Annotated in this window: 48 protein-coding genes and 1 other RNA gene (1 of these 49 running past the window's edge); 8 read left to right on the top strand and 41 right to left on the bottom strand. The window is 26.4% G+C overall.

Annotated elements, in window-relative coordinates:
- The 16 genes from Q1J78_RS03200 to Q1J78_RS03125 all read right to left on the bottom strand — a co-directional run.
- Positions 1-179 carry the start of a 4Fe-4S binding protein gene (locus Q1J78_RS03200; RefSeq protein ID WP_300278215.1) on the bottom strand. It extends 640 nt beyond the left edge of the window, so 179 of the gene's 819 nt are visible here — the first part of the coding sequence; it begins with the start codon at positions 177-179; its stop codon lies beyond the left edge, outside the window.
- Positions 179-319, bottom strand: a complete 141-nt coding sequence (locus Q1J78_RS03195; protein ID WP_300278212.1) for a CD1871A family CXXC motif-containing protein — start codon at positions 317-319, stop codon at positions 179-181. Before Q1J78_RS03195 ends, Q1J78_RS03200 begins: the two co-directional genes overlap by 1 nt.
- On the bottom strand, positions 320-850 hold the full coding sequence (locus tag Q1J78_RS03190) for a TlpA family protein disulfide reductase (protein ID WP_300278208.1): 531 nt from the start codon (positions 848-850) through the stop codon (positions 320-322). It abuts the gene before it with no gap.
- A gap of 92 nt (positions 851-942) precedes the next feature.
- A complete protein-coding gene (locus Q1J78_RS03185; RefSeq protein WP_300278205.1) occupies positions 943-2,145 on the bottom strand; it encodes a dicarboxylate/amino acid:cation symporter in 1,203 nt (400 codons plus the stop codon).
- A gap of 153 nt (positions 2,146-2,298) precedes the next feature.
- Positions 2,299-3,303, bottom strand: coding sequence for an aspartate--ammonia ligase (gene asnA / locus Q1J78_RS03180; RefSeq protein WP_300278202.1), 1,005 nt, complete (start codon positions 3,301-3,303; stop codon positions 2,299-2,301).
- 287 nt (positions 3,304-3,590) lie between these two features.
- Positions 3,591-4,739 (bottom strand): DUF3798 domain-containing protein, encoded by a 1,149-nt coding sequence (locus Q1J78_RS03175; protein ID WP_300278199.1) that lies wholly within the window; start codon positions 4,737-4,739, stop codon positions 3,591-3,593.
- 10 nt (positions 4,740-4,749) lie between these two features.
- Positions 4,750-5,883 carry a DUF3798 domain-containing protein gene (locus Q1J78_RS03170; protein ID WP_300278196.1) on the bottom strand — a complete coding sequence of 378 codons (1,134 nt, stop codon included), beginning with the start codon at positions 5,881-5,883 and terminating at the stop codon, positions 4,750-4,752.
- Between the two features lie 195 nt (positions 5,884-6,078).
- Positions 6,079-7,362: a branched-chain amino acid transport system II carrier protein gene (gene brnQ, locus Q1J78_RS03165; protein WP_300278193.1), complete on the bottom strand. Its 1,284-nt coding sequence runs from the start codon at positions 7,360-7,362 to the stop codon at positions 6,079-6,081.
- A 261-nt stretch (positions 7,363-7,623) separates the two neighbouring features.
- On the bottom strand, positions 7,624-9,429 hold the full coding sequence (locus Q1J78_RS03160; RefSeq protein WP_300278190.1) for a cell wall-binding repeat-containing protein: 1,806 nt from the start codon (positions 9,427-9,429) through the stop codon (positions 7,624-7,626).
- A 57-nt stretch (positions 9,430-9,486) separates the two neighbouring features.
- Positions 9,487-10,497: a UDP-glucose 4-epimerase GalE gene (gene galE, locus Q1J78_RS03155; RefSeq protein WP_300278187.1), complete on the bottom strand. Its 1,011-nt coding sequence runs from the start codon at positions 10,495-10,497 to the stop codon at positions 9,487-9,489.
- Positions 10,498-10,625: 128 nt separating this feature from the next.
- Positions 10,626-12,083: a UDP-N-acetylmuramoyl-L-alanyl-D-glutamate--2,6-diaminopimelate ligase gene (locus Q1J78_RS03150; RefSeq protein ID WP_300278184.1), complete on the bottom strand. Its 1,458-nt coding sequence runs from the start codon at positions 12,081-12,083 to the stop codon at positions 10,626-10,628.
- A gap of 205 nt (positions 12,084-12,288) precedes the next feature.
- Positions 12,289-15,828: a pyruvate:ferredoxin (flavodoxin) oxidoreductase gene (gene nifJ, locus Q1J78_RS03145; RefSeq protein ID WP_300278181.1), complete on the bottom strand. Its 3,540-nt coding sequence runs from the start codon at positions 15,826-15,828 to the stop codon at positions 12,289-12,291.
- A gap of 294 nt (positions 15,829-16,122) precedes the next feature.
- On the bottom strand, positions 16,123-16,689 hold the full coding sequence (gene pduL, locus Q1J78_RS03140; protein WP_300278178.1) for a phosphate propanoyltransferase: 567 nt from the start codon (positions 16,687-16,689) through the stop codon (positions 16,123-16,125).
- Positions 16,690-16,897: 208 nt separating this feature from the next.
- Positions 16,898-17,995 (bottom strand): 3-dehydroquinate synthase, encoded by a 1,098-nt coding sequence (aroB, locus tag Q1J78_RS03135; RefSeq protein ID WP_300278175.1) that lies wholly within the window; start codon positions 17,993-17,995, stop codon positions 16,898-16,900.
- Between the two features lie 44 nt (positions 17,996-18,039).
- Positions 18,040-18,630 carry a flavodoxin family protein gene (locus Q1J78_RS03130; RefSeq protein WP_300278171.1) on the bottom strand — a complete coding sequence of 197 codons (591 nt, stop codon included), beginning with the start codon at positions 18,628-18,630 and terminating at the stop codon, positions 18,040-18,042.
- Between the two features lie 16 nt (positions 18,631-18,646).
- A complete protein-coding gene (locus tag Q1J78_RS03125; RefSeq protein WP_300278168.1) occupies positions 18,647-20,410 on the bottom strand; it encodes a SpoIIE family protein phosphatase in 1,764 nt (587 codons plus the stop codon).
- A 305-nt stretch (positions 20,411-20,715) separates the two neighbouring features.
- Between Q1J78_RS03125 and Q1J78_RS03120 the strand changes: the two genes are divergently transcribed.
- Entirely contained in the window at positions 20,716-21,183 is a 468-nt protein-coding gene (locus Q1J78_RS03120; protein ID WP_300278165.1) for a hypothetical protein, read from the top strand.
- 58 nt (positions 21,184-21,241) lie between these two features.
- On the opposite strand, the gene Q1J78_RS03115 is transcribed toward Q1J78_RS03120, so the two are convergent.
- The 3 genes from Q1J78_RS03115 to hpt all read right to left on the bottom strand — a co-directional run bounded on the left by Q1J78_RS03115 (position 21,242) and on the right by hpt (position 24,010).
- Positions 21,242-22,468, bottom strand: a complete 1,227-nt coding sequence (locus Q1J78_RS03115) for a BaiN/RdsA family NAD(P)/FAD-dependent oxidoreductase (protein ID WP_300278162.1) — start codon at positions 22,466-22,468, stop codon at positions 21,242-21,244.
- Between the two features lie 19 nt (positions 22,469-22,487).
- Positions 22,488-23,270, bottom strand: a complete 783-nt coding sequence (locus Q1J78_RS03110) for a phosphatase PAP2 family protein (protein WP_300278159.1) — start codon at positions 23,268-23,270, stop codon at positions 22,488-22,490.
- Between the two features lie 209 nt (positions 23,271-23,479).
- Positions 23,480-24,010: a hypoxanthine phosphoribosyltransferase gene (gene hpt / locus Q1J78_RS03105; RefSeq protein WP_300278156.1), complete on the bottom strand. Its 531-nt coding sequence runs from the start codon at positions 24,008-24,010 to the stop codon at positions 23,480-23,482.
- Between the two features lie 230 nt (positions 24,011-24,240).
- On the opposite strand from hpt, the gene Q1J78_RS03100 reads away from it, so the two are divergent.
- Together Q1J78_RS03100 and Q1J78_RS03095 are read left to right on the top strand one after the other, a co-directional pair.
- Positions 24,241-24,498, top strand: a complete 258-nt coding sequence (locus Q1J78_RS03100) for a hypothetical protein (protein ID WP_300278153.1) — start codon at positions 24,241-24,243, stop codon at positions 24,496-24,498.
- Positions 24,499-24,521: 23 nt separating this feature from the next.
- The gene (locus Q1J78_RS03095) at positions 24,522-25,601 is read left to right on the top strand and encodes a pyridoxal phosphate-dependent aminotransferase (protein ID WP_300278150.1); all 1,080 of its coding nucleotides are present in this window, start codon (positions 24,522-24,524) and stop codon (positions 25,599-25,601) included.
- A gap of 87 nt (positions 25,602-25,688) precedes the next feature.
- Here the strand turns inward: Q1J78_RS03095 and Q1J78_RS03090 are convergent, their stop codons facing one another.
- The 4 genes from Q1J78_RS03090 to rnpB all read right to left on the bottom strand — a co-directional run bounded on the left by Q1J78_RS03090 (position 25,689) and on the right by rnpB (position 31,209).
- Complete coding sequence (locus Q1J78_RS03090) at positions 25,689-26,012, bottom strand: hypothetical protein (protein ID WP_300278147.1); 324 nt, start codon at positions 26,010-26,012, stop codon at positions 25,689-25,691.
- A complete protein-coding gene (locus tag Q1J78_RS03085; protein WP_300278144.1) occupies positions 26,005-28,002 on the bottom strand; it encodes a hypothetical protein in 1,998 nt (665 codons plus the stop codon). Before Q1J78_RS03085 ends, Q1J78_RS03090 begins: the two co-directional genes overlap by 8 nt.
- A gap of 85 nt (positions 28,003-28,087) precedes the next feature.
- The gene (locus Q1J78_RS03080; RefSeq protein ID WP_300278141.1) at positions 28,088-30,637 is read right to left on the bottom strand and encodes an SPOR domain-containing protein; all 2,550 of its coding nucleotides are present in this window, start codon (positions 30,635-30,637) and stop codon (positions 28,088-28,090) included.
- A 232-nt stretch (positions 30,638-30,869) separates the two neighbouring features.
- Positions 30,870-31,209: RNase P RNA component class A (gene rnpB / locus Q1J78_RS03075), an RNA gene on the bottom strand.
- Between the two features lie 220 nt (positions 31,210-31,429).
- Between rnpB and srtB the strand changes: the two genes are divergently transcribed.
- Genes srtB through Q1J78_RS03060 form a run of 3 tightly spaced genes read left to right on the top strand, consistent with a single transcriptional unit; the run spans position 31,430 to position 33,638 of the window.
- Positions 31,430-32,149, top strand: coding sequence for a class B sortase (gene srtB, locus Q1J78_RS03070; protein WP_300278139.1), 720 nt, complete (start codon positions 31,430-31,432; stop codon positions 32,147-32,149).
- 11 nt (positions 32,150-32,160) lie between these two features.
- The gene (locus Q1J78_RS03065) at positions 32,161-32,979 is read left to right on the top strand and encodes a threonine/serine exporter family protein (protein WP_300278136.1); all 819 of its coding nucleotides are present in this window, start codon (positions 32,161-32,163) and stop codon (positions 32,977-32,979) included.
- Positions 32,979-33,638, top strand: coding sequence for a threonine/serine exporter family protein (locus tag Q1J78_RS03060; protein WP_300278133.1), 660 nt, complete (start codon positions 32,979-32,981; stop codon positions 33,636-33,638). The genes Q1J78_RS03065 and Q1J78_RS03060 overlap by 1 nt, the downstream gene beginning before the upstream one ends.
- 75 nt (positions 33,639-33,713) lie before the next feature.
- On the opposite strand, the gene Q1J78_RS03055 is transcribed toward Q1J78_RS03060, so the two are convergent.
- The 13 genes from Q1J78_RS03055 to Q1J78_RS02995 form a co-directional block, all read right to left on the bottom strand.
- Entirely contained in the window at positions 33,714-34,055 is a 342-nt protein-coding gene (locus Q1J78_RS03055) for a SoxR reducing system RseC family protein (RefSeq protein ID WP_498043805.1), read from the bottom strand.
- A 104-nt stretch (positions 34,056-34,159) separates the two neighbouring features.
- The gene (locus tag Q1J78_RS03050) at positions 34,160-34,492 is read right to left on the bottom strand and encodes a metal-sensitive transcriptional regulator (protein ID WP_300278130.1); all 333 of its coding nucleotides are present in this window, start codon (positions 34,490-34,492) and stop codon (positions 34,160-34,162) included.
- A 62-nt stretch (positions 34,493-34,554) separates the two neighbouring features.
- Complete coding sequence (locus tag Q1J78_RS03045) at positions 34,555-34,977, bottom strand: hypothetical protein (protein WP_300278127.1); 423 nt, start codon at positions 34,975-34,977, stop codon at positions 34,555-34,557.
- A gap of 49 nt (positions 34,978-35,026) precedes the next feature.
- Positions 35,027-35,236 (bottom strand): hypothetical protein, encoded by a 210-nt coding sequence (locus Q1J78_RS03040; protein ID WP_300278124.1) that lies wholly within the window; start codon positions 35,234-35,236, stop codon positions 35,027-35,029.
- A 178-nt stretch (positions 35,237-35,414) separates the two neighbouring features.
- Positions 35,415-36,161, bottom strand: coding sequence for a zinc ribbon domain-containing protein (locus Q1J78_RS03035; protein WP_300278121.1), 747 nt, complete (start codon positions 36,159-36,161; stop codon positions 35,415-35,417).
- Positions 36,162-36,526: 365 nt separating this feature from the next.
- A complete protein-coding gene (locus Q1J78_RS03030) occupies positions 36,527-37,354 on the bottom strand; it encodes a hypothetical protein (RefSeq protein WP_300278118.1) in 828 nt (275 codons plus the stop codon).
- A 180-nt stretch (positions 37,355-37,534) separates the two neighbouring features.
- The gene (gene ptsP, locus Q1J78_RS03025; RefSeq protein WP_300278115.1) at positions 37,535-39,247 is read right to left on the bottom strand and encodes a phosphoenolpyruvate--protein phosphotransferase; all 1,713 of its coding nucleotides are present in this window, start codon (positions 39,245-39,247) and stop codon (positions 37,535-37,537) included.
- 38 nt (positions 39,248-39,285) lie between these two features.
- Positions 39,286-39,546 (bottom strand): HPr family phosphocarrier protein, encoded by a 261-nt coding sequence (locus Q1J78_RS03020; RefSeq protein ID WP_300278112.1) that lies wholly within the window; start codon positions 39,544-39,546, stop codon positions 39,286-39,288.
- A 291-nt stretch (positions 39,547-39,837) separates the two neighbouring features.
- On the bottom strand, positions 39,838-41,043 hold the full coding sequence (locus Q1J78_RS03015) for a patatin-like phospholipase family protein (RefSeq protein ID WP_300278110.1): 1,206 nt from the start codon (positions 41,041-41,043) through the stop codon (positions 39,838-39,840).
- Between the two features lie 24 nt (positions 41,044-41,067).
- The gene (locus tag Q1J78_RS03010; protein ID WP_300278107.1) at positions 41,068-42,861 is read right to left on the bottom strand and encodes an N-6 DNA methylase family protein; all 1,794 of its coding nucleotides are present in this window, start codon (positions 42,859-42,861) and stop codon (positions 41,068-41,070) included.
- Positions 42,862-42,905: 44 nt separating this feature from the next.
- Entirely contained in the window at positions 42,906-43,985 is a 1,080-nt protein-coding gene (locus Q1J78_RS03005; RefSeq protein ID WP_300278104.1) for an N-acetylmuramoyl-L-alanine amidase family protein, read from the bottom strand.
- Positions 43,986-44,148: 163 nt separating this feature from the next.
- The gene (locus Q1J78_RS03000; RefSeq protein WP_300278101.1) at positions 44,149-44,571 is read right to left on the bottom strand and encodes a hypothetical protein; all 423 of its coding nucleotides are present in this window, start codon (positions 44,569-44,571) and stop codon (positions 44,149-44,151) included.
- A gap of 566 nt (positions 44,572-45,137) precedes the next feature.
- A complete protein-coding gene (locus tag Q1J78_RS02995) occupies positions 45,138-45,929 on the bottom strand; it encodes an HAD family hydrolase (RefSeq protein WP_300278098.1) in 792 nt (263 codons plus the stop codon).
- A 254-nt stretch (positions 45,930-46,183) separates the two neighbouring features.
- Between Q1J78_RS02995 and Q1J78_RS02990 the strand changes: the two genes are divergently transcribed.
- Both Q1J78_RS02990 and Q1J78_RS02985 read left to right on the top strand, forming a co-directional pair.
- Complete coding sequence (locus tag Q1J78_RS02990; protein WP_300278095.1) at positions 46,184-47,422, top strand: LCP family protein; 1,239 nt, start codon at positions 46,184-46,186, stop codon at positions 47,420-47,422.
- Positions 47,423-47,598: 176 nt separating this feature from the next.
- The gene (locus Q1J78_RS02985; protein ID WP_300278092.1) at positions 47,599-48,921 is read left to right on the top strand and encodes an LCP family protein; all 1,323 of its coding nucleotides are present in this window, start codon (positions 47,599-47,601) and stop codon (positions 48,919-48,921) included.
- Positions 48,922-49,019: 98 nt separating this feature from the next.
- Here Q1J78_RS02985 and Q1J78_RS02980 read toward each other — a convergent pair whose 3' ends face one another.
- From Q1J78_RS02980 to Q1J78_RS02960, 5 genes are all read right to left on the bottom strand, one after another.
- The gene (locus Q1J78_RS02980) at positions 49,020-51,143 is read right to left on the bottom strand and encodes a family 10 glycosylhydrolase (RefSeq protein ID WP_300278089.1); all 2,124 of its coding nucleotides are present in this window, start codon (positions 51,141-51,143) and stop codon (positions 49,020-49,022) included.
- 195 nt (positions 51,144-51,338) lie between these two features.
- Positions 51,339-52,304, bottom strand: a complete 966-nt coding sequence (locus tag Q1J78_RS02975) for a C40 family peptidase (protein ID WP_300278086.1) — start codon at positions 52,302-52,304, stop codon at positions 51,339-51,341.
- Between the two features lie 324 nt (positions 52,305-52,628).
- Complete coding sequence (locus tag Q1J78_RS02970; protein ID WP_300278083.1) at positions 52,629-54,416, bottom strand: aminopeptidase P family N-terminal domain-containing protein; 1,788 nt, start codon at positions 54,414-54,416, stop codon at positions 52,629-52,631.
- 82 nt (positions 54,417-54,498) lie between these two features.
- A complete protein-coding gene (locus Q1J78_RS02965; protein WP_300278080.1) occupies positions 54,499-55,869 on the bottom strand; it encodes a peptide MFS transporter in 1,371 nt (456 codons plus the stop codon).
- Between the two features lie 574 nt (positions 55,870-56,443).
- Positions 56,444-57,430 carry a C40 family peptidase gene (locus Q1J78_RS02960; RefSeq protein ID WP_300278077.1) on the bottom strand — a complete coding sequence of 329 codons (987 nt, stop codon included), beginning with the start codon at positions 57,428-57,430 and terminating at the stop codon, positions 56,444-56,446.
- Positions 57,431-57,671 lie beyond the last annotated feature (241 nt).

Below are 57,671 nucleotides of genomic sequence, written 5' to 3'. Positions count from 1 at the left end.
ATTGGACAGGAAGCTATTGCTCCAGGACAAGAGTAGCAATTAAGCCCAGGTACACACACACTTTTTATTTCTCCTTTATATATATTGCCTTTTGCAAATCCTGATATATTACAATTATACAAAATAGCACACAAAAGCTGTATCAATTTTCTTTTTTTATCTTTTATCCAATTTTTCATTATCCTATACCTATACATTCATAACAAATTCTTGTGGCTTTATTAACTATATCTCTAATATCTCCATTATGTATTCCAATAATTATAAATAAAATTGCCACTAAAATTATTGTCTTTCTTAAAATTATTTTTAATTTCATCTATTTATTTAAAATCTCCTCTATCTTCTCAGAAATCAACATATATTGAGCTTCTGCTCCACTAGATCCAGTATATACTTCATATACTTTTCCATCTTTATCAATTATTAATGTATATGGAATACCGTCAGTTGGATATTTTCTAGATATATCTAAGTTTTCATCATATGCTATAGGTAATGTATATTTATTTGCTTTTAGAAATTTTCCTATTAAATCTTTGCTATCACCACTATTTATAGCCATAACTTCTATTTTATCACCATAATCTTTTTGTAATTTCTCCATAGCTGGCAATTCTTCTACGCAAGGTCCACACCAAGTTGCCCAAAAATTTAAAATTGTTATTTTCTTACCTTTATTGTTTGCTAATTCAAATGTTTTTCCATTATTTAATTCTGCTGTAAAATTAGGTGCTTCATCACCTTTTTGTAAAATTTTCACTTCAGAAGTGTTTTGTCCACATCCTACAAGCAAAATACTGCTAATAATTGTTACTACAAATACAATAAATAAATTTTTCTTTTTCATACACACCATCCTTTCAAAATAAAAAAGTACCTTTTATGATATATTACCATAAAAGATACTTTTTATAAATAAATCAATTCTCTATTTCATAATTATTTCTCTTTGAACATTATACTATTTATTCTATCAACTATAACTGCTATTGCATTATCACCTGATACATTACAAGCAGTTCCAAAACTATCTTGAGTTAAATAAAGTGCTATCATTAGTGATGCAAGCCCTCCTTCAGAAGGTATTCCTACCATAGGAAGAAATGGTAAAGCTGACATTATAGCTCCTCCAGGTGCTCCTGGTGCAGCTACCATAGCAACTCCTAACATTGCTATGTAAGGGAATAATACATTTATCCCGTGTGGCATATTATTCATCATTAATACTGCTGTTGTAAAGCAAGTTATAGAAATCATAGAGCCTGATAAATGTATTGTTGCACATAATGGAACTACAAATTCTCTTATTTGTTTTGAAACTCCATTTTTTTCAGCACATTCTACATTTACTGGTATAGTTGCTGCTGAAGATTGTGTTCCTATTGCTGTTAGATATCCTGGTATTTGATTTTTTAACATTGTAAATGGATTTTTCTTTCCTATACTACCTGCAACTCCAAATTGTACTAGTAAGTATATTAAATGTAATGGAATTACTGTTACAAATACTTTCCAGAAAACACTCAATATATTCCAAACTTGTCCAGCATAAGCTATATTAGAAAATGTTCCTGCTATGTATATTGGTAATAATGGAATTATTATTGTTGAAAGAGTTGCCTTTACTATCTCTTGAAATTCATTAAAGAATTTATAAAGTACCTCTCCCTTTCCTTTATTTCTTAATGCTGATATTCCAAGTCCCATCATAAATGCAAATACGATTGCTGCTGTCACATCTACCATAGGCTCTAAAGGTATTGAAAATATTGGAGATAATTGTCCTGCACTTGGATCTCCTATTTTATCTATTACTGAAGATGTTATAAATCTTGGAAATAATGTTGATGCTATTATAAATGCTATTGAACCTGCTACTAAAGTTGAACCATATGCTATTGCTGTTGTTATTCCAAGTAATTTCCCAGCTCCAGTTGCTAAATCAGCTATTCCTGCTGTTACAAATCCTATAATTATAAAAGGTATCACAAATGATAAAAATGCAGAAAATACATTGCTAATTGTTACTAAAATTTCAACAAATTTTGATGGGAAATATGTTCCTATTATAATACCTACTACAATCCCTATAATTAATTTCGGGACTAAACCAATTTTTTTGACTTTCTTTTCTTTTTTCATATCTCTTCCTCCTTTTAAATTACTTAATTTTAAATATTTTCTATAATAAAAAAGAGCTTATTTTGTTTTATTTTAAAAACAAAGTAGCTCTTTTATATTTCTATAAAGATTTATTTATAATCTATTTACTATAAATTTTCTAGTATTTTGCATTTATAATAATTTTATACCAACTTTTTCACATTCTTTAATCATATCTTCAGGCCAAATTCCAACTTGTACCTCTCCAATATGTGCTTTTTCTAAGTAGTACATACATATTCTAGATTGTCCGATACCTCCACCTATAGTATAAGGCAATTCACCATTTAAAAGCATTCTATGATAGTCTAATTCTCTTCTATCATCACATCCAGCTAAAGTTAACTGTCTATCTAAACTTTCTTCATCAACTCTTATTCCCATAGATGATAATTCTATAGCTTCATCTAAAATAGGATTATAGAAAAGTATATCTCCATTTAAATCCCAATCGTCATAATCAGGACTTCTACCATCATGCTTTTCTCCATTTGAAAGTATCTTTCCAATCTGCATTATAAATACAGCACCATATTCCTTTACCGCTTTATTTTCTCTTTCTTTAGCCGAAAATTCAGGATATTTATCCAATAATTCCTGAGATGTAAAAAATGTTATTTTTTCGGGAAGAATTTCTGAAATATGTGGATAAAGAGAACATACAAATACCTCTGTATCTTTAAATACTCTATAAAGTTTTTCTACTATATCTTTAAGTGTTTCTATATTTCTTTCTTCTTTATTTATAACTAATTCCCAGTCCCACTGGTCTACATATAAGGAGTGTAAATTATCTAATTCTTCATCTTTTCTTATTGCATTCATATCAGTATATAATCCAGAACCTGACGTGAAGCCATATCTTTTTAATGCCATTCTTTTCCATTTTGCAAGAGATTGTACTATCTCTGCATTTTTATCTAAAAATGGCACATTAAAATTAACAGCTTTTTCTACACCATTTAGGTTATCATTCATACCGGTTTCTGGTAAAACAAAAAGTGGTGAGGAAACTCTGCTTAAATTAAGTTCTCTACTAAGTCTTAATTCAAAGTAATCTTTTAATTTTTTTATTGCTATTTGGGTTTCCATTATATCTAATTTATCTTTATAATCTTTTGGTAATTTTAATGCCATAACTTATACTCCTCTAAACTTTCTTTTTGAATTTTTCGATTTTTAATATAATAAACTTTAATTTTTCATTTGTCAAGAAATCATTTAATTTTCTGATTTTTTAATCATTCTTTTGTTATATCTTTTTGTTATTAATTAAAGTAAAACTGCTTTTTCTCATTTATTTTGATATATATATTTGAAAATCATTTTTCATTTTTCATTTTTTATTTCTTTATTTTTTTTGATAAAAAAAAGGACTTTTACATTAATATAAAAGTCCTTTTTATTACAATATTTATTCTATTTTAATATATAAGTTGATCTATTGTTACAACCTTTACAGATGGATATTTTTTATTTATACTTTCAAAAGAAGCTGTAATTCCTTCTTTTTCATCTATATTTTTTTCTAAAAATACCGGTTTGTATGCTTTTTTTATATCCATATCATTTTCAACTATAGCTATAGCTGTATCAACAGCTGCATATACAGTAAATCTTTTATTTGGCATTGTAATTCCGCCTAATCTACCTCTCATTTCATACTTTGAACTTCTATCACTTATACTTCTAGAATAACTTTTATAATCTCCTAAATATACTGTATTTCTTATTACTCTAAATAAATCTTTTAAATCTTCAGTCATACAGATATCACTAGATTCAGCTACTATAAGTTTACTTTTTATTGCTCTTTTTAAAATAACATCATCTATAATATTATTTGTTCCAAATAAATTTATTTCTTTTCCATATTTATATATTTGATTATTTATATTTTCACTTATAAATTTTTTAACTTCATATTCATCTTTTTTAGTATTAATATCTTTAACTTTAATTTTTTCTAATTTAATATCTTGAACCTTACATTCACTCTCTATCTCAGATATTTTTTTTCTAAAATTAGGTTTATCTTTTAAATCTTTTTCTGAATAGTATATTATAAATGATTCTGCACCCATTTCTTTTGCAAGTTCTACAGTATTTTTCCCATTTAAATTTGTATTAGAAATATAACTAAGATCTAGATTTTTTGCTAATTCTTTTTCTGTAGCATTTAAATCTGCTCCTATAACAACCATATCTTTTCTAGATTTTTTAATTTTTTTTGTATAATCAACTATTCCTTTTTTATCCGATGCAAATACAACTCCATTTAAATCTTTATTGTTTATTATTTTTTTGATAAATTTTTCTGACTCTTTTGTATTATTTACAAATTCATTAGGCATTATCATGTGTATAATTTCATCATTCACTATATTGCTTTTATTATTTTGTTTGTATATATTCTTAATATAATTTGCAGACATATAATTATTATAATCTTCATTTTTATTTTCAGTTACAATAGCTATTTTTGTACTTTTATCTTCTTTTGTTTCACATCCAACCAAAGATAACGATACTATTGATAACAATAAAATAAGCGAAACTACTTTCTTCACCATTCTACACCCCCTAATATAGTATAGGATACATTTCAACTACTTTAAAGAAATTCTTATCATATCTTACCTTTTTATATTCAGCTAATATTCCTGTTTTTTCTTTTATATTTTTTTGCATTTCTCCAAAAACAATAGCTTCATCTGTTTTTTCACTAAATAGTCTTGTCATAGTATCTACTGCTACTTCAACACAAAAAGTTTTTTCAGGAATCTCTGTTCCTGCCAATCTAGCTTCCATATTTAATGATTTTAACTTTTTAGAAATTTCATCATTTATTTTTTTGTAATCATCACTTTCACTTGATTTTATATTTATATCCAATATATCACTATAAAGTTTTGTGCTATCTATAGAATGTATGTTAGGTACCATTAATCTATTTTCTAAAGCCGCCTCAATACACCCTCTATCCATAATATCTCTACTTCCATATAAACTTACATCTTCGCCATAAGTTTTTTTCTTTTCAATTGCATCTTTTTTTATAAATTCTAAAGCAGTTTTATAATCATCTTCATTCTTCATATTAGGTATTTTTACTTCTATATATTTTAAATTATTTCTATTACATTCACTTTGCATATCTTTATTTTTATTCTGTAATTCTATATCATTTTCAGAAAAACTATCTAAATAATTTACAAAAACTTTAGAGCCCATAATTTTTGCCATTCTTATAGCATTAATATTATTATCTGTGTCTGTTGGATTAAAACCCATTGTTACAAATTCATCTGTTTCTACTTCATTTCTCTTTTCTTTATTCTGCATTTCCTCTATTCCAGCTGCAACAGTCATAATAGAATCATTCTTTTTATTTATTTTTGAAAAAACTGGTAATAAACCATCTTTATCAGAACATATAATTATACTTTTAACTTTATCATTATCAGCAAATGATGCTATTTCTTCAATAGTTTTCTCTATATTTTTATCATAATTTTTAGGTAAAATAACTTCTTTTACTTTAGAGTTTCCTTCCAAGAAGTTTTTTTCAAGTTTTACAGATTCAGGTCTAACTAACATTATTTGAGCATAACTATCTGTAAGATTAGCAGTATTTTTTTTATCATTTTTTGAACAACCCGCCATTCCAACTATCATACAAAAAGAAATTATCCGCACTATAGTCTTTTTTAACATCTATATTTCCCCTCTCTATCTAATAATAAAATAGATTATATTTTAAATTTTTTATACATAAATAATATACCTATTTAGTTTATCATATTTCAAGAAAAAAAACATTAAAACTTAATTTAAAACAATATTAAATGTTTAGTATAAAAAAAATAAAAGTATATCTAGATAATCTAAAACATACTTTTATTTTATACTTTATATTTTTCTAGTTTTTATAAAACTTCCCAATATAGCTCCTACTATTCCTGGTATAATCCATCCAAATCCTAATGAAGCTAATGGTACTAAAGTCACAAATTTAAATACTCCTGTTAAAGAATTTAATACTGATAATATACTAAATACAAATACAAAATAAGCTGCACCTTTAAAAGTGTTATCATTTTTTATTTTTTTAGTAAATATAGTTAAAACTACAAGTATTATCATAACAGGATAAATTGTTTGAAGTACTGGTATCGAAAATTTTATTATTGTACTTACTCCAAAATTAGATACAATTGCACTAAATATACATATAGCTGTAACTATTTTTTCATAAGATAATCTACCATTTGATATATCTGAAAAATACTTAGCTGCTGACGATGTAAGTCCTATAGATGTTGTCAAGCATGCAAATAATACCATTATAGCTAGTAGAATTTTTCCTGGAGCTCCAAATATTCCTTCTGTAGCAGCTACTACTAAAAGTGCCTGTGATGTATTTAAATCGTGCATAGTAGATAATGTAGCTCCTAAATACGTTAAACCTCCGTATACTACAGCTAAAGCAAGTCCTGACACTAATCCAGCTTTTATTGTCATAGATATTTGTTCTTTAGGATCATTATATCCTTTTGATACTATTGTACTTATCATTATACTTGCCATTGCAGCAGAACCCAAAGCATCCATAGTTAAATATCCTTGAGATATACCTTCACTAAACAAACTTCTATCTATCATACTAGTTGAACTTATTGGCCCTATTGGAGTTATTATTCCTTTTACTATAAGTGCTAATAAAGATATTATTAGTATTGGTGTTAAAATTTTTCCTATAATATCTATTACTTTTGTTGCCCTTATTGTAAGAGCATATGTTATTCCAAAGAATATAATTGAAAAAATAACAGAAACTAAAGTATTAGAATTAGGTGCAAAAGGTAAAACACTCATCTCAAATGTTGTTGCTGCTGTTCTTGGTATAGCTAAAAATGGGCCTATACACAGTATAGAGGCACAACCTATAAATCTAGCTAATTTTTTACCACCTCTTATTAAAATTTCATCTAATATTCCTTTATTTTTTGCTGCTACTACTATAACTAAAAGTGATAATCCTGCATCGGCTATTATAAATCCTAAAAATGATATGAACCAATTTTTCCCAGATACCATTCCTAAATACGGTGGGAAAAGTAAATTTCCTGCACCAAAGAACATTGAAAACAAAGCAAATCCTACAATAAGTATATCATTTGTTTTTTTCTTCATATAAACCCTCCTTTTTTGATTTTTCTGACTATTCTGTTTTATTATATTGTTATTTTATCAGATTTAAATGAATTTTTCAAAGGGTATATTTAAAAAATAAACAATTAGGCTGAGAAATATTTTTTTATACTATTTTTATTTATAAATAATAAGAATATATTAAAATAAAGAAAGCAGTTTCCTATATAGTCAATTGATAACTATAAATAGAAAACTGCTTTTTAAATACTCTATTTAAAATATTATTCTATATTTTTATAACTATTTTATCATAGAATTTATTTGGCTCATTCCTTTAAATGAAACGCCTCCACCAATTTGATATAAACTATCTGCATAAGATCCACTTAAAACTCTTTTTTGAGATTCTACAAGCCCTCTTGAATTAACTAAAACTACAGGACAATTTCTCTGTGCTGCAATAGGACCTGCTGAAAGTGCATCTATTAAAACATTAGATTTAGCCGCAAATATTGTATCATATCCTTCTTTATATAATACTTCTATAACTTTTGCATTTGTTTCTTCTCTATTACTTCCAGATATTCTATTTTTTGATACATCATTTACTGTTATATCATTTACAGAATTTATAACATTATTTGATATTACTCTATCTCCTCCTATAAAATATGCATCTTGAAGATTTTGTTCTTTTAACCAGTTGAACATATCCATATTTATAGAATCTTTATCTGTAAGTATAATTGGTTGTTTTTCTTCACCTGCTTTTGATGCTACAGAAAGTGCATCTGCTTCACCTTTACCAGATACTACATATACTTTTTCTATTGCCACTCCATTTTCAGCTAATTTTTTTGCTATTTCAAATGAAGTATCATATCTATCTTTTCCTGATATTCTTTCCACTTTTACTGCATAGTCTTTAGATATTTTATTTTCTAATGCTGTACTAACTGCATTTGTTCCACCAACAATAATTATTTTTTGTGGTGCTATTTCTCTTATTCTTTTATCTGTTTCTGAAGGTAATCTATCTTTATCAGCTAATAGTATTGAAGCATTTTCTGATGATGCAAGTGGTGTAGCTGCTATTCCATCTACTATTGCATTTCCATTTACTAAAACAACTGTTCCTCCATTTGAATAGTTCATTTTACTTATTTCGGCAGCAGTAGAATATCTGTTATTTCCTTTTACTGTTTCCCAATTTGAAACAGCTTCTCCATTTTCATTAAATGAATATTCTGTTCCATCTATTGTCTGATTTCCTTTTACCATTGCTCCTGTTTGGTCAAAATAGTATGTTTTTCCATTTAATTCTAACCATCCTACATGAGCTGATCCATTTGAATCAAAGTAGTATTTAAATCCACTATCTGTTATCCAACCAGTTTTCATTACACATTCTTTATCAAAGTAATATTTTTTACCTGATATTGTCTGCATTCCTCTATCTGCAAAACTATTAGAATTGAAATGATATTTTTTACCTGATATTGTTAACCATTCATTAGTAGCATATTTACCATTTTCTTTTAGATATTTTTTCTGTCCATTAACTACTTTCCAGCCAGCTTTTATTGGTGTCTTAAATGAAACTCCATATTTTTTAGCTATCTGTTCATCAGTTTTTGAACTATAATCTATTAGTACAGTACATCCTATTCTAACTTTAGGGAATAACCATCTTATTTCTGCATTATGCATTCTTATACATCCACCAGAAACGTGTTTTCCTATAGAGCTTTCTTTGTTATTTCCATGCATAGCATAAGTGCTTCCACCAAAAATTCCAATCCATCTATTTCCTAGAGGATTATTTGGATGTCCTCCTGGGATTCCACCTGAATAATATGGTCTATTAACTATTTTATTGGCCACACTTGTTTTTCCTGTTGGAGTAGGTGTACTCGGTTTCCCTGATGCTACATCAAATCTTCTTACTAACTTGTCATTTTCATAAAATGATAACTTATTATATTTTGTATTAACTATTATTAACTGTTTTGAAGCTGCTTCAACTGTATTGTCTTGGAAGCCAACCGAAAAAATCATAAAAACAGACATAATTATAGCAAAATACTTTTTAATTAGCTTTTTCATTACCAATTTCCTCCTACTAATTTCATTAATTTATCTTATAATTTCATTTATAAGCTTTTAATTATATCCATTCGGATTATTTTCTTGCCATCTCCAAGAGTCTTCACACATCTCTTTTAAGCCATATTCTGCTTTCCATCCTAATTCTTTTTCTGCTTTTGTAGGATCAGCATAACATTCTGCTATATCTCCTGCTCTTCTTCCAACTATTTTATAAGGAATTTCTCTTCCACTTATTTCTGAGAACATTTTTATCATTTCTAAAACACTGTATCCAACACCAGTTCCTAAGTTATATACAACTAAACCTGGTTTTTCATTTAATTTATCTATTGCTTTTACATGTCCTTTTGCTAAATCTACAACATGTATATAATCTCTAACTCCCGTACCATCTACAGTTGGATAATCATCACCAAACACACTAACCTCTTTTAATTGCCCTATTGCAACTTTAGTTATATATGGTACTAAGTTATTAGGAATTCCATTTGGTTCTTCTCCTATTTTACCACTTTTGTGTGCCCCAACTGGATTAAAATATCTAAGTATAGCTATATTCATAGTATCATCTACTTTTGCTATATCTTTTAACATTTCTTCTATCATTAGTTTTGTTCTACCATATGGATTTGTTACTGATAATGGAAAATCTTCTAATATAGGACATTTATGAGGATCTCCATATACAGTAGCTGATGAACTAAATACAAAGTTTTTAACATCATATTTTTTCATTAAATCAAATATTGTAAGTGTAGATATTAAATTATTATTATAATATTCTATTGGTTTTTCAACAGATTCTCCAACAGCTTTAAGACCTGCAAAATGTATTATAGAATCTATTTTATTATTTTTAAATATTTCTTCCATTTTTTCAAAGTCTCTAACATCTACTTCATAGCAAATCACATCTTTTCCTGATAATTCTTTTATTCTATCTATAACTATAGGGTTACTATTACAAAAATTATCAGCTATTATAACATCATATCCTTCTGCTAGTAATTCTATTGATGTGTGACTACCAATATAACCAGCACCACCTGTTACTAATACCGCCATTTTATTTACCTCTTTCTTATTTTTATTTATAAAAAATATTTAAAATTCAAACATTACAAAATAATGATAACATAATTAATTAATTTCATCAAATTTACATTAATAAAATTTTATAATGTTAATATATATTATATTAATGCTAAAACTTCTCTTGCTATCTCTTTATCATCAAAATGGTGTTTTGTTTTACCTATAATTTGATAATTTTCATGTCCTTTTCCTGCTATTAATACGACATCACCTTTTTTAGAAGATTTAATAGCTTTTTTTATCGCTTCTTTTCTATCTTCTATTACTTCATAATTTTTATTATTTTTATCAAGACCATCTAAAATATCTTCTATTATTAATGTAGGATTTTCTGTTCTAGGATTATCACTAGTTATTATACATCTATCTGAAAGATTTTGACCTATTTTACCCATAAGAGGTCTTTTTTCTGAATCTCTATCTCCTCCACATCCAAAAACAGATATCAATTCTCCTTCAACAAATTCTCTAGCTGTTTTAAGAACATTTTCAAGTGCATCAGGAGTATGTGCATAATCTACTATTACACTTATTCCTTTATTATTTGGTACTGTTTCAAATCTACCTGAAACACCTCCTGTATTTCTAAGAGATTTTAAATAATCATTTTTATCTATTCCTAGCATTTCGCAGGCAGCTATTACTGCTAACGTATTGTATACTGTAAATTTTCCTGGAACTGGTATAAATATTTCTTCTTCATACATCGGTGTTATAAGTGTATATGCTACACCAGATGCATCTGATTTTATATTTTTAGCCATAAAATCAGCTTTATTTTCTATTCCATATGTAAGACATTTAGTATCTAAATTTTTTATACTATCGTATATTTTTTTACCACCTTCATCATCTATATTTATAATATTTGCTTCTGTCGTTTTATAGAATAATTTTTCTTTTGCTTTTCTATAGTTTTCTAGAGTTTTATGAAAATCTAGATGATCTGGAGTTAAATTTGTAAATATACCTATTTTAAAATTAGTATCATCAACTCTATTAAGTTCTAATGAGTGAGATGAAACTTCCATAGCACAACAATCACATCCATTATTCAACATTTTTTTAAATATTTTCTGTAAATCTACACTTTCTGGTGTTGTTGAATTTGATGGTACTTCATTATCACCATCAAAAATTTTTATAGTCCCTATAAGACCAACTTTTTTATCACAATTTCTAAGTATTTCATTTATAAATGTAGTAATACTAGTTTTCCCATTCGTTCCAGTTACTCCAATAACATTAAACTTATCTGATGGATGTTCGCATAAATTTGCAGCAACTTTAGCCATAGTTTTTCTACTATCTTCAACCTTTATATAAGTACAATCTTTTTTAAATTCTACATCATCTTGTATTAAAAATACTCTTGCTCCTTTTTCATATGCAGAATCTATAAATTTATGACCATCTGATACAAATCCTTTTATACATATAAACATAGTTCCTTCTTCAACTTTTCTTGAATCATATTGAATATCGTTTATATCTATATTTTTATTTCCAACTATTGATAGAAATTCTATTCCTTCTAGTATATTATCAAGTTTCATTAAAACACCTTCTCTTTCTTTATATCTATAAATAATACTTAATATATTATACCATATAACAATAAAATAAGTTCTATCTAGACTTATAATTTGTAGTAAATACTTAATTTTAATTAATAAATATATTTATAATTTATAATTTATTCATAAAAAAAGATGCTACAAGAATTTTCTTGTAGCATCTTACTTATATATTTAATAATAATTATACTAATCTTTTGTATGATTCGTATCTTTCTTTTGCATTTTCTTCAGCCATATTGAATAGTTCTTCTGCTTCATTTGGGAACTGTTTTGCTATAGCTGCATATCTAGTCTGTTTCATTAAGAAATCTCTAAAGCTTTCTGTTGGTTCTTTAGAATCTAATGAGAATGGATTTTTACCTGCATCTTTTAATTCTGGGTTGAATCTGTATAAATGCCAGTATCCACAATCAACAGCCTGTTTTTCATTAGCTATACTTCTTCCCATACCTTCTCTTAAACCATGGTTTATACATGGAGCATAGCATATTATTAGAGATGGACCATGATGAGCTTCTGCTTCTGTTATAGCTTTCATGAACTGATTTTTATCAGCACCTATAGCAACTTGAGCTACATAAACATTTCCATAAGACATAGCCATCATACCAAGGTCTTTTTTCTTAGATCTCTTACCTGAAGCTGCGAATTTAGCCATTGCTGCTACTGGAGTTGCTTTAGAAGCCTGTCCACCTGTATTAGAGTAAACTTCTGTATCGAATACTAATACATTAACATCTTCACCTTGAGCTAGAACATGGTCTAATCCACCATATCCGATATCATATGCCCAACCATCTCCACCAAGTATCCACTGAGATCTCTTAGCTAAGTAATCTTCTCTATCTTTTATATTTTTAACAGCTGAAGCTACTTCTGAATCATTCATACAAGATTCTGGTAATGCATTTATTAATTCAGCTACTTTTGCAGAAGCTTCTTTATTTGCAACACCATCTTCTTTAGTTTCTAACCAATTATTAAGAACTGATTTAGAATTTTCATCATGAGCTTTTTCAGCTAATAATTTTATATCTTCAGTTAATTTTTCTCTCATCTGTTTTACAGCTACGAACATACCAAATCCATATTCAGCATTATCTTCGAATAAAGAGTTTGCCCAAGATGGACCTTTACCTTCATGGTTGCAAGTATATGGAGTTGAAGGAGCTGAACCTCCCCATATAGAAGAACATCCTGTAGCATTTGCTATCTGCATTCTATCTCCAAATAACTGAGTTATAATTTTTATGTATGGAGTTTCTCCACATCCAGCACAAGCACCAGAGAATTCTATTAATGGCTGTCTGAACTGAGATCCTTTTACTGTATTTACATTCATTATGTCGCCTTTTGGAGCAACTTTTTTAGTATCTACTGCAAATTCCCAGTTTTCTTTCTGTAAATCTTTCTGAGTATCTAAAGGCATCATTTCTAATGCTTTATTAGGTGCTGGACAAACATCAGCACAGTTTCCACAACCTGTACAGTCAAGTGGAGATACCTGCATTCTGTATTGTAATCCATCGAATCCTTTACCTATAGCTTTTTTAGCTTTGAATCCTTCTGGAGCATTCTGTAATTCTTCTTCAGTAACTAAAACTGGTCTTATACAAGCGTGTGGACATACAAATGAACACTGGTTACACTGTATACAGTTTTCTAATTTCCATTCTGGAACATCTATTGCTATACCACGTTTTTCATAAGCTGCAGTACCACAAGGGAATGTACCATCTGGTATTTCTGTAAATGCACTTACTGGTAAATCATTACCTTTCTGTGCAGTCATAGGTCTTAATATATCTTTTATAAATGCTGGTTCACAAACTTCTTCTTTTGGAGCATCTTCAGCTGTTTTCCAAGATTCTGGAACTTCAACTTTAACTAAAGCATTTATACCTGCTTCAACAGCTTTAAAGTTCATGTCTAGTATTTTCTGACCTTTTTTACCATAAGATTTAACTATTGATTCTTTTAAGTATTCAACAGCTTCATCTAGAGGTATTATTTCTGCTAGTTTAAAGAAAGCAGACTGCATTATCATGTTTATTCTACTTCCTAAACCTATTTCTTTACCTAATTTAACAGCATTAACTGTATAGAACTGTATATCATTTTTAGCTATATACTGTTTCATTTCTGCTGGTAAGTTTTCTTCTATACCTTCTTGATCCCATATAGTATTTAGTACAAATGTACCACCTTTTTTAAGACCTTTTAGTAAATCATACTGATATACATAAGACTGGTTATGACATGCTATATAGTCAGCTTCATCTATTAAATAAGTTGATCTTATTGGAGTATCACCAAATCTTAAGTGAGACATAGTTATACCACCAGATTTTTTAGAATCATAATCAAAGTAAGCCTGAGCATATTTATTAGTATGGTCACCTATTATTTTTATAGCCTGTTTATTTGCACCAACAGTACCATCTGATCCAAGTCCCCAGAATTTACATCTTACAGTTCCTTTTGATGCTATTTTAAATTCTTCAGCTTCTGGTAATGAAGTATTAGTAACATCATCTACTATACCTATTGTGAACTGATTTTTTGGACATTCAGAAGTTAAGTTGTCATAAACTGCTTTTAACTGAGCTGGAGTAGTATCTTTAGATCCTAATCCGTATCTTCCACCTACTATTAGAGGAGCATTTTCTTTTCCATAGTATATATCTCTTATATCTAAGTATAGAGGATCTCCATTAGCACCTGGTTCTTTAGTTCTATCTAATACACATATTCTTTCTACTGTAGAAGGCATTGCTTTTAAGAAATGTTCCTGAGAGAAAGGTCTATATAAGTGTACTTTAACACATCCGTATTTTCCACCTTCAGCGTTTAATCTATCTATAGTTTCTTCTAATGCTTCTGTAACAGAACCCATAGCAACTACTACATATTTAGCATCTTCTGCTCCATAGTAATCAAATAGGTCATGTTTTCTTCCTGTTAATTCACTTACTTTATGCATGTATTTTTCAACTATACCTACCATATCATTGTAGTAAGTGTTTGATACTTCTCTTGTCTGGAAGTATATATCAGGGTTCTGAGCTGTACCTCTTGTAACTGGGTGGTTAGGAGATAAAGCTTTTTCTCTGAATTTCTGAACTGCATCGAAGTTTAATAATGATGCATATTCTTCATTATCCATTAATTCAACTTTCTGTATTTCGTGAGATGTTCTGAATCCATCGAAGAAGTGAATAAATGGTAAGCTTCCTTCTATTGCAGCTAAATGTGCTACTGAAGCTATATCAGCTACTTCCTGAACTGAACCTGATGCTAATAAGCAACATCCAGTCTGTCTAGCAGCCATAACGTCCTGATGATCACCGAATATTGATAAAGCCTGAGATGCTATAGCTCTTGCAGAAACGTGGAATACACCTGGAAGTAATTCCCCTGCTACTTTATACATATTAGGTATCATTAGTAATAATCCCTGAGATGCTGTGAATGTAGATGTTAATGCACCAGCCTGTAAAGAACCGTGGAATGCACCAGCTGCACCAGCTTCTGACTGCATTTCTACTACATTAACTTTCTGTCCGAATATATTTTTTCTTCCTTGAGAAGCCCATTCATCAACTAATTCAGCCATTGTTGATGATGGTGTTATTGGGTATATAGCAGCTACATCTGTAAATGCATAAGCAACATGTGCAGCAGCTGTATTACCATCAACAGTTTTCATAAATTTTGCCATGGTTAAAATATCCTCCTTGATAGTTTAATTAGCTTGTCTATCTAAAGGCAAGTTCATTTTTATTTATACTTATAAATCTCTATGTTATTTAGAGTATAAAAAACTTATAATTTTTCTTCCGTTATATATCATACTACATTTTTTTTGAAAATCCAACTTTTTTTCAGAATATTTCATATCATATACAATGTTCATCATATTTCAAAATTTTTTACCTATTTAGTATGCTATATAACTCTATTTTTGTTTTATTTTTTATATTTGTTATTTATTTAGTATGTTATATAAATAATATTATTCTGCTATTAATTCTACTAAATCTCCATTTTTAACACCAGCTGCATTTCCTTCTTCCATATCAACATGCATTTCTAGTTTAAAACTGTCTTTAGCTCTAACTAATACATTCTCAAATACTAAACCTCTTGGTCCTTCTGTTCTAACTTTTACTATATCTTTATCTTTTACACCAAATGCTTTTGCATCTTCATTGCTCATGTGTATATGTCTAGATGCTACTATAACACCTTTTTCTAATTCAACTTCACCTGCTGGTCCAACAAGTTTTACACCTGGAGTACCTTCTATATCTCCTGATTCTCTTATTGGAGCTTTAACACCTAAAGGGAAACAGTCTGCTAAAGAAACTTCTACCTGTGTTTCTGGTCTAGCTGGACCTAAAACTCTAACAGTTAATTTTCCTTTTGCTCCAACTAAATCTACTTTTTCTTCACAAGCATACTGTCCTGGTTGAGAAAGATCTTTTAGTTTTACTAATTCATGTCCTTTCCCAAATAGAACATCTATATGTTCCTGTGATAAGTGTATGTGTTTGTTTGATAATGCTATTGGTAATTTCATATTCTCACTCCTAACAATTTTCTATGTTAAATTTATTTAACTATAATTACTTCACATACATTATACAAAATATTATTATCAAAATCAAATAATTACTATTTAAATAATAATAAGATAACGTATTTTTCTAATTTATTTTTTTATACTTATATAAAATATTATTTTTATACTATCCTAAAGATGTATATTAAGATATATATTTTTTACATTATATTTTAGTAAAATCACATGATTTCATCGCTTTTTCCAGCATTTCTGCTTTCATTTTAAATATTCCTACACATGAATCTGCATCAGGTAAAATAATAGAAATTTCATTAAAACTATTCTTTTTATCTTTTTTCATAACTTCAATAACTCTTTCTATATTTATTTTTTTCAACTCAAAATGAAAATCATATACCTCAAGTAATTTTAAAAATTTATTATAATAATTTTTATTAATATAATTTTTACTAAGTGCTATATCAAAAGATATTTTCATACCATATGCTACTGATTCACCATGTTTTAGACCGTATTCTCTTTCTATAGCATGACCAAAAGTATGACCAAAATTTAAGATTTTCCTCAATCCCAAATCTTTTTCATCAGCTTTTACAATTCCAGACTTAAATTTAGCACATTTTAGTATAGTTTCAATAATTTTTTTATTTTCTATTTTTTTTATATCTTCAGCATTTTTATATAAAAAGTCTGCAAACAATCCATCATCGTCCATAATCGCTGAATACTTTATAACTTCTCCAAAACCACTATTTATTTCTTCTTTTGGTAAAGTTTTTAAAGTATTTATGTTTATATATGTAAATAATGGTTGTTTTATTGTACCTATCATATTTTTATATATACCCACATCTAACCCATTTTTACCACCAATTGATGAATCTACTTGTGATAATATTGTTGTTGGAACTTGTATATAATCTAAGCCTCTCATATATGTTGATGCTACAAATCCAGCTATATCACCTATTACACCTCCTCCAAAGGCTATAATAAGTGAATTTCTACTTACTTCATAATTAATAAGTTTTTCTATAATTTCATTATATGTATCTATATTTTTAAAATTTTCTCCACTTTTAATACATATTTTTATAAATTTATCTTTATCTACTTTATCAAATATATTATTTGACAAGTCTTTATAAAGATTTTTATCTACTACTTCATCAGTTATAATAACTGCTTTATCATATTTTTTATCTCTATCTATTATTTCATATAAAATATTAGATAGCTCTTCATATTCATCTGAAATTAATATTTTACACAAATCATTTCCAGTTGTAATTATATTCATGAATTCAACCTCCTAGTATTTAGATAAATTCAATTTTATAATCATTATAAATTTTTTATATTATTTATATAGTCAATTGTATTTTCTTTTATATTATTTTGATATTCTTTACTCTGTAAGTAAGATTTTTCATCTGTATTTGATATTCTTATATTCTTTATACTCCTAGCATTGATACTTTTAAAGAAAAAGTCCATTACTATATCTCCACCTGCAAACTGATCTTCATATTCATCTGATCCTCCAACAGCTATATACATACTAGCTCTCTTTTTATTTCTATCTATTATAGAATCTTTTAATATGAACTTACTAGAATAAATTGCTTGTGTCCTATCTATTAATGTTTTCATTTTTGCCGGAATAGAATTAAAATAAATTGGACTGACTACAATACTTCCTTTTGATTTATCAAAAGCATCATATAATTCTGACATATCATCCTTTATTCTACACCCTTTTTTTCTTTGACAAAAACCACAATCATCACAATAGTTTATATCCATTTCATATATATTTAAAACCCTATATTTTATTTTTTCTATATTAAATATATTAATAATATCTTTAACTATATTAAAACAATTTTTATTTTTTCTAGGGCTTGCATTTATTATTAGTATTTCTTCTTCCATTTTATTCCCCACTATTTTATTCTGAAATATTATCTTTTAACATAACCATCATTATATCATCTGCATAATCTTTTTTTCCTGAAAAAATATAAAATTCTTCTTTCATTCTTTGTACTATAGATTTCCGACTATACTTATAAGTATTACAAAGTATTTTTTCAAATCTTTCTTGACCAAATTCTTCTTTGTTTTTGTTTTTAATTTCTAAAATACCATCTGTAAACATACATATCATAGGGTAATTTTCAGTGTAAATAACATTATCTTTGTAATTCCGATCTTCTATAACTCCTATTGGTATTCCTTTCATACATTTTTTTTCTCTTTCGACACTTCCATCTTTTTTTATTATTATCGGACTATAATGTCCTGCATTAGAAATTGTAAGTGTATTATGTACTGTATTTAAACTTCCAACAATACAAGTTGCAAAAACTTCCATTTTATCAAATTCTTCAAATAGCATACTATTTAAATTATTCATTATATCTGACGGTTTTGTAAATTGTCTACAAAGCACTTTAAATGCTCCTTTTATTAAAGCAACCATATAATTTGAAACTATACCATGCCCCATTACATCAGCTACTATGTATACAACTCTTTCATCATCTACTCTCAACGCATCATAGAAATCTCCACCTACAACTTTTGCTGATTTATGATAACAATAAAGTTGACTTTTCCTATTGCATATAATATTAGCATCATTCATCATAAGTTTTTGCTGTTTATTTAGGACCGCTAACTCATTTTGTAAAACTCTATGCTTTACTTCATTTTGATTGTATTCATAAATCTGTGTTCCAACAGTTATTTGATTCGACATTATTGATAATATGCTAAAATCATCTTTCGTATATTTTTTTGCATTTGCACATATTATATACCCTAAAGTACTGTCTTCATTCATCAATCTATGATATATATAACTATTTATTTGTGATCCATTTTCAAGAACTTCATTTACATTATTAGCAAAATCACCATTTTTTGGTGTCCCTGATATTTTATCTAACATCAAAAATAAATTACTTCTTCTACTTTCATTTTTATTGTAACAATTTACTATTCTTTCATGTTTTTTGTTTTTATTTAATATAATTATAGCTTCTTCACTATCTGTTATTTCGGCTGCTTGTTTTGTTAGATCCTTCAAATAAGTATCTATATCTTTATCAGCGTATAATTTTCTAGTTGCATCATTTATAGATGCCATTCCTTGTCTTAATTTGCTCACTAATTTATTTACAGATTCATTTTTTCTTGTTATTTCTATTGAAAGTGCCATTAATGAGGCTACTGATGCGATAAAATTCATATCTTCATCACTTATAAATTCACCTTTTTCTATAAATGTAGTCATAAATCCAACAACTTTTTCCTCTATAACAAATGGAAATACCGCTCTACCTGAATATCCTTCATTTTTTGCAACTTCTCTTTCTTTTTCTGCAGATTCATCAAAGAAAACATCTTTTACATATACAACCTTTTTCTCTTGTATAGCTTCTCTAATATAATCTGGATATAAATTAAAATCTATTTTAGCTCCTTCTGGTCTGTCAGTTCCTTCAAAAACTTTTGGAATATAATCTAAAGTGTTTGAACATACCAGATATGCATAATTAAAATCTTCATTATAAAATATATTTACACAAGCTTTAGCGGGATGGACAACTTCCAACATTTTACTTATTATTATATCTTTGATACTAAAAAAATCTTGTGATTGTGTCACTAATTTAGAAATCTCTACTAAATTTTTCATTCTTTTCATATATTTATAAGTCATATCTTATTACTATAATTTTGATAATTATAGCAATATACACCCCCTTTTCAATATATATTATATATTTTTGAACTTCTAAGTTAATATCTATTTTAGCATATTCTCTTATCCATCTCTAATAAAAAATATCATTACTAAAATTTTTTAAACTATAAATAATATTTATCTTTATTTTACATGATTAAATTTTATATTTCTTAAATCCTTTTTTGTTTATTCTTTTTGTTTTAGTAAATGCTTGATTTTTCTGAAAATTTAACTTAGAATTATTATGAAAGGATGTGATTGCAATGCTAGTAGAGGAACTTAATTTAGAAACTAGGTGCAAAATCTATACTATTACAAAAAAGGTTTTAAGAAAGTATCAAAAGGGAATCATTTCTGGTAAGCTTACATCTGACAAGTTTGTTCATAATATTTTGTGTGATAATTCTATTCATCAAATTTTACCAGATGAAATATTAGAAGAACGTGATTTTATCAATTCTTACCATAGATATGTAGACAAGCTAATCTGTATTCAGAATGATAACCTTATTAAAAGTAAAAATAAATACCATAAAAAAATAAGTGAAAAACCTGATATGTCTAAAGTATTAAAATTAAAACATTTACTTAGCGATACTGGATATGTTCTATCTATACCTTCTCAGTATCTTACTATTAATGATATCGATAATATATCAAAATATATTACTACTGGAAATATAGATTTAGGTAATGAAAATATTTACAACTATGTTTATAAAGAACATTAATAAAAAATGGAGTAAACAAATTCTTTTTAGGATTGTATACTCCATTTTTGTATTAACTTTATATTGACATTCCTGCTAAATATCCTGTAGAAAATGCTATTTGCAAATTAAATCCTCCTGTATATGCATCTACATCTATAACTTCGCCTGCAAAATAAAGGCCCTCTACTAGTTTAGATTCCATTGTACTGGAATTTATTTCTGATGTTTTCACACCTCCAGATGTAACTATAGCTTCTTCTATAGGTCTATATCTTTTAACATTCATCTCTATATTTTTAATTGTGTGAACTAAATTTTTTCTTTCTTCTTTTGTTATAGAATTTACTGGAGTTTTTCTATCTATCCCAGATTTTTCTATCACTACTGGTATCATCTTACTAGGAAGTAATTCTGATAAAGAATTTTCAAATTTATTATTTATGAACTTTTTAAAATCTCTTTGTATTCTTTTATCTAATTTTTCATAATCTAAAGCTGGTTTTAAATCTAAGATTATTTTATAATTTTCTTTTGATAAATCTTTCATAATACAACTTGCTGATTTTATAATCGGGCCATCGATTCCATAGTCTGTAAATTCCATTTCACCAAAATCATCATATATTTTTTTATTTTTATTCCCATATACAACTATAGAAACATTTCTTAAACTAAGTCCTTTTAATTTATATACAAATTCCTCATTTATTTCTAATCCTATAAGAGATGGTTTAATTGGAGTTATTTTATGTCCAAGTTTTTCAGAAAGCTTATATCCATCGCCTGTAGATCCTGTTCTTTTATAACTCGCTCCTCCAGTTGCAATTATAACAGCATCTGTTTTTATCTCTTTGCCATTATCTAAAATTACCGATTCTATTTTTTTATTTTTTTCTTTTATATCTTTAACACTTTTTCCTGTAATCAATTTTATGTTTTTTCTCTTTATTAACTTAGCCATTGCATCTACTACATCTATAGCTCTATCACTTTCAGGAAATACTCTATTTCCCCTTTCTGTTTTTAGTTTAACTCCTAAACTCTCAAACATATCCATAACTGCATCATTTGTAAATGTATAAAATGCACTATACAAAAATTTAGAATTTGTATTTACATTGGCTATTAATTCTTCAATTTCACAATTGTTTGTTATATTACATCTTCCTTTTCCCGTTATTAAAAGTTTTCTACCAACTCTTTCATTTTTTTCAATTAAAATCACATCTAAACCTTTTTGTGATGCTGAATAAGCCGCTGTCATACCTGCTGGACCAGCACCTATTATTACAACTTTTTTCATAAATTAAGCTACCCTTTCTTTATATATTTAATTTTTTAAAAACATATGGTGCTCCTGCAACTCCCCATATAACTACAAATGAATATCTACAAAAATCAATAATCATACTTATATTGTTTTTTAGATAAATATTATATAGTATAAATTTAGGTACTATATAAACTAATGCTAAACTTAATATTCCAACAATAAATCTAATACTACTTTTTATAATAATCTCTTTTTTATTCAAATTTTTTATATTTATTGTATCAAATGAAATATATTCTTTTTCTAAAAAATATCCAACTGTAAATCCAAAAATGAGAGCAAAAAATTTTACATATTCATTACTTTTCAAAATAATAGCCATTATTGCAAATGGTATTAATAACAAAAACATTTCTGTATACTTTCCACTTATTTCAGCTCTATCTAAAATTTTTATTAAAAATATAGTAAATAATATCCCCAATATAAATCCTAATATAACATCAAGTGGCCAATGAACTGCTAGATATAGTCTTGATAATCCTGCACCTGTCACCATTAGAACTGCTAATATTTTTAGCCATTTTTTCTTAAATAAAATAACTATTGACGTCCAAAATGTTGTTGCTGTTTGTGTGTGTCCACTTGGAAAAGAATATCCAGTTGCAGTTTCCACTCTCATAGATTTAAGTCCATATTTTCCTATTGGTCTTTCAATCTTAAAATAATCTTTAATAGCTCCATTTAATGCAATATTTCCTGTAAGAGAATATAACATTCTTTGTCCTGCTCTTTTGTCTATACACCAGTAGATTATTGAAGTAATAATCACTACAATGGGTGCTTCTGTACTTATCGTGAAAAATAAAAAAATAAAATTTAAGATTGGATTTCTTATACTCTGAAAAAATAAAAGAATTGGAAGCTGAATATTTTCAAAATATTTTATATTATTCATACATATTACCTTTCTTTTGTATATTATAAAGGCATACTTAAAAAGCATGCCTTTACTCTTAAAAAATTTTAATATTTTAGTATTTATTCTTCTACATCTTCAACTATACCAATATATGGAAGATTTCTATATTTTTCTGCATAGTCTATACCATAACCAACTATAAATTTATCTTCTATTTCAAAACCAACATATTCTACATCTACATCTACAACTCTTCTACTAGGTTTATCTAAAAGTGTACATAATTTTAAACTTTTTGGTTCTCTTATTTTTAACTCTTTCACTAAGTTACTAAGAGTTCTTCCTGAATCTATTATATCTTCAACTATTAAAACATTTCTATTTCTTATATCAGTATCTAAATCTTTTAAAATTCTAACAGTTCCAGATGACTCTGTTCCTTCTCCATAACTTGAAACATTCATAAAGTCTATTTTTACATCTAGGTCTATCTGTCTTATAAGGTCACAAGTAAATACATTTGCCCCTTTTAATATTCCAACTACTAGGAGTTCTTCTCCTTTATAATCATTTTCAATTTTTTTACCCATTTCTTTTACTTTTTCTCTAATCTGTTCTTCTGTGAACATTTTTCCAGTTATCTTATACATAAATTCCTCCTAACCAGTTATTTGGTTTTATAAAATTAATAAATCTTTACAACATTTACAATTATTATATTTTTTAGATACTATTATTATACTCTAAATCAGTATTTTTTTAAACATTATTTAATTTTTGTAATATTTTACACTTGATTTTTGATTTTTATTATATTTTTTGTTATATTAATTATAATAAATTTTATATGTCTATTAAAATATATAGGAGGAAATATAATATGGAAGAATTATATAAAGCTATAGAAGAAAAAATCCTGTCGTCTGGTTACAAAGGTACTTTTTCTGGAGAAGAAGTTTACAATGATATTTGTGATGAGATTGAAGATAAAGAAAATGGAACATATCTTTTAATTTCTAAAAAAGATAGTGGTGATGTTTTTACTTATAATGTTTCTATTTTTGATGATAATTTTAATCTTTCTGTTTTGAAAATAAATAGTGAAAATGAAGAATTTATAATAAATTTCGATGAATAAATTTAAATTTTGGAGGTATGAAAATGAGTGTAAATCATGGTGCAAATTTATACGAACTTTCTGCTAAATATGGTTTTTCTAAAGAAGATTTTATGGATTTTAGCTCTAATATAAATCCATTTGGTTCTTCTAAAAAAGCAAAAGAATATGTTATTAACAATATAGATATGGTATCTATGTATCCTGATCCAGAATATATAGACTTAAAAAATTCTATATCAAAATATTGTAATTGTAAAAATGATAATATAATTTTAGGAAGTGGGGCTACTGAATTAATATCTTCTTTCATAGATACTGTGAATCCTAAAAAAGCAATTTTAGTTTCTCCAGCTTATTCTGAATATGAAAAAGAGTTAAATAAAATAGGATGTCAAATAAAAAAATATTATTCAAAAAAAGAAAATGATTTTAAAATAGATCCTATTGATTTAGCAAATACAGCTAGAGATGGCGGCTATGAGTTAGTTATCATTTGTAATCCTTGTAATCCTACTGGATTTTCTTTTTCAAAAGATCAAATAAGAGAAATTTTATCTATCTGCGATTCCTATGTAATGATAGATGAAACTTATGTTGAATTTACTGATACAAATAAATATTCATCTACTCCTCTTGTTGATGAATTTGATAATTTATTTGTTATAAGAGGTACATCTAAATTCTTCTCTACACCTGGAATAAGACTAGGATATGGACTTATTTCTAATGAAATGATTAAAGAAAATATATCTAAAAAATTAGATTTATGGAATATAAATATATTTGCATCTAGAATGGGTGAAATTATGTTTATTGATGATGAATTTATAAAAAATACATCTTCTCATATGTCAAAAGAAAGAGATTTTTTAGAAAATGAATTAAACACTTTATCTCGTTTAAAAGTTTACAGAACTTCTAGTAATTTTATACTTTGTGAAATAGTCGATAAAAGTATGACTGCAAAAGAACTTCGAGATAAATTAATTCCTAAAAAAATAATAATTAGAGATTGTAAATCTTTTGATGGACTTGATGAATTTTTCTTTAGAGTATGCATTTTGAAACCAGAAGAAAATTTACTTTTAATTAATGAACTAAAAAATATATTTGAAAAATAAAAAATATATTTCATTTTACAATTTATAAAATCATACAAAAAAGCAGAAGAAATCTCTTCTGCTTTTTTATTTGATATTTTTAAATTATTATATATCTTTTAATAAACTTTCTATATCTTCATCTATATTTAAATCAAAGTCTTCATCAAAATCTTCTAAATCTGTACTAAATTCAAGATATTGATTATCTATACTAGCTTCATCATCTATATCATTTATCTCTATTCCTGAAGCAAAATCATTTAATATACTAGATTCATTTTCATCTATAACATCAGATAAACTACCTTCTTCATATATTGGATTTTCCATCATTTTATCATCTAAAGATATTTCATGATAATAAGATATATCCTCATCACTTCCTAATTCTAAAAATCTATATTTACCTTCCCAAACATTTTTACTCAAATCGTCCACCTCCAGTAAAGAATTTATTAGAATTAATTCCTCTTATATCATTTTCAGAAGTCTTATAAAGATTATCAATAACATCTTTTCTTCTTATATCGTCTTCTTCTGAATACATAAGTTGCCCAAAAGCATACATCTCTGTTATCTCTTCAAATAAACTTTCTTTTAAATTTTCTGATTTAATCTTATTATATTCTAATCCTAATTTATAAAATACAATATATAATCGCTCATTCATTTCTCTTATGTAGTAAGGATACATATTATCTATTATATGATTTAATTTTTTTAATATTTTATCCATAAATAGATTTAATTTATCACTTTCATTCTCTTTTAACATTCTATAAACATGTCTTCTTCTATCTGAAGGTGATAATACAAAGTCTAAATTACTTAAAATAATTTCAATATCATTTAACCCATCTTTTAGCATATATGCAGTATCTGCAAATATTTCTCCAAAATCTCTATATATACTTCTATCTACTTTTATATTTTCTTTATCAAAGAATTTTTCTCCACTTTTTTCTATAACAGAAGGCATATATACACTTAGCGTATCTATCTCTTCTTTTTTATTTTGAACTTCTTCATATAACATATTTACTAAATTTATTCTTACTTCATCAGTTGTATTTTCTTTTTCTAGAGATTCTCTAACAAACTTCCTTGTATTATATAAATCAGCAAAGAAATTATATAATATCATATCATTCATAGATTTAGACCAATTTTTATAAAGTTCTTTATTATCAGCTTCTGATAGTTTTTCTTTTTTTGAATCTAAAAATACATCTCTTAATAATTTTTCAATTGTTTTTGTTTTTAAATAAATTCTTACATACTCATTTTTAAATCTTATATCTGTTGCAAAATAATCTTTATTTATTTTTTCTTCATTATTTTCTTTTATTGTAATTATATCTACTATATCTTTATCATCAATAGACATTATTTCTTTTTCTTCTGACTTCATAAGTTTTAAAATTCCATTTTTATTTCTTATAAATAATGGATTACCTTTTTTCGTAAAGCCAATGTCATTTTTTTGAACTTTAGGAATAGAATCTATATCTACAATTTTTTTATTTTTTTCACTTAGATACAGTTTGAATATGTTTTTTCCATCGAAAATTATATTTTCATTTCCAACATTTATTCTGCTACAATTCTCAAACTTTGTTGATATTATTTTTTTCTTAGTTTTTTTGTTTATTATTATTAAATTTTCATCGTATCTAACTAATAACATATTTGAATTGTTATAATCGAAGCCATCTATATTTCCAGAAATTCTACTAAATACTATATCACTATCATTCGGTAAATTACCTATTTTTTTATTTGAAGATATCATTTCTTCAAAATCAGCTGGCAACATTCTTTTTATGTTATTTGAAAATATTTGAACACTTCTTGCTATTATAGATTCTCTTTCTATATGAAAATATCCTTTAAACGAAATCTGATTTCCTTCTATTAAAAATCTTTCTATATCATCATAATATATTTCAAATCTATTTTTACCACTTATGAATACAAATTTTTCATGGTCTTTATTTATTCCCCCCATAAAAACTCTATCTTCATCTAATACAAAGAAACTTTTACTATCATTTATTTCAAAAATAAAATCTCTTTGATTTTTACATATTAGTGAATAATCTTTTATATTCATTTTTATTTTTAAATTTCCAACAGACTCTCTAGAGTTTTTACCAGTTATAACATCAAAAGGAACATTTTCATCATATATAACTATCTCTTCATTTTCTAATGATGCTGATAACTTTATCTTATAATCTGAATAACTATAAACATATCTTGTTCCAGTATCTGATAAAACATCTTCTTCATTACCTATAATTACATTTCCTAAATTAGTTATAAATAACTTTTTTTTAGCTGGTGAATATTTATTTATTCCTTCTAAACTAAATCCATCAGATAATTCATATATTATTTTTTCTCCAAGTTTTAACACTAGAAACACTCCAATCTTAAAATTTTAAGTTGTTTTTAAAATTATTGCTGCCTAATCTTTTAGACAGCAATAATAAACAATAAACTTATTCTGTTTTACTAGACATTATTTCTTCATAAGTTTTATCCATTATTTTTGAATAATCATTGAAATTCTTTCTAGATTGTAATTCTTCTTTCAAAGTATTGTATGCTTGTTCTGTTTCTTCTTTATTCATAGATTTTGCTTTTAATCTAAAATCTTCTATTTTTAAATCACAATATCTATCATATTTTTCTATATAACCACTAAATCCTTTTGATTTAAGTGTTGATAATTCTTTTTTAGCTTCTGAATAAACTCCTGTATCTCCACCTACAAATACTTTGTAATAACTTCCTATAGTTATAATCTCACCTTTTAATCCTTTTTTATCAAGCTTTTCAATTAGATTTTCAGCATTTTCTTTATCTTTTAATGATCCAGCATAAACTCTATAGTATTCTCCACCTGTTTTAGCTTTTTCAATTTCTTCTGCTCTTTTAGCTTCTTCTGCTGCTATTTTTTCAGCTTCTTCTTTTTTTCTTTGTTCTTCTTTTTGTTTTTGCTCTTCTATCTGCTGTTCTGCTTTTATTTGTTCTTGTTTAGCTTCTTCCTGCTGTTTTTTCCTATTTATTGTTAAGAAATAACCTGTAGCTACTACCGCTATTATAAGTATAGCAATTATAAAATCTAATTTTTTTCTAGATTTTTTATCATCTTTATTTGGTACAATTACTACTTCTTCTTCTATTTCTACATCATCACCCTCATAATCGTCATCTACATATTCAATTATTTCTTCTTCTGTTTCTACAATATTACTATTTTCTACAGCTTCTTCATCTGTATAATATTCATCTTCTTCGTAATCACTTTTTTCGTCTATATCTTCATCTGCATTTTCATCATATTTATTTTTTCTTTTAAATATTGAGAAAATACCACCTTTTTTAGATTCTTCCTCTTCATCTTCTTCTATTTCTTCATCATTAATTTTTTCAATACCTGCAATTTTTGATATTTCATTTAAATCATTTTCTTCTTCATTGACCTCTTTATCATTTTCTTCTTCGTCTTCTTTTGCAGATATAATTTCTTCATTGTATTTTTTGTTATCACTATCTAATTTATCTTCTTCTGTAGTTTCTTCCTCAATTTCTATTTCTCTTTTTATCTCATTTACTGCTTTTTTTGCTCTTTCTACAGGATCATTTTCTTTATTAATCTCTTCTTGTTTTATTCTTTCTTGTCTTTCTTCTTCTAATTCTTTTCTTTCAATATTCTCAATTGCTTTTCTTCTTTTTTCTAAATCTTTGTGAATTTCGTAGTTTTCTTCAACATTTTCATCAGTATTAATATCATTTGATTCATTAATTTCTACATTATCAGAATTATTTGTTTCTATATTATTATCTAAATTATCTAAGTTTTCTTCTGTTGATATATTTTCTTCTACTTTTTCTACTTCTTTTATTTTAACTGCTGGTATTATTATAGATGGCTCTATTTTTCTAGTCATTCTATTTCTAAATGGCTCTGTTTTATCAGCATTTTCAAGCATATAAATATATTCTTCTATATCTATATCAACAGGTAATGTCCTTCTTGAAGTTGCTGGTGTAGTCGCTTCTAAACAATCTTTATTTTTTCTAAAATATTTACAAGCTTCTTTCCAAGTTTCTATTTCTATAAATTTCTTTTCTTTTATAACTTTTGCTATAAATTCACTGAAATTTTCTTCTCCAAATTCACCAGATACAGTAAGTCTCATCGCTCCTTCTATTAAAGATCTACTTTTTAAGAATTCAATTAAAACTGTTGCTGCTGCAAATTCATATATTACTCTTCCACCAAAACCAAAAGCATCTTCTTTTTCTAAGTTTTCTAATTTTAAAATTCTTTTATATTCTTGCTCTACATTATCATTTATTTCTGCATTTGAAATGAATTTTATTCTTTTTGCAAATTCAACGTCTATTATATTGTTTTCATTAACTTCTTCTGTATTTTCTAATTCATCTTCTTCTAGTTCTTCTTTTTTATTATTTCCACCAGATAATATTCTGTTTACAATTAATATTATCTCTCTTTTTAATTCCATTCTAGCGTCTGATGGATTCATTAAAAATATTTCTACACTATCTTCTTTTCTAAGACTAAGTTCTCTTAAAGTCATTGTTAAGACTTCCATATATATATTTAAAACTTTATAATCTTTTTGAAGTCTTTTTATTTTTTCAGAGTTATCCATTTTATCGTAATAATTAAAACTCTGTACATCTGCATCTTTTAGTTTATCTATTCCATCTCTTTTTGCTATGTTTATATACTTTCTACATTTTGCGTTTATAAGTTCTAAATCACTTTCTAATTCATCTATGTCTGGAATATATTTTTCTAAAATCCATTTTGATACTATAGGTTCTGTATTTCTAGATAATGTTTTATAAAATAAAACATTATATTTTAATAAATCTATATATTTATTTTCATTAAGTTCTACTTTTTCAAATTTTTTATTAAGTATATTATCTAGTTTTTTATTCGTTTTACTTTCCTGTTTTAAAAATCTTTGGGTAACATTCAAAACAGTTCCTTTTATAATACTATTCAATCTATTCACTCCCTACAAAACAATTTTATATACTAATACTTACTTTATATAATTGTACTCTTTAATATACTTCTATATTATATCATTTATAAGCTATTATTCCACTTATAATAATATCATTTTTTTAATTTATTTTCATTATTCTTTATTTTTTTATAAAATTTTAATTCTTATAAAAATATATAAAATAAAAAACGCTAGCATTAATGCTAACGTCCTTAAAATCAAAACGATAATGAGCAAGTCTATAAGCGGAGTTCTGTATTAGATAATCATCTTTCTAGGCTTATTGTCACCAATAAGCTCAAGCGACCTACCAACCGGAGAGTACGAGCAATACTCTTTTAGCCCTATTTTGGTCTTGCTCCAGGTGGGGTTTACATAGCCGACTAGTCACCTAGCCGCTGGTGAGCTCTTACCTCGCCGTTCCATCCTTACCATTTCTGGCGGTTTATTTCTGTTGCACTATCCTTAAGATCACTCTCACTAGGCGTTACCTAGCACCCTGCTCTGTGGAGCTCCGACTTTCCTCACGCAACTTCTCAGTTGCCCGCGATTATCTGGCTTACTCAATATTAAATTGACTAAACTATTTTAACATATAGAATTATCTATGTCAAAAAAAATTATAAAAATATCAATTCTATTTTTATATAATTTTCAGTTGAATTAATTCTATTTTTATATAGTTAATATTTCAAATAGCCGTTATAATTATATGTATATAATATTTTAGAAAGGGTTATATTTGTTAGTTAAAAATACATATTTTATCTATCAAATTTTTAAATTATGAAAAATTTTTTAAAAAATCTTATATCACTAATATTACTTGTTGTTATGTTCGTAAGTGCTTATAAAATAATATCCACTTTATTAGACTATAAAAAAGCGAGTGATACATATACAGAGATACGGGAAAATTATAGTCCTGAAGCAGAAGATGGGTTTATAGAATCAGATTTAAAAAATATAAATCCTGATTATAGATTATGGCTTTTTGTAGAAAATACAAATATAAATTATCCAGTTGTATCTTATGGTAATAATGACTATTATCTATTTAGAGACTTTTTAGGAGAAGATTCAAAATCCGGTACTTTATTTATGGATTATAGAAATAATTTTGAAGAAGATAAAAGTACTGTAATATATGGACATAATATGAAAAATAAGACTATGTTTAATAACTTAGAATTATTTAAAGAAAAGAGTTTTTGGAATAAAAATTCCTTAATTCATATTTATAGAGGTGATTATGAGTATATATACAAACCTTTTTCTATCTTTGTTGCAGAACCTTCTTTTGATTATGTTAGAGTTGGTTTTAATGGAGAAAATGATTTTAATGATTATATTAATATAGTTAAGAAACATTCTACATTTTGGGATAACAATTCAAATTTAACCTTAAATGATAAAATACTTACACTTTCAACTTGTAGTTATGAATTTAATGATGCTAGAACAGTATTGCAAGCAAAATTAATTAAAAAAAAACCTATTAAATAAGGAGGTAAAATATGGATACTACTACAACAGATTCAAGATTTTCTAGTGAAGCAGAAGAAAAAGAATATAAGAAAAATATTCTAAAAATTGCTCTTTTTGTAGGAGAGCTTATGATAAAAAATGGTGCTGAAACATCTAGAGTTGAAGATAGCGTTCTAAGAATATGTAGATCTCAAGGATTTTATCATGCAAATGTATTTACAACTCCTACTGTTGTAATAATTTCTGATGAAAAATTTGATGGTTTTTGTTTTATGAAGACTATCGATAGAAGAGGAATTAACTTGAATAAAATCTCTATGCTAAATAATTTTTCTAGAGAGTTTTGTTCTGTAAAAAATCCAGATATAGATAAATCTATTGCTGAGTTATATGAGATTGATAAAACAAAATCTTATCCATTATGGTTTTTCTATTCATGTACTGGCCTTGCTTCAGCTTGTTTTGCATGTCTACTTGGTGGAAATCAGATTATTAACTTTATATTTACTTTTATCGTCGCTATAATTGGAGATATAATTTATGATCAAATTATGAAAATAAGTTCTATATCTGCTTTTTCATGTGTAGTTTCTTCATTTACTATAACTATACTTGGAGTTATACTTACTGAAATGAATATAATAAATACTCCTACTATGCTTATTGTTGGTTCAATTATGCCACTTCTTCCAGGGGTTGCTGTTATAAAATCTATAAGAGATCTTATTTCTGGAAATCTTATTTCTGGTATATCTAGAGTTTTTGAAGCTTTTATGATTTTATTATCTATAGCTTCTGGAGTTGGAGTTGTGTTGGATTTATGGTTTAAATTAGGAGGTGTTTTATAATGGGAGATTTATCTCTATTAGCTCACTTTTTATTTGCTGCTATAGCAACTGCTGGTTTTGCTGTATTTTTTAATGTTCCTCTTAAACTTTTATTTCCATCAGCTGTTGTTGGTGGTATTGGGTGGATAATATATCTACTTGTAATGGAACTTACTAATAATACATCTTTATCTGGTTTTATTGCTGCAGCTTGTGTATCTATTATGAGTGAAATTTTGGCTAGGAAATTATATCAACCTGCAATTTTATTTGTAATTTCTGGTATATTGCCTCTTATACCTGGTATAGGTCTTTATAATACTATGTTAGCTATAATACAAGAAGACTATATGACTGCTGCTACAAAAGGTGCTACTGCTTTTTTACTTAGTTGTTCAATTGCTTTTGGTGTACTTGTTATTTCTGCCTTAGTTAGAACTGTAAATATATATAGGTTTAAAGGCGATTTATTAGCCAATTTGAGACCTATTCTTAAAAAGCGTGAATTTAATATAGAGTATGATCCAAATAGTAAAAAGAAAATTTCCAAAAAGAAATTAAGTAAAAATATAAAAGTTAAAGAAAAAGATTTTAGTAATTTAGTTACAGAACATACAGCAGAATTTGAACTTCACCTTAATGAAGATGATGATAAAGAAAATGATAATAATCAATATTAATTTATAATAAAAAATCCATTTGATATTCAATCAAATGGATTTTTTTATTTTAATATTAAAATTTTTTATAATCTATTATAAATCGAATAATATTTTAGTAACTACTGGAACATATTCTCTACTTTCTCTAAACTTATTATCATTTATTTTTAAATATATATAAGAAAGAGCCATAAGTATTATACCTATGATAGCAGCAACTACCTCTTTAGCTCCATTAAATCCTATGCTATCAAGAATATAATAAGAACCTACTATACCAACTATAAGTAAAATCATCGGTATTACATATACTAAAAAAGTTGCTTTTAATATATTCATATGTTCCATACTAACCATAACATGATCTCCTACCTTAGCACCAATAGAGTTATCTACTTCTACTAGTATTTCTTCTGATTCTGACGAAACCGTCACGCATTTATTACACTTTGCTCAAGCAGACATTCTCATCATTCTAAGAATAGCAGTATTTTCATCTATTATCTCTACTATATATCCGTCCTGATTCATTTTTCCTCCTACTTCATAAATTTATAAATATTTTTCATTAGTTCTTCAATAAGTCTATCAGACTCATCTTCACTTTCATGTTTTATACTTTCAGTAACACAACCTTTTATATGATTTTCAAGTATTATCTTTCCAACTTTATCAATCGCAGCTTTTGCCGCTGAAATTTGGACTAATATATCTATACAATACCTGTCATCATCAATCATTTTTTGTATTCCCTTTACTTGTCCTTCTATTCTATTTAATCTTTTTATAAGATCTTTCTTATTATTTCTATCAGATAATTTTCTTTCTTCATTATCTTCATTACAGCAACAAGTACATTTATTTTTTTCCATGAAGATCCCTCATTCTTTCTATATTTTGATTATATCATAATATATAACTCCATATAAAAATATTATTTTTTAAATACGAAGAAATAATACCATATTGCTATGAATAATAATAATGATAATGCTATACTTCTACTTTGATTTTTTGTTTCATCAAAGCATGTTCTAGATTTTGGATTAAATGTAGCATGTGGAAATGCTAAAAATAATATTGAATCTATCATTATAAATATTTGAGCTAGACTATTATTTTGTAAAAGTATTGCTATTATACCAGCTAATCCAAAAGCCACTTCAGCATATAAAGCTATTCTCTGTTTTTTAAATCCTTTATAATAAAAACTCATATCTTCACTACATTTTTTAGAACAACAATTTAATTTTAAACCACTTGGTGTTACGACATCAAATTTTCTATTTACATTTTTTATATTTTTACCACATTTAGAACATTGTCCTGCTTCTTTCATAACTACTTTTTTCGCCATATTATCCTCCCCTTTTTACGATAAAATTACAAATAATTCCTATTTATTTTTATTTGAAAAATATTACATATAAACCAAATATAAGTATAAATACTAAAACACATGCTGAAAATATAACTGCTATTTGATCTTTTTTTTGATTTTTTTCTTTTTCTTTTTCCATTCTTAAATATTCTTCATCTTTTTTAATCTTAGTTCCACATTTTTTGCATTTTTCTTCTCCAAATTTCATTGGATGTCCGCAACGCTGACATTTCATTTTACACTCTCTCCTTTTTGTAAATGCTTTTAATTCCACAAATTATATTGTATTACAATATAACATATCTTTCAATACATATAAAAAACACCATATCATTTTATATATATGGTGTCAATAATATTTATTAATCTTTAAACATTCATAAAGTATAACTTTTATATATAAATCATCAAAATCAATTCATATATGTATTTATTAAATAATAACATCTTTCTTTTGTCGATGTAGCAAGAGAATCAAAATATACCCAATTTTCTTCAGATTCGGTTGTATTATCAGAACCAACTGCTTTAGATGCAATTTCATCTTTTTTATTTATCCACTCTATCTCATCTTCTTTTAGTTCTTGTGCTTTTTCACTATCTAATTTAGAGGATATCTCTTGATATATCATATTTAGTACTGTATCGTATTTTTTATAGATTTTACTGGTATAATCTAATAACTTTTCTTCTCCTCCATCTAGTTCCGAATTAGCTATTTTTTCAACTTCGCTATCTAAATTATTCATCATTTTTAAATATTTTTCTTTTTTATTTATTGTTGCTTTTTCTTTTGATTCAATCTGTTCTACTTTTTCTAGATCAGTATTTTTTTTTGATTTTATATTTGTATTACTTTCATCTTCTTTATATTTACCACTAGTGTCTTTTAATATTTTTAATTCTGATTTTTGATTATTTTTATTTGACTCTATATTTTTACCAGCGTTAAAATATCTATATGTTACACCAATTCCCAAATATAATACAGAAATCAATAATATAAAGAAAATAATTTTATTTAATATATTGGTTTTTATTTTATTTTTTCTATTATTTTTTTTATCTTGTGACAAACTTGTTATCTTTTCTCCACAGACGGAACATAGTTCTTCATCTTTTTCTGCTTTTTTCCCACATTTAGGACAGAAATCAGTCATTTAATCACTCCTTCCGTTTGATAGCATTGAATTATAAACCTACCTATCAAAATATTTATCTATTCATTTCGCTATTTCATTAGCTTAGTTTTTATTTATAATTTGGAACCGATAGATTTTTAATTCTATATATTTTCAATCTAATACAATATTCTAGTTTTTTAATACTTTTTCTATTATGTGCTTATTTATTATGAATTTATTTTTATTCTCATATTTTAATAAATTTTATTACTCATTTTATACTGTCTTTTTATTATATATCATATTTCAATTTATTAACAGAAAAAAAATTGTAACCTTTTGAAGTTTTTTGAGTTTTCATATAAAAAAACATACTTTAATCAAAGTATGTTTTAATTAATCTATTTATAGTCTTTAAATCCATTTTTAAATGCTTCTATAAATACTCTTTTAGCTTTAGGTTTTTGAGTTATTTTTATAGGATTATCATTTTCTAGTTCTTCAAACATTTTTTTTGCTTCTTTTTCTATATTGTTTTCTTTTCCACCATTTGCTTTATATTCTTGTCCTGAAAGAAAGCCATTTTCTTTTATAGCAGTTTCTAACTCAGAATCTAGTTCTTCTGCTTCATTTTGCTTTTTAACTTCTTCAACAACGCCTGTTATTATATTATTCGCATCTTTTTTATCGTCATTTTCATTATTATCAAGATCTTCTTCTACAGTTTGGTTATTTTCAACAATACTTGAATCTTCATCATTTATACCTCTTACTTTTGTTATATCTTTTCTAGCAAGAGCCATATATCTTTTAAACTCAGAAAAATGTTCTTTAAATTTAATTATATCTTTATCGTATTTATTATGATTAGATATAGTATTTTTACTTGCTTTTTTTATATCTTTATAACATTTTTTTAGATATTTATTAGCATTATAAATATTATCATATTTATATTCAAGACCTTCAACTTTAGTTAAATTCTTTTCTATATTACTAGTTATTTTATCAACTGATTTTTGAGTTCCACCTTTATGTCTTATTTTATCAACTGAAAGTATATCCTCTCTCAATTTATTATAATATTTATATACTTGTGTATAATCACTTACTATTCCATTAACATTTTTATCCGTAACTTTTGTTTCTAAATCTTTTGTACAACCTGTAGCAAATATTGATGTAATAAGAACTGTACAAAAGACTAAAATTTTAATTTTTTTTGACATTAGTTAATCTCCTTTCTTACTAAAATTTACATTACTATACCTATATAAGTTTAATGTATTTAAAGAAAAAAGTCTATATTATTTTTAAGTAAAAATTTTATTAAATTATATATTATTCTTTTAGAAAAAAAATAATGGACAGTATATAAATACCGCCCATTATTTTATATAAATTTATATTTATTTACAAAAAGTTTCTGCAACGTGTGCTTTTATTTCTTCTGCTGTTCCCATAGTTAATACTTCTTCAGCAAATTTTTTCATATCTGATTCATTAACAGAAGTTATTAATTTTCTAGCTGGAAGTATTGATATTGGTGACATTGAGAATTCATCAAGACCAAATCCAAGAAGTATTGGTATCATCATTTGATCTCCTGCTGCTTCTCCACACATTCCTACCCATTTTCCTTCTTTATGAGCATTGTCTATAACTAATTTTATTAGTCTTAACACTGCTGGGTTGAACTGATTATAAAGATAGCTTATTTTCTGATTCATTCTATCAACAGCTGTTGTGTACTGTATTAAATCGTTTGTTCCTATTGAGAAGAAATCAACGTGTTTAGCAAGTACATCTGATATTATTGCAGCTGATGGTACTTCTATCATCATACCTATTTCAACATCTTTAGAGTATGCTATACCTTCTGCATCAAGTTCAGCTTGTACTTCTTTAACTACTTCTTTAGCTTTTAATAATTCTTCTAATGAAGATATCATTGGGAACATTATTCTTAATTTTCCATATACACTTGCTCTATATAGTGCTCTTAACTGAGTTTTAAATATATCAGTTCTATCTAAACATAATCTTATAGCTCTGTATCCTAAGAATGGGTTCATTTCTTCATCTAGAGGAAGATAATCTAATTTTTTATCTCCACCTATATCAAGAGTTCTTATAACTATCGGTTTTCCACTCATTCCTTCTAATACTGCTTTATATGCTTCAAACTGAGTTTCTTCTTCTGGTAATTTATCTGAATCCATATATAAGAATTCTGTTCTATATAGACCTACACCTTCAGCATCATTTTTTATTAAACCTTCTATATCATTTGGTGTACCTATATTACCAGCTAATTCAACTTTTTTACCATCTAGTGTTATAGATTCTTTACCTTTTAATAATTCTAATGCTTTCTTTTCTTCTTCAAATGCTGCTTTTTTAGCTGCATAAACTGCTTTAGTTTCTTCATCTGGATTTACTATAACTTCACCAGTATCTCCATTGAATACAACAAAATCTCCATCTTTAACGTTTTCTGTTATATCAGTAAGACCTACTACAGCTGCAATTTCAAGTGTTCTTGCCATTATAGCAGTATGAGAAGTTCTTCCTCCTATATTTGTAAGGAATCCTAAAACCATTTTTTTATTCATTGTTGCTGTATCTGACGGAGTTAAATCGTGAGCAATTAAAACTACTTCTTCATCTAATGCAGATAAATCTACAACTTTTATTCCTAAAAGATGTCTTAAAACTCTATTTGTTACGTCTTTTATATCTGCTGCTCTTTCTCTCATATATTCGTTATCCATTGACTCGAACATAGATACAAACATTTCTTTTATTTCATTTAATGCATAATCAGCATTAACTTTTTCTTCTGTTATTTTTGCTTCTGCTGCTCCAGTTAACTCTGGATCTTCAAGAACTAAAAGATGTGCACCAAATATTTCTGCTTCTTCTTCACCTAATTCTTTTGCAGCTTTTTCTTTTACTTTTTCAAGTTCTGATTTTGATATTTCGACAGCTTCTCTTAATTTAGATATTTCTGCTTCTACATCTGTTATTGATTTTTTTTCTATTACAAGCTCTTTATGTTCAACTACAAGAGCCTTCCCAAGTGCTACACCAGGAGATGCTCCAGTTCCTTTGAATGACATATTAATATCCTCCTAAAAAAAGATTATTTATATTATTCTTATTCACCAAATCCTGATTCAACCATTTCAGATAATTTAGCTATAGCTGCTTCTTCATCTTCTCCATTAGCTATTAGTGTAAATTCAGTTCCTTTTGATAATCCTAAACTCATTACACCCATTATTGATTTAGCGTTTACTTTTTTACCATTTGATTCTATTTCTACTGTTGATTTGAATTCAGATGCTCCTTTAACGAACATTCCTGCTGGTCTAGCGTGTAATCCTGTTGCATTTACAACTGTTAATTTTTTTTCCATTTTAAATTCCTCCTGAAATATTTTCAATTTTATTTATTATCTATATCTACCACTTTTTAGTGGGACTTTTTTCGTCCGACGGTATTATATTTGCTCCCACCCGACTATCTTTTAATATTATACTACTAAATTTTGTTTTTTTCGACTACTTTCAGTAATAATTTTATTAAAAAATTTTTTAACTTAATTTTTAGCAATTTGTATATATTAATAACTTATTTAAAGTACTTTATTGATTGTATTTATTGATAAAAAAAATTATTTATGATGTTTAAAGTTGTATATGATACACTATTTAAAATTATTTATTAGACACTCTACAACTGCTGATTTTTTATAATCATTTCTTTGTGGTATTGCAAGTCTAATGTTATTTTTCTTATAATTTTTATAATCAAAATATAAATTGTTATATGCATCTTTTATTACAGAGTTCACATCGTAAACTTTTATTCTGTTTTTATTATTTTTTTCTAGTATATTTTCATACAAAGACAAATATAAATCTTTATATGAAAAAGATTTTGGTAAATTTAATACTTCTCCAATTTTAGGTACAATAACTTCCATCAATGTTCTTAAGTCAGGGTTTCTTCTTATGTTTAAGACTTTACATAAAAATTCTATATCTTTTTTAGAAATTCTTCTTATCTTTTCAAAACATAAATCTTCTGTAATATTTTCTGTATTTCTAAAATAAAATCTAACGCCATCATATTTACCAAAAGTTTTCATAGTATCCAAATAACCTAAATTTATATTTTTTTGTATATGATCTCTATCCTTATTCATAGATCCACCCAAATATTCTGATGGATATACTACAGTTAAATTTAAGTCATTATGCTTTCTTATACTCATAGTACCTTGTAAATTATCTTGTATTCTAATAGCAACTATATCTTTATATCCCTTTTTTTCTAACATTCCTATTGGTAAGTTATCTACAAACATACCATCCACATACAACTTATTATCCATTATATTCATTTTAAAAATTGGTAAACTTGCACTGGCTATTAAATAATCAACTAACCTACCTTTTTCTATATCTTCTAAAAATAATGATTGTGGATTTAATTTTTTATCAATGTACATAGTTACCATTCCAAAATCAATACCTCTATTTCTTATCTTTTCTTCATCTAAAGTCTTTTCTAACATCTCTCTTAGTGGAGTAATATCTATTCCATCATTTTCTTTAAATGATTTTTTTATAAGAGAAAATATTTGATTCATCTGTTTCATGTTAGTATCTATATCTTTTAACTTTTCATATGTTTCAAAATCAACATTTATAAAATGCTTATAATCGTATTCAAGCCATATTTCTTCCATTATTTTTATATCACCCTGTACTATATAAGCTCCATTTAATGCTCCTATTGATGAGCCTGTAATTCCTTGAAAATCCATGCCCATCTCATTTAAAGCTTTATATGCTCCTATTTGATATGAACCTTTTGTTCCACCACCTTCAAGAACTAGACCTCTCATAATACACCTCTTTTTTATAAAGCGTTAATTAAAAATATCTTCTTCTATTAATAAGTCTATATCTTTTATTAACTCTTTTATTTCATCAGATTTTTTTTTATTTTCTAATAAATATTTTTCTTTTTCTAATGTACTTTTTTGAATGCTATTATTTATATTATCTAATATATCATCTTTTTTTTCCATAATTTTTTTAGAATAATTTTCTATTTTTTTATAATTATCTCCTTTTAAAATCTTTATATCCATAACTTTATTTGGATAATAATCATAAATTCCTCTACTCATCTTTTTCGCACCTATTTTATAATACCTATCATAAATAGATGAGTTTAATAATGCTACTATATATTCATAAGAAAAAATCTTTTCACATTCTTCTTTAAGATAAAAAGAATATACATCTGCACTACTATATAAATTATCATAATCTAGTGCAAATTTATTATCTCTAGATTTATAAGGATACATAACTTTTTTTCTTTCAAAAAGCTTTTTTTCTCTTCCCCATTGTAATTCATACCACTTTCTTATACCTTTTAAGCATTCTCTTCTATTTTCTAACTTTTTTTTATATGGTTTTATACATGTTTCTAAAGCATAATCATATTCTTCATCATTATCTATATCATTAGAATATATTAATTTATAATTTATATTTTTTATTACATATTTATCTATATCTTTATTTTTTACCCATTGTTTTAATAGTTTACTGTCTATATTTTTAATTCTATCGTCATCTTTTTTTAGAATAAATGCTTTATCACATCCAGTTATTATTCCTTGAAAACTCTCAGCTATATCAGATAATCTATATTTTGCTTTTTCTTCTATTTTTAAATATAAATCCATATCTTTTTCATTAGCTATAATCCAGTTGGATTGTAATTTTTCTGTATCTATTATTAGCCTTTCAAAAATCTCATCTTTTTCTTTTAATTCTTTTATTGATATCTCACTTTTTCTTTTCTTCATACATACATATTTATCTGATTTTTTTCTATAAATATTAGTTTTTTCTATTCCATATCCTTTTTTTCTCATTTTTATTATACAAGCAGATATCCCTATATAAGTAAAAACTTCATCCCCTAAAAAATCTATTAATTCTTCTATTTCAGCATTTTTTTGTATATATTCTCTTAAAAGAAATGCTGACATACTTTCTAAAAAATACCTTGGCGTTATAAGATGTATTACACCATTGTCTTTTAATATATCTAATGAATTTTTATAAAAGCAAAAATATAAATCTGATTTATCTTTATAAACATCTTTGTATTCTTCTAATATAAATTCTTTATATTCTTTTGTTAGATGTTTATGTCCTACATATGGAGGATTTCCTATTATTACATCAAATTTAGTATTCCATTTTATTTTTAACCCATCTTCTATATATATATTTAATTTTACATTTTCATTTCTTTCTATATTTGCTTTTTCTAATAATAATTTTTTAGCAATTTCAACTGCTTTTTTATCTATATCAGTAGCATAGATACAGTTTTCGAGAATATATTTAGGTATATTTTCTTCTTTAAATATATCATTATTATATTTTTCTAATAGTTTATCTGAGTTTTTAATAAATTTAATCTTTAATTTTTCGAATACTTCTAATAAAAAGTTTCCACAACCACATGATGAATCTAAAATTTTTGGACATGGATTTTCTATTACATCAATATCTTTTATAGTATCATCTACAATATATTCTACTACTTCTTTTGGTGTATAATATATTCCATATCTTTTTCTTTTTTCTATATCTAAACTTTTTTCGTATATTCTAGAATCTTCAAATTTATCCATAACAATTACCTCAAAATAAGTAAATATATTTTATTTATTTTACATTAGTTTTTTCCATTTTTCTTATCTAAAAATGAAAGCGTTCCTTGCATTATACCTTCAGCTAGCATATCCTGATATTTATTATTTTTAATTTTTTCCATATCAGATACATTAGTTATAAATCCACATTCAACTAAAACTGCTGGCATTGTAGTTTCTCTTAAAATTTCAAAGTTGTTTTGTAAAATACCCCTATTCATTATATCTATATATGCTGATGTAGTTTGTTGCACTGATTCTGCAAGTTCTTTAGATCCATCTGTAGCTCCTCCTCTATACCATGTTTCTAATCCATTTGCATCTCCAAATTTTTTTTGAGCATTTAGATGTATAGATATCAATGCATCTGCATTTGCTCTTTTAGCTATTTCTGCTCTTTCTTCTAAACTTACATACTTATCTTCTGTTCTTGTCATAGTTATATTTACATCTGATTCTCTTCCTAGTCTAGATGCTACTTTTTTCGCTATTTGAAGAGCTATATCTTTTTCATATATTGTATCAGTGCTATCTATAGAACCTTTGTCATTACCACCATGACCTGCATCTATTACTATATTATATTTTTTTGAAACATCTTTTTTTTCATCTTTTAAATCATATTGGTTTTTCTCAATCTCATTTTTATCTAAACTTTCATTATCTTTAGTATTTGATATACTTACACTAGATTTTGTATCTTTATTCATTATTTTTTGTACACCTTTTGTTCCAAAAAATACTACTATTATTACTAATAATATTGATAAAATTATTTTTATTTTTTTATTTATTCTCAATTTTTTACTTTTATGTTTTTGTGGATTATTATCTTTTTTTGTGTTATTACTTACTTTTTTTGAATTATTTTTCTTATTATTTATTTTTTTATGACTTGATTTTTGTTTTAAATTATTATTTTTTGTTTTGTTTGAATTTTCTTTTTCTTTATTATGATTTTTATTTAAATTATTATTTTTCTTTTGTTCTTTGCTTTTTTTAGATAAATTATTTTTATTTGTATTTACTTTTTCATTTCTTTTTCTGTCTATATATATAACATTACTTTTTTTTGATTTTTTACTATTATTATTCGTTGTCATAGTATCACCTTTTTCTCTGTATTCCTTATTATTCTAGCATTTAATAAAATTTTTTTCAACGAAATCGATTTTATCATTTTTCATTTAAAGCATTAAAAAAGCAGGTTATATAACCTGCTTTTTTAAAATTATAAGTCTTTTGGGATTAATTTATATTGTCTCTCTATTTGTGAGATAAGATAGTTTCAGATGTTATTATTGGATTCATAACATCATAATTTGATGCTGTTGTTTTTATATCCATTTTTTCTTCCTTATTAATAAAATCTCTTGATGTTATTATTGGATTCATTATATCTTTTTCAGCTACTTTATTTAATTCTAAATCATCATTTTTTATTTCTTCTTTAATAAAATTTCTTGATGTTATTATTGGACTCATTTCATCAATATCTAAAGATATTTTTATTGTATTTTTGTCTGCTTCTTTTAAATCTGAAGGTCTTGATGTTATTATTGGCTTTAGATAATTAGTATTTTCACTTACTCTTTCCATTGCACTAACACCTTGAAGACCAACTCCTGATGCTAATACCACTGCTGTAATTGCTGATACTAATATTTTTTTTACTTTTAGCTTTTTCATAACTGTCCCCTCCATTTATATAAACAATATATTTTAAATCTTGTTTGATATTTATTTATCTTTTTCTTTGATTATAGTTTAACAAAAATATTCCAAAAAGTAAAGCCTTTTTCGATAAATTGTAATAAATTTTTTTATTTTTTTATACAATTTTAATAATTAGGTAAAATATCCATTTTTATCCATTTTTACAAGAAAAATTCTCTCTTTGACTTATCTTTCAAGTCATAATAATATTTATTTTATAAATTTTCTGAATAATCTTTATTTATTCAACAACCTACATCTTTGTTATAAGTTGTATCCATTTTTATTATTTTTTTATTTTTTTCATATTTTATATTTTAAAAATAGTTATTTTTTTAACTATATGTATGGTAATATATTTTATAATTTACAATTTATACTATTTTATATATTGAATTTGAATATATTTTATCATTTAATGCATATTTTCAAGATTAATTTAATATGTAATACTAAAAATAATTTTTATAATAAAAAGACTTAGATATAATTATTAAATACCTAAGTCTTTTACTTTATTTTATGTAATTTTTTATTTTTTATATAGTTATATCTAAAACTTCTTTTATCTTTTCCAATACTCCATTTTCATCATTTCTTCCAGCTATAAATCTAGCCTTTTCTTTTAATTCATCAATAGCATTTTCCATAGCATAACTATAGTACCCACACTCTATAAGTTCTAAATCATTCATTTGATCTCCAAATATCATTATTTCATCATCTTTTAATCCATATTCTTTTTTTATCGTCTCTAAAGCCTTTCCTTTTGTAACACCTTTTTTCATTATATCTAACCAATGTTCTCCAGATGTACAAACACTCATTCTTTCACCAAATTTATCAAAATAAGGTTTGCAATTGTTTATTATAAGCTCTCTATCATATATAGACACTTTTAAAATTTCTTCATTAACTTCTTTTAAATCATCAACTACTGTTACATCTGCACAATAAATTTTTAATGTTTCTAAAAATTCTTCATCCTTACACTCTACATAGGCTGTATATTTAGTATTTACAAGGATTTCCATTGTTTTTGATTTTCTTGCAAAATCTATTATTTCATTTACACTTTCTTTATCAATAGGATCACATAATAATTCTTTCCCTTTATATACTGCAAAAGTACCATTTTCTGCTATGTACATCATCTTGTCTTTTACTGATTCAAATGTTCTAAGAAGGCTAGGGTATTGTCTTCCACTTGCAGCCATAAATATTATTCCTTTTTTATCAATTTCATTAAAGACAGCTTCAAATTCTTCATTAAGATTACCACTATTATCTAATATTGTACCATCTAAATCAGTCACAATAAGTTTTATCATTTTATTCCTCCAATTTACTTTTTTAGCCATTCTTTAATATACTCTAGATAAATAGATTTTTCAAGAATTTTAATTGAATAAAAATATTATTAATTACATTTAATTCGAATAATATAATATAAAAAGCTAAAATCTATTGAATATTTCTCGATATTCTAATATAATTATAAGATGATTTTATAATCTTTTTATAAAATTTATAAACTAAATAATTAAACTAAGTAATATGATAGGTTAAGAAAGAAGGGATTTTTTTGTCTAGACTAAAAAAACTAGTTATTGTTCTGTCTGTTCTTGTAATAGCTTTTCCAACATGTGTTTTTGGTTATGTTTACAGTAGATTGAAAACTGTTCAAGACACCGATTCAGCATTCGATGCTTTAGAAAATCTAAATCATAAAAACGATAAGAACATAACAAATATTCTTCTTCTTGGTACAGATGGTAGACCTGGTGAAAATGCTCAAAGATCCGATGCTATGATGATTCTTACTGTCGACAATAAAAATAAGAGTCTTAAACTTACATCTCTTGGACGTGATACTTATGTAGATATACCTGGTCACGGTAAACAGAAGTTGACTCATGCTTATTTTTATGGAAAAGCAGATTTACTTATTGAGACTATAGAAGAAAACTTTAAATTAGATATTCATGATTATGCTCAGGTTGATTTTTATTCATTTATGGATATAATAAATGTCCTTGGTGGCGTAGTTGTAGATGTTCAAGAAAGTGAACTAAAAGAATTAAATAAATTTATAAACGAAACATATAGTTGGTACAATCATAAAGATAAAGGCGAAATAAAATATGTCACTAAAGCCGGTAGACAAAATTTAAACGCTTATCAGGCTTTATCATTTGCTCGTATTAGAAAAAATGATGGTACTATGGAAAGAGACAGTAGACAAAGACAAGTTATAGAGGCTATGGTAAAAAAATTAAAAGGTCTTCCTATTTCAAAATATAATGATCTTATGAATTCTGTACTTCCATATGTAAAAACTAATATGTCTCCTTCGACTATTTTAGGTCTTGCTAAAGATGTTCTTTTCATAGGAAACTTTAATATAACTTCTCTTCAATTCCCACTTCATCCTGAATATGAAGTAAGACTTGGAAAAGCTGGTTATGTTATACCATTTGAAGAATATGAAGTTGATATACTTCATGATTTTATATTTAAAGATATAGTTCCTACAAAAGAACTTATTAAAAATGCCGAAAAACAATATGGTCGAACAAAATATGAAGAAGAAACATCTTCTCGTTATTCAAGTAATGATGATGATAATGACAATAGTTATGATGATGATAATGACAATTATCATTCTAATAGTTCAAATAGTTCTTCTCACCATTCAAATTCTAGCAACTCTAGTAATTCTGATTCAGATGACTCTAGTTCAGGTGATTCTAGTTCTAATGATTCTAGTGATTCTAATTCAGATGACTCTAGTAGCTCAGATAGTGGAGAAACTTTAGAATAGTAATTTTACCCTCTGATTAATTCAGAGGGTTTTTTATATTATAAAAGCATATAAAATATAACAATATATTCACTTGAATTACTTGCAACTCTTTAATATAATAGAAAAGTAACTTATATATTCTTAATCTAAGTATTTATAAGTTTTATATTTAATTTTAGAAAGAAGGGTTTATTTTGCCAGACAAAAAAAATAGTACGTCTAACAAAATAAGAAGGGTTAGCACGTCTTCATCTAAATCTACTAGTTCTTCACGCTCAAATAATGCTAATAATGTTCAAAGATCTTCTAGTAGAAATAGCTCTTTAAACAGCAATATTAGAAGAAGTTCTGATAACAGAACTCCTCAAAGAAGAACTAGCAAAAAAAATATAAGTGCTTCAAATAGGACTTCTAAAAAAGATCCTATAAACCCTAGTCTTAATAATATAAGTTTTTCTGACGGAAATAAAAATAGACAAAAATCAAATAATACTTCTTCAAGAAATAGTAGTTCTGCTAGACATGCTAGAAATTTAGAAAGAAAAAGAAGAAAAAAATTAAAAATAAAAAGAATAATAGTTTTAATACTTATTCTTGTTTTAGCTTTCCCAACTATAAGTGCTATATCTTTTGTAAAAAAAGTAGCTGATGCATATGATCCTACTATTGCAAGTGGAGTATTTGATAATATAACTCATATAAATAAAAAAGGTATCACCAATATACTTCTTCTTGGATCTGATGCTAGAGCTGGCGAAAAAGACTCTAGAACTGATACTATGATGATTTTTACCATAGACACTATTCATAAATCTTTAAAGCTTACATCATTAGCTAGAGATTCTTATGTTAATGTTCCTGGTCATGGCAATACAAAACTTACACATGCATATTACTATGGAGGAGTAGAACTTTTAACTCAAACTATAGAAGATAATTTTGGTATTGATATACATAATTATGCTTTGGTTAATTTCGAATCATTTATGTACATTATTGATGCAATTGGTGGTGTAACTGTTGATGTAAAAGATTCTGAATTAAATGAGCTTAATAAGTTTATTCCAGAAACATATTATTGGTATAAAGATAAATCTAAAGAGATGCAACTTATAACTTCTCCAGGAAGACAAGTTTTAAATGGATATCAAGCTTTATCATTTGCTCGTATAAGAAAAAATGACTCAGCTTTTGAAAGAGATCGTCGTCAAAGAGATGTTGTTCAAGCTGTTTTCTCTGGTGTTAAATCAATATCCATATGGCAGTATCCTAAACTGTTAAATGCTGTTCTTCCTTATTTAAAAACTAATATGAAGACAACAGAAATTGTATCTTTAGGTATGTCTATTATACGAATGGGAACTTTAAATATAAAACAGTTTGAATTCCCTATAACAGATTCACCGTATTCTATAGAAGGTAAATATAAAAATGCTGGTTGGGTTATAAGATTTGATGAAAGATCAGTAAAAATACTACAAGATTTTATATTTGATGATAAGGAATATATAAAATAAAAATTTGTATATTATGTGTCGTAATAAAAAAATCCTATGAAATTTAATTTCATAGGATTTTTTATTATTATATTTCTTTTAATAATTTAATCTCTTCTCTATTTTAAGCTTTCTAAAATTTTATTAAAACTAGAATTAACTATTCCTCCACCAATTCTAAATACACAATTTGATTTTTTAGAATTAAGTATATTTATTTGTTCTGTATCTAAAGATTGTCCCGCTATTACTATAGGTGATTTAGTTCTTGCTGCATAAGCACCAACACTTATTGCATCTACAAGTGGTCTATTTTTCGTAACAAATACAGTATTATATTCATTTTGAGTATATAATTTTTTTATAACTCTAGCATTAGTCTGATTCCTATTAGCACCACCAATTCTGTTGTTTAAAACATTTTCTGATACTATAGAATTTATTTCATTTAGTATATTATTTGATAAAACTTCATCTCCACCTAAAAAATATGCTGTTTTAATATCATTTGATGATATCCAATTTTTCACATTTGAATTTATGTAATTTTTATTTGTCACTATTATAGGAGCTTTTTCTTCTGCTGCTTTTGATACTATTGATAAAGCATCTGCTTCACCTTTTTCACCAGCTATATAAATTTTATTTACATTTTTTAAACAGTCTATTTCTTTTGCTATATTCATAGATAAATCTGAAATATCTGTTCCAGAAATTCTTTTTATTTTAGCATTAGGAACAGCATTGTGTATAATATTTTCTGATACACTACTTATTGAATTATTAACTCCTGATATAACTATTTCTGATGGATTTAATCTTTTTATTTCTGATAGTACTTCATTTTTTACTTTGCTATTATCAACTAAAAGTATAGGTGAATTATATACAGATGCAAGTGGATTTGCTATTATTCCTTCTAGCTCATTATATCCATTTACTATTACAACTTTAGATGATGAATTCCAACCCTTTTTACTTATTTTTATAGCTGTATCATATCTATCTCTTCCTAGAATTTCTGTAACTTGTGGTAATTTTGTATTTGATTGATTTTGACTTCCATTGTATGAGCCATACATACTCTTTAAGTCATTATATATATTGCTATTATTCACTATATCTCTAGCTGAGAAATACATACTACCTTTTACAGTATCGTATTTTTTATTTATACTTATTTGATTTTTTATTTCTTTAGCTATATTCTGTCCGCCATAACTTTCTTGACCTTTTTTATATATTCCTTGTCCTATGTAAAGATCTACATCATATCCTTTTACTTCGTTTGCCCACCATTTTACAAGTTTTGAGTAATCTGCAACTTTTAAACCTATTGGCCAATAAATCTGAGGAACTATATAATCTACATATCCTTTTCTTATCCAAGTTCTTGAATCAGCATACATATTTGTATATGATTGACTTCCTGAAGTTTCTGAACCATCTGGACAAGATGTTGATTTATTTCTCCATATACCAAATGGACTAACTCCAAATTCACATCCTTTTTTAGTATTTACTACAGCTTTTACTTTTCTTAATAATGTATTTACATTTTCTCTTCTCCAATTATCTCTATTCTGACCCTTTCCATACTTATCATATGAAACATTATCTGGGAATGATGATGATGGATAGAAATAATCATCAAAATGTACACCATCTATATTATAATTGTCTACTACTTCTTTTATTGTTCTAACAATATAGTCTACTACTTGAGGATTACCTGGATCATAATACATTTTTCCATTATATTTTATAACCCAACTTGGATTTTTTCTAGCTGGATGAGATGGTACAAGTGAATTTAAATCTGTACCTGATGATGTAACTCTATATGGATTAAACCATGCATGTATATCCATTCCTCTTTTATGAGCTTCACTTACTGCAAATTCCAAAGGATCATATCCTGGATTTTTACCTTGTGTTCCAGTTAAATATTTAGACCAAGGATTTATAGATGATTTATACAATGCATCTGATTCTGGTCTTACTTGTAATACTATTGTATTTATACCACATCCTTTTAATTTGTCCATTAACTGTATTAATTCTGATTTTTGTTTTGATGCATTATTTTTTGTTTTGGGCCAATCTAAGTTATATACCGAAGATACCCAAGCTGCTCTCATTTCTTTTTCTTGTGCATATGATGTACTTTTATAAGAAATACTTCCTATTACTAACATCATAGCCATTGTTATAGTTGCTATTTTTTTTAATACACTTTTCATTTTTACCTCCTTCTTAAGTACTAATTTCTCCTAATTATATATTTTATAATATATTTTGATTATTATAAACATAAATTATGTAAAAAAGCGGTAAACATATATTTACCGCTTTTTCTTTTCATTTTGATTTAATTTTAATTTATTGGTTAAGAGTATATATTATAACTGTTATAAACAGATATAAACTTTTTTATTTTAAACAACCCTTCTTGCAACTATCATTTTTCTTGATGATAATTTACTAATTTTTACTACATCTCCAGTCTGAGGTGCATGTATATATTGGTCATTTCCTAAATACATTCCTACATGACTTACAGAATTTCCTCTTCCGAAAAATACTAAATCCCCCGGTTTTAATTCTGATTTTGAAACTTTTTTACCAAAATTTGACTGCTGTCTAGATGTTCTTGGTAATGTTACTTTAGCTCCATTCTTGTAGGCATAATACATTAATCCTGAGCAATCGAATGAATTAGGTCCTGTAGCTCCCCATTTATATGGTTTACCAAGTTTTGATTTTGCAACTTTTATAGCTGCTTCTGCTTTTGAATTTGTAGCTTCTGGAATTGTAACATAAGAAGCTCCTACCCAACCAGTTTTTCCACTCTCAGTTGTAACATTGTACCATCCATTTTTTGAACCTTTTATTTCAACATAGTCATCTGTGTATATTTTTTCTATAACTTTAGCATCTGATGATGCAGATTCTCTTACATTTAAAAAATCACATTTTAAAATTTTTCCTACTTTATTAGGAGAAACAACGCCATCAGCTCCAAATTTATATAGAGTACCTCTAACATCTCTAAAGCTATTTTTTACCATTTCTCCTCTAGCATTAAAGTAATATGTTTTACCTTGAATCGTTCTCCACATACTAGTTGCTAAAGAGTAATCGTTTAAGAAATAGTATCTATTTCCATCTTTCTCTTTCCAACCTTTTTCTTTAACACCATTTCTATAGTAATAATATTTTCCATTTTCTAATTTTACTCCATCTTTTGCAGAAGTCCTTGTTTCACCAATTTCTATTGCTTTTATATCACCTATTTCTTCTGCACTTATCTGTGTATCTGCATTTGTTACTATTATCGCTCCCGATATCATAACCGCAGCCATAAGTCTTGCGAAAAACTTATTTCTAAATATCTTTGTCATTAATCAACCTCCTCAATTATGATCTATAGATAGTGGGTATTTATAAATCATTTTTTGTAGTTCCTCTTACTACATTTCCAATTGTAACATAATGGTTACAAGTATACAAGGTTTTTGTAACATTTTTGTAACTTTTTTGTAACTTTTAACCCGTATTTAACAAAAAAATATACTATTTTCTATGTTTTTATGTCATTTTTGCTATTTTTATATGTTTATAAATATAAAAAGTTACATATGTTGAATTTTATGTAACAATTTCCTATATTACGATTAATACAAAAGACCCATTTGATTTATATATCAAATAGGTCTTTCTTTAAATTATATTTCTCTTGTATATTTTCTTAACCATTCAGTTTCTTCTTCATTTAAATAAGGAGATATTTTTTCAAATACTGTTTTATGATATGCATTTAAGTATTTTATATCGTCACTATTCATAACTTCTGGAACAATTCCATCTAAATCAAATGGTATATAAGTTATAGTTTCAAAATTCATAAATTGTCCATATTCATTTTTATCTGACATACAAACAAGTAGTTCATTTTCTAAACGTATACCATGAGAACCTTCTATATATATACCTGGCTCATCAGTTAATATCATTCCTGGTTCCATAGGATGAGTATCTCCAGCTCTATATCTCCATCTAAAGTTTGTAGGTGGTTCATGTATGTTTAATAAGTATCCCATACCATGTCCTGTACCACATTTATAATCTAAACCTCTTTCCCATAGAGCTTTTCTTGCTAATATATCTAAATTCATTCCTGTACATCCCTGTAAGAAAGTAGCATTTGCAAGACGTAAATTACACATAGCTACTAAAGTGAAATGTTCTTTTATTTCATCTGATACTTCTCCAAGTACAAATGTTCTTGTTATATCTGTTGATCCTTCCCAGAATCCTGCTCCTGTATCTGTTAAATAGACACTTCCTTCTCTAAGTCTTACATCAGTTTCTGGACTTGAGCAGTAATGCATCATAGCTGCATGATCTGCATATGCTGATATAGGTTCAAAACTTGGTCTTATGAAATTACCTAACTCCATTCTGAATTCATCTAATTTTTCAGCAGCACTCATTTCAGTTATTTCCATTTTTTCTACATTTTCTTTAACCCATTTCATAAATTTGATATGTGCTATAGAATCTTTTATTTGTGCTTTACGCATATTTTCTACTTCAACATCATTTTTCATAGCTTTAAATAAAACTTCTGGATTTCTTTCTTCAACTTTAGCTACACCTTCAGGAATATTACTATATATTGCATAATTTAATCTTGCAGGGTCTACAAGTATAGTTTCTCCTGCTGGTATTTTTTTAGTATCTTCATAAACATCATTATATGGATGAACAAATACATTTATTTCATCAAATTCTTTTTTCATTTCATCAGTTAATTTATTTTCATCTACATATAAATCAACTTTGTCCATTGTAACTACCATATATGATAAAACTAATGGGAAGAATTCTATATCATCTCCACGCATATTTAATGTCCAACATATATCATCTATAGTAGTTACTGTATGATATGTTGCACCACAATTTTTCATATATTCACGAATTCTATTTATTTTGCTTTCTGCACTTTCTCCAGCATATTTTTCATCTAGTTTAAAAGCTGGTTTTTCTGATAATGCAGGTCTATCAGTCCATACTTCATCTATTAAATCTACTTCATATTTTATTGTAGCATTTTTAGATTTAACTATCTCTTCATAGCTTTGTCCATCTCCCATAGCTACAACTCTACCATCAAAACCTAAACAATTTCCTTCTACTATTGTATTTTTTAAATATTCATTTATTGTAGGTACACCAGGCTCAGCCATTTTCATAAGTTCAACTCCTGAACCTTCTAACTGTTTTTCTGCCTGTGTAAAATATCTACCATCAGTCCATAATCTAGCTTCTTCTAGAGTTATTATTGCAGTACCTGCTGATCCTGTAAATCCTGTTATAAATTTTCTTGCTTTAAAATGTTCTCCAACATATTCTGTCTGATGGAAATCTGATGTTGGTACTACATATAAATCTATATTATTTTCTTTCATTAATTCACGAAGTTTTTCTATTCTTTGTTTAACGTTCACCCTATTTTTCCTCCCTATTTAAAATTATTAAAAAAAGCTACTTCATAAATTTGAAGTAGCTTTTTTATAATCCTTTTATTTTCTAAGCTTCTTCATCTTCTTCAACTAATTTAGATAATTTCTTATCTAGTGCAAATAGAACCACTGCAGATATAAATGCTATTACAGCTATACCTATACATACATGAGAGAATTTAAATCCTCCTTCAAATGTTTTTGCAAATATTGGTCCATATAATAATGAAGATATAAATGTTGCTATTCCCCAAACAGCCATCATTGTTGATAAGAAACGGCTTGGAGAGTATTTACTTATAAATGCATGTCCTAATGGTGAGAAGAACATTTCACCTAATGTTAGTAAGAATGCAAATATTAATAACCAAAGAACACTTATTTTAGCTCCACCACGAGCTATATCTAAAACAGCAAAGAATATATAAGATACACCTAATATTCCTATACCTACACCTGTTTTTTTGAATAAACTCATATCACCTTGAGGTCTAGCAGCTAATTTTCTCCATAACATAGCTGTTAAAGGTCCAAGTATTACACAGAACATAGAGTTTGCAGCATCAAACCAAGTAGTTGGTACTTCATATCCTGCAACAACCCAGTTCATATGCTGAGTCCAATAATAGTAAACTGGTAAATAAGCTAAGTTCCAGAATATCCAGAATATAACTGAGAAACCAGCTACAAGGAATATAGCAGCAATTCTTTTCTTTTCAACTTTAGTAAGAGGTTCATTACTTGCTTCTTTTTTATTAGCTTTTTCTTCTTTTTCTCTTTCAAGTTCTTCTGCTGTTTTTTCAAGTTTGAATGGTTTTTTACCTATTTCGCCCATGTAACGAGCACCTAACATAAACCATATAGCTCCTAGCCACATTGCTATAGCTGCTAATTTAAAACAAGGAGCAAAACCTAATATTCCATTTTTAGCAAATACATCTTTATAAAGTATACCTACTAAGAAAGTACCTACGAATGCACCTGCATTAACAAGTGTATAACGTATAGAGAATGCTGAGTCTATTTGATCTTTATCAGTTATTATACGACCGATTAAAGCACCAGTTTTATATAATCCAAGACCAACACTTACACAAAGTATCATAACATAAACCATTGCTGGTGATTTAGCAATTGATCCACACCAATAACCTATACCAACTATTACCATACCTACTGGAGTAGTATAACGACCACCTATATATCTATCTGCTATAACTCCACCTAGTAATGGTCCAAGATAAGCAAATGCTGTTAATAATGATTGCATTGTTGCACCTTGTGCATTAGAAAGACCTAATCCTCCAGTTGCAACTGACGCTGTTACGAAGATTAATATCAATGAACGACCTAAATAATATGCAAGACGTTCAAAGATTTCAGTTGTTCCACATACCCAAAATCCCTTTGGATATCCTTTTTTCTTTGTTTCTCCCATTAGATAAATCCCTCCTATTTTTTTAGCAAAATATAATTGCAATTCAGTACTTGCGAAAGATTTTAACAAACTTTATTTTTTAATGTAGTTATCCTCTTTCTATTTTTATTTTACTCTCTAATGAACTTTATATCAATTCTTTTTTTATTATAATAATATTTTTGTATTAATTTATATGATTATATTATTCAAAATAATATATTTATAGAATATAAATTACGTTTTCCCGCCAAAGAAAATTATTTTTTTATCAATTTTCCTCAATTTTTCATTCTTTTATTTACTTTATATATAAAATCCTTTAAAATATTCTGATTTTTTTTGAATTTATGTTTTATATTTTTATTGCTTTTCAAAGTTAAATTTGACATTAATTATAATTTTTTTTTATTAATTTTCACTATTTTTTATAATATTATTTCAATAATACGTTTTCCTCATTTATTTTTATATGATTTTTATATAATTATTTTTTTATATATTTTTTAACTTTATACCTTATCCACTGTATTATAAAAACACATAAAAAAAGAACGCTTATTAGCGTTCTATAATTATTTTATTTAAATATTTACTATTGTATAACTCTTCTTGCTGTTGCCATTGTTCTTGCTGATAATCTACTTATTTTAACAACATCACCAGTCTGTGGTGCATGTATATACTGATCATTTCCTAAGTACATACCAACATGAGTTATAGTTCCACCTCTACCAAAGAATACTAAATCTCCTGGTAATAATTCAGCTTTAGAAACTTTTTTACCTACTGTTGCCTGTTCTCTAGATACTCTTGGAAGAGATACATTTGCTCCATTTTTAAATGAATACTGCATTAATCCTGAACAGTCAAATGAGTTTGGTCCTGTTGCTCCCCATCTGTATGGTTTACCCATCTGAGCTTTTGCTACAGCTATTACTTTTTGTATTTTTGCATTTACTTCATATGATGTAAGATAGTCATCATTTACCCAACCTTGAAGTCCATCTTTAGTTTTTATTTCTGACCATCCATTTTTATCTTTTAATATTTGAACTACATCACCTGTATTTATTTTTCCTAAAACTTCTGATTTAGAATTAGCATCAGTTCTTACATTTAAGAAATCACATTCTAGAACTTCCGCATATTCTTCACCTTTTACTATTGTTCCATCTGCATTGAATCTGAACATTCCTTCTGATGTTTTTACAATTTCATTAGATGCCATTGTTCCATCTGCTTTAAAGTAGTATTTAACATTTCCTATTTCTCTAAACATTGAAGCAGACATTGTGTAATCTTTCATGAAATAGTATTTTTTACCGTTAGATTCAACCCAACCTTTTACTTTATTTCCATTTTTACGATAGTAAGTTTTGTTACCCTCTTTAACAAAACCATCTTTAGATGCTGCTCTTGTTACATCTACTGTATCTTCAGTTAATATCGCTACATCTGATATATCTGATATTTCATCAGCTTTTACTGTATTATTTCCTGCGAATACTGTAAGTGAACCAGCTATAACAACAGCTGCCATTATTTTTGATATCTTTTTGTTTATATTTAACGAATGCATTAATCGCCCTCCTGAAATTTACCTTTTAGTTAGTGGTTAATGTAGTAGAATTACTTTTATTTAACTCCACGTTTTATATTCTATCATAGCTTTATATAATAGACAATACCTTTTGTAACATTTCTGTAACTTTTTCTGTTATTTTTTGATACTTTTTGATATTATTGTTGAAATTTAGCCACTATAAAAGTAACAATTTGAAATTTATTTTGTATCATATTTTGTTACTATATCATTTTTT

It is taken from the genome of Peptacetobacter sp., from assembly GCF_029264495.1.
Classification (GTDB): Bacteria; Bacillota; Clostridia; order Peptostreptococcales; family Peptostreptococcaceae; genus Peptacetobacter.
This window is presented reverse-complemented; position numbering and strand designations above follow the sequence as displayed.

Bases quoted from the DNA above. Each gene is read 5' to 3' on its own strand.
- Q1J78_RS03015 (WP_300278110.1), bottom strand. From the start codon at position 41,043: ATGAGAGGTCTAGTTCTTGAAGGTGGTGGAACAAAAGGTTCATATCAA.
- Q1J78_RS03175 (WP_300278199.1), bottom strand. From the start codon at position 4,739: ATGGTGAAGAAAGTAGTTTCGCTTATTTTATTGTTATCAATAGTATCG.
- Q1J78_RS03170 (WP_300278196.1), bottom strand. From the start codon at position 5,883: ATGTTAAAAAAGACTATAGTGCGGATAATTTCTTTTTGTATGATAGTT.
- galE (WP_300278187.1), bottom strand. From the start codon at position 10,497: ATGGCGGTATTAGTAACAGGTGGTGCTGGTTATATTGGTAGTCACACA.
- Q1J78_RS03020 (WP_300278112.1), bottom strand. From the start codon at position 39,546: ATGGAAAAAAAATTAACAGTTGTAAATGCAACAGGATTACACGCTAGA.
- Q1J78_RS03160 (WP_300278190.1), bottom strand. From the start codon at position 9,429: ATGAAAAAGCTAATTAAAAAGTATTTTGCTATAATTATGTCTGTTTTT.
- aroB (WP_300278175.1), bottom strand. From the start codon at position 17,995: ATGAATATAATTACAACTGGAAATGATTTGTGTAAAATATTAATTTCA.
- Q1J78_RS02975 (WP_300278086.1), bottom strand. From the start codon at position 52,304: ATGACAAAGATATTTAGAAATAAGTTTTTCGCAAGACTTATGGCTGCG.
- Q1J78_RS03060 (WP_300278133.1), top strand. From the start codon at position 32,979: ATGGGAGATTTATCTCTATTAGCTCACTTTTTATTTGCTGCTATAGCA.
- Q1J78_RS03035 (WP_300278121.1), bottom strand. From the start codon at position 36,161: ATGACTGATTTCTGTCCTAAATGTGGGAAAAAAGCAGAAAAAGATGAA.
- pduL (WP_300278178.1), bottom strand. From the start codon at position 16,689: ATGAAATTACCAATAGCATTATCAAACAAACACATACACTTATCACAG.
- Q1J78_RS03095 (WP_300278150.1), top strand. From the start codon at position 24,522: ATGAGTGTAAATCATGGTGCAAATTTATACGAACTTTCTGCTAAATAT.
- Q1J78_RS03005 (WP_300278104.1), bottom strand. From the start codon at position 43,985: ATGACAACGAATAATAATAGTAAAAAATCAAAAAAAAGTAATGTTATA.
- hpt (WP_300278156.1), bottom strand. From the start codon at position 24,010: ATGTATAAGATAACTGGAAAAATGTTCACAGAAGAACAGATTAGAGAA.
- Q1J78_RS03065 (WP_300278136.1), top strand. From the start codon at position 32,161: ATGGATACTACTACAACAGATTCAAGATTTTCTAGTGAAGCAGAAGAA.
- Q1J78_RS03000 (WP_300278101.1), bottom strand. From the start codon at position 44,571: ATGAAAAAGCTAAAAGTAAAAAAAATATTAGTATCAGCAATTACAGCA.
- Q1J78_RS03185 (WP_300278205.1), bottom strand. From the start codon at position 2,145: ATGAAAAAAGAAAAGAAAGTCAAAAAAATTGGTTTAGTCCCGAAATTA.
- Q1J78_RS03120 (WP_300278165.1), top strand. From the start codon at position 20,716: ATGCTAGTAGAGGAACTTAATTTAGAAACTAGGTGCAAAATCTATACT.
- Q1J78_RS02960 (WP_300278077.1), bottom strand. From the start codon at position 57,430: ATGCATTCGTTAAATATAAACAAAAAGATATCAAAAATAATGGCAGCT.
- Q1J78_RS02995 (WP_300278098.1), bottom strand. From the start codon at position 45,929: ATGATAAAACTTATTGTGACTGATTTAGATGGTACAATATTAGATAAT.
- Q1J78_RS03195 (WP_300278212.1), bottom strand. From the start codon at position 319: ATGAAATTAAAAATAATTTTAAGAAAGACAATAATTTTAGTGGCAATT.
- asnA (WP_300278202.1), bottom strand. From the start codon at position 3,303: ATGGCATTAAAATTACCAAAAGATTATAAAGATAAATTAGATATAATG.
- Q1J78_RS03125 (WP_300278168.1), bottom strand. From the start codon at position 20,410: ATGAAAAGAATGAAAAATTTAGTAGAGATTTCTAAATTAGTGACACAA.
- Q1J78_RS02980 (WP_300278089.1), bottom strand. From the start codon at position 51,143: ATGAAAAGTGTATTAAAAAAAATAGCAACTATAACAATGGCTATGATG.
- ptsP (WP_300278115.1), bottom strand. From the start codon at position 39,247: ATGTCATTCAAAGGAACTGGAGCATCTCCTGGTGTAGCACTTGGGAAG.
- Q1J78_RS03115 (WP_300278162.1), bottom strand. From the start codon at position 22,468: ATGAAAAAAGTTGTAATAATAGGTGCTGGTCCAGCAGGTATGACAGCG.
- srtB (WP_300278139.1), top strand. From the start codon at position 31,430: ATGAAAAATTTTTTAAAAAATCTTATATCACTAATATTACTTGTTGTT.
- Q1J78_RS03130 (WP_300278171.1), bottom strand. From the start codon at position 18,630: ATGGAAGAAGAAATACTAATAATAAATGCAAGCCCTAGAAAAAATAAA.
- Q1J78_RS03050 (WP_300278130.1), bottom strand. From the start codon at position 34,492: ATGGAAAAAAATAAATGTACTTGTTGCTGTAATGAAGATAATGAAGAA.
- brnQ (WP_300278193.1), bottom strand. From the start codon at position 7,362: ATGAAGAAAAAAACAAATGATATACTTATTGTAGGATTTGCTTTGTTT.
- nifJ (WP_300278181.1), bottom strand. From the start codon at position 15,828: ATGGCAAAATTTATGAAAACTGTTGATGGTAATACAGCTGCTGCACAT.
- Q1J78_RS03010 (WP_300278107.1), bottom strand. From the start codon at position 42,861: ATGGATAAATTTGAAGATTCTAGAATATACGAAAAAAGTTTAGATATA.
- Q1J78_RS03190 (WP_300278208.1), bottom strand. From the start codon at position 850: ATGAAAAAGAAAAATTTATTTATTGTATTTGTAGTAACAATTATTAGC.
- Q1J78_RS03150 (WP_300278184.1), bottom strand. From the start codon at position 12,083: ATGAAACTTGATAATATACTAGAAGGAATAGAATTTCTATCAATAGTT.
- Q1J78_RS03100 (WP_300278153.1), top strand. From the start codon at position 24,241: ATGGAAGAATTATATAAAGCTATAGAAGAAAAAATCCTGTCGTCTGGT.
- Q1J78_RS02965 (WP_300278080.1), bottom strand. From the start codon at position 55,869: ATGGGAGAAACAAAGAAAAAAGGATATCCAAAGGGATTTTGGGTATGT.
- Q1J78_RS03045 (WP_300278127.1), bottom strand. From the start codon at position 34,977: ATGGCGAAAAAAGTAGTTATGAAAGAAGCAGGACAATGTTCTAAATGT.
- Q1J78_RS03040 (WP_300278124.1), bottom strand. From the start codon at position 35,236: ATGAAATGTCAGCGTTGCGGACATCCAATGAAATTTGGAGAAGAAAAA.
- Q1J78_RS03030 (WP_300278118.1), bottom strand. From the start codon at position 37,354: ATGTCAAAAAAAATTAAAATTTTAGTCTTTTGTACAGTTCTTATTACA.